At 66.4% G+C, this 54,281-nt stretch carries 61 protein-coding genes and 2 riboswitches (2 of these 63 only partly in view); of the genes, 31 read left to right on the top strand and 30 right to left on the bottom strand.

What is annotated here, in order from left to right; all coding sequences use genetic code 11:
• Positions 1–404, top strand: the final stretch of a protein-coding gene (locus FPZ24_RS02800; protein ID WP_146569615.1) for a saccharopine dehydrogenase family protein. The gene continues 757 nt to the left of window position 1, outside the view; only the last 404 of its 1,161 coding nucleotides appear in the window; the start codon falls outside the window, past its left edge; its stop codon occupies positions 402–404.
• Here the strand turns inward: FPZ24_RS02800 and FPZ24_RS02795 are convergent.
• Genes FPZ24_RS02795 through FPZ24_RS02785 form a run of 3 tightly spaced genes read right to left on the bottom strand, consistent with a single transcriptional unit; the run spans position 401 to position 3,354 of the window.
• Positions 401–742: a hypothetical protein gene (locus tag FPZ24_RS02795; RefSeq protein ID WP_146569614.1), complete on the bottom strand. Its 342-nt coding sequence runs from the start codon at positions 740–742 to the stop codon at positions 401–403. The genes FPZ24_RS02800 and FPZ24_RS02795 overlap by 4 nt on opposite strands.
• The gene (locus tag FPZ24_RS02790; protein ID WP_146569613.1) at positions 742–1,053 is read right to left on the bottom strand and encodes a hypothetical protein; all 312 of its coding nucleotides are present in this window, start codon (positions 1,051–1,053) and stop codon (positions 742–744) included. The genes FPZ24_RS02795 and FPZ24_RS02790 overlap by 1 nt, the downstream gene beginning before the upstream one ends.
• Positions 1,054–1,062: 9 nt before the next feature.
• A complete protein-coding gene (locus FPZ24_RS02785; RefSeq protein WP_146569612.1) occupies positions 1,063–3,354 on the bottom strand; it encodes a ribonuclease R family protein in 2,292 nt (763 codons plus the stop codon).
• Between the two features lie 47 nt (positions 3,355–3,401).
• Here FPZ24_RS02785 and glpD point away from each other — a divergent pair, with 47 nt between their 5' ends.
• The 3 genes from glpD (at position 3,402) to FPZ24_RS02770 (ending at position 6,159) form a co-directional block, all read left to right on the top strand.
• Positions 3,402–4,853 carry a glycerol-3-phosphate dehydrogenase gene (gene glpD, locus FPZ24_RS02780; protein WP_146569611.1) on the top strand — a complete coding sequence of 484 codons (1,452 nt, stop codon included), beginning with the start codon at positions 3,402–3,404 and terminating at the stop codon, positions 4,851–4,853.
• On the top strand, positions 4,850–5,758 hold the full coding sequence (gene trhO / locus FPZ24_RS02775) for an oxygen-dependent tRNA uridine(34) hydroxylase TrhO (RefSeq protein ID WP_146574118.1): 909 nt from the start codon (positions 4,850–4,852) through the stop codon (positions 5,756–5,758). Before glpD ends, trhO begins: the two co-directional genes overlap by 4 nt.
• A 68-nt stretch (positions 5,759–5,826) precedes the next feature.
• Positions 5,827–6,159, top strand: coding sequence for a PilZ domain-containing protein (locus FPZ24_RS02770; RefSeq protein ID WP_186729001.1), 333 nt, complete (start codon positions 5,827–5,829; stop codon positions 6,157–6,159).
• Here the strand turns inward: FPZ24_RS02770 and FPZ24_RS02765 are convergent.
• The 3 genes from FPZ24_RS02765 to FPZ24_RS02755 are packed head-to-tail and all read right to left on the bottom strand — an operon-like array spanning position 6,146 to position 8,689.
• Positions 6,146–6,724, bottom strand: a complete 579-nt coding sequence (locus FPZ24_RS02765) for a hypothetical protein (RefSeq protein WP_146569609.1) — start codon at positions 6,722–6,724, stop codon at positions 6,146–6,148. The genes FPZ24_RS02770 and FPZ24_RS02765 overlap by 14 nt on opposite strands.
• Entirely contained in the window at positions 6,724–7,152 is a 429-nt protein-coding gene (locus tag FPZ24_RS02760) for a hotdog fold thioesterase (protein ID WP_146569608.1), read from the bottom strand. Before FPZ24_RS02760 ends, FPZ24_RS02765 begins: the two co-directional genes overlap by 1 nt.
• Before the next feature lies 1 nt (position 7,153).
• Positions 7,154–8,689, bottom strand: coding sequence for an aminoacyl--tRNA ligase-related protein (locus FPZ24_RS02755; RefSeq protein ID WP_146569607.1), 1,536 nt, complete (start codon positions 8,687–8,689; stop codon positions 7,154–7,156).
• A gap of 78 nt (positions 8,690–8,767) precedes the next feature.
• Between FPZ24_RS02755 and FPZ24_RS02750 the strand changes: the two genes are divergently transcribed.
• The gene (locus FPZ24_RS02750; RefSeq protein WP_146574116.1) at positions 8,768–9,682 is read left to right on the top strand and encodes a DMT family transporter; all 915 of its coding nucleotides are present in this window, start codon (positions 8,768–8,770) and stop codon (positions 9,680–9,682) included.
• Here the strand turns inward: FPZ24_RS02750 and FPZ24_RS02745 are convergent.
• The 6 genes from FPZ24_RS02745 to FPZ24_RS02720 all read right to left on the bottom strand — a co-directional run bounded on the left by FPZ24_RS02745 (position 9,672) and on the right by FPZ24_RS02720 (position 15,715).
• Positions 9,672–10,220, bottom strand: a complete 549-nt coding sequence (locus FPZ24_RS02745) for a CcdC protein domain-containing protein (RefSeq protein WP_240047583.1) — start codon at positions 10,218–10,220, stop codon at positions 9,672–9,674. The two genes, FPZ24_RS02750 and FPZ24_RS02745, sit on opposite strands and share 11 nt — an antisense overlap.
• On the bottom strand, positions 10,184–11,755 hold the full coding sequence (gene gcvPB, locus FPZ24_RS02740) for an aminomethyl-transferring glycine dehydrogenase subunit GcvPB (RefSeq protein ID WP_146569606.1): 1,572 nt from the start codon (positions 11,753–11,755) through the stop codon (positions 10,184–10,186). The genes FPZ24_RS02745 and gcvPB overlap by 37 nt, the downstream gene beginning before the upstream one ends.
• Positions 11,752–13,110 (bottom strand): aminomethyl-transferring glycine dehydrogenase subunit GcvPA, encoded by a 1,359-nt coding sequence (gcvPA, locus tag FPZ24_RS02735; protein WP_146569605.1) that lies wholly within the window; start codon positions 13,108–13,110, stop codon positions 11,752–11,754. Before gcvPA ends, gcvPB begins: the two co-directional genes overlap by 4 nt.
• Before the next feature lie 100 nt (positions 13,111–13,210).
• A complete protein-coding gene (gene gcvH, locus FPZ24_RS02730) occupies positions 13,211–13,579 on the bottom strand; it encodes a glycine cleavage system protein GcvH (RefSeq protein ID WP_146569604.1) in 369 nt (122 codons plus the stop codon).
• Between the two features lies 1 nt (position 13,580).
• Positions 13,581–14,720, bottom strand: coding sequence for a glycine cleavage system aminomethyltransferase GcvT (gene gcvT / locus FPZ24_RS02725; protein WP_146569603.1), 1,140 nt, complete (start codon positions 14,718–14,720; stop codon positions 13,581–13,583).
• Between the two features lie 56 nt (positions 14,721–14,776).
• A riboswitch (glycine riboswitch) is annotated at positions 14,777–14,883 on the bottom strand.
• 1 nt (position 14,884) lies between these two features.
• Positions 14,885–14,973, bottom strand: a riboswitch (glycine riboswitch).
• Positions 14,974–15,019: 46 nt separating this feature from the next.
• Positions 15,020–15,715: a hypothetical protein gene (locus FPZ24_RS02720; RefSeq protein WP_240047582.1), complete on the bottom strand. Its 696-nt coding sequence runs from the start codon at positions 15,713–15,715 to the stop codon at positions 15,020–15,022.
• 46 nt (positions 15,716–15,761) lie between these two features.
• Here FPZ24_RS02720 and ispH point away from each other — a divergent pair, with 46 nt between their 5' ends.
• From ispH to rnhA, 3 genes are read left to right on the top strand one after another with little or no spacing between them, the layout of a single operon-like run.
• Positions 15,762–16,718: a 4-hydroxy-3-methylbut-2-enyl diphosphate reductase gene (gene ispH / locus FPZ24_RS02715; protein WP_146569602.1), complete on the top strand. Its 957-nt coding sequence runs from the start codon at positions 15,762–15,764 to the stop codon at positions 16,716–16,718.
• Entirely contained in the window at positions 16,719–17,693 is a 975-nt protein-coding gene (gene thrB / locus FPZ24_RS02710; RefSeq protein ID WP_146569601.1) for a homoserine kinase, read from the top strand.
• Entirely contained in the window at positions 17,690–18,139 is a 450-nt protein-coding gene (gene rnhA, locus FPZ24_RS02705; RefSeq protein WP_146569600.1) for a ribonuclease HI, read from the top strand. The genes thrB and rnhA overlap by 4 nt, the downstream gene beginning before the upstream one ends.
• A 4-nt stretch (positions 18,140–18,143) precedes the next feature.
• Here the strand turns inward: rnhA and FPZ24_RS02700 are convergent, their stop codons facing one another.
• Genes FPZ24_RS02700 through FPZ24_RS02690 form a run of 3 tightly spaced genes read right to left on the bottom strand, consistent with a single transcriptional unit; the run spans position 18,144 to position 20,389 of the window.
• Positions 18,144–18,314: a YegP family protein gene (locus tag FPZ24_RS02700; protein ID WP_146569599.1), complete on the bottom strand. Its 171-nt coding sequence runs from the start codon at positions 18,312–18,314 to the stop codon at positions 18,144–18,146.
• 54 nt (positions 18,315–18,368) lie between these two features.
• On the bottom strand, positions 18,369–19,451 hold the full coding sequence (locus FPZ24_RS02695; RefSeq protein ID WP_146569598.1) for an NAD(P)/FAD-dependent oxidoreductase: 1,083 nt from the start codon (positions 19,449–19,451) through the stop codon (positions 18,369–18,371).
• Positions 19,448–20,389, bottom strand: a complete 942-nt coding sequence (locus FPZ24_RS02690) for an alpha/beta fold hydrolase (RefSeq protein ID WP_146569597.1) — start codon at positions 20,387–20,389, stop codon at positions 19,448–19,450. Before FPZ24_RS02690 ends, FPZ24_RS02695 begins: the two co-directional genes overlap by 4 nt.
• 49 nt (positions 20,390–20,438) lie before the next feature.
• Between FPZ24_RS02690 and FPZ24_RS02685 the strand changes: the two genes are divergently transcribed.
• From FPZ24_RS02685 to FPZ24_RS02650, 8 genes are all read left to right on the top strand, one after another.
• The gene (locus tag FPZ24_RS02685; protein WP_186728999.1) at positions 20,439–20,909 is read left to right on the top strand and encodes an A24 family peptidase; all 471 of its coding nucleotides are present in this window, start codon (positions 20,439–20,441) and stop codon (positions 20,907–20,909) included.
• A gap of 49 nt (positions 20,910–20,958) precedes the next feature.
• On the top strand, positions 20,959–21,969 hold the full coding sequence (gene cpaB, locus FPZ24_RS02680; protein ID WP_146569596.1) for a Flp pilus assembly protein CpaB: 1,011 nt from the start codon (positions 20,959–20,961) through the stop codon (positions 21,967–21,969).
• Positions 21,969–23,537 carry a type II and III secretion system protein family protein gene (locus FPZ24_RS02675; protein ID WP_146569595.1) on the top strand — a complete coding sequence of 523 codons (1,569 nt, stop codon included), beginning with the start codon at positions 21,969–21,971 and terminating at the stop codon, positions 23,535–23,537. The genes cpaB and FPZ24_RS02675 overlap by 1 nt, the downstream gene beginning before the upstream one ends.
• 26 nt (positions 23,538–23,563) lie before the next feature.
• A complete protein-coding gene (locus tag FPZ24_RS02670) occupies positions 23,564–24,202 on the top strand; it encodes a CpaD family pilus assembly protein (protein WP_146569594.1) in 639 nt (212 codons plus the stop codon).
• Position 24,203: 1 nt separating this feature from the next.
• Positions 24,204–25,496 carry a CpaE/TadZ family protein gene (locus tag FPZ24_RS02665; protein ID WP_146569593.1) on the top strand — a complete coding sequence of 431 codons (1,293 nt, stop codon included), beginning with the start codon at positions 24,204–24,206 and terminating at the stop codon, positions 25,494–25,496.
• A 50-nt stretch (positions 25,497–25,546) separates the two neighbouring features.
• Entirely contained in the window at positions 25,547–26,524 is a 978-nt protein-coding gene (locus FPZ24_RS02660; RefSeq protein ID WP_146569592.1) for a type II secretion system F family protein, read from the top strand.
• Positions 26,525–26,526: 2 nt separating this feature from the next.
• Positions 26,527–27,522 carry a type II secretion system F family protein gene (locus tag FPZ24_RS02655; protein WP_146574108.1) on the top strand — a complete coding sequence of 332 codons (996 nt, stop codon included), beginning with the start codon at positions 26,527–26,529 and terminating at the stop codon, positions 27,520–27,522.
• A 70-nt stretch (positions 27,523–27,592) separates the two neighbouring features.
• The gene (locus FPZ24_RS02650) at positions 27,593–27,850 is read left to right on the top strand and encodes a hypothetical protein (RefSeq protein WP_146569591.1); all 258 of its coding nucleotides are present in this window, start codon (positions 27,593–27,595) and stop codon (positions 27,848–27,850) included.
• On the opposite strand, the gene FPZ24_RS02645 is transcribed toward FPZ24_RS02650, so the two are convergent.
• The 8 genes from FPZ24_RS02645 to FPZ24_RS02610 form a co-directional block, all read right to left on the bottom strand.
• Complete coding sequence (locus tag FPZ24_RS02645) at positions 27,843–28,364, bottom strand: DUF1254 domain-containing protein (RefSeq protein ID WP_186728997.1); 522 nt, start codon at positions 28,362–28,364, stop codon at positions 27,843–27,845. The genes FPZ24_RS02650 and FPZ24_RS02645 overlap by 8 nt on opposite strands.
• Complete coding sequence (locus FPZ24_RS02640; RefSeq protein WP_146569589.1) at positions 28,364–28,930, bottom strand: DUF1214 domain-containing protein; 567 nt, start codon at positions 28,928–28,930, stop codon at positions 28,364–28,366. The genes FPZ24_RS02645 and FPZ24_RS02640 overlap by 1 nt, the downstream gene beginning before the upstream one ends.
• A gap of 10 nt (positions 28,931–28,940) precedes the next feature.
• On the bottom strand, positions 28,941–29,753 hold the full coding sequence (locus FPZ24_RS17010; protein WP_186728996.1) for a hypothetical protein: 813 nt from the start codon (positions 29,751–29,753) through the stop codon (positions 28,941–28,943).
• A 31-nt stretch (positions 29,754–29,784) separates the two neighbouring features.
• Positions 29,785–32,436, bottom strand: coding sequence for a pyruvate, phosphate dikinase (gene ppdK, locus FPZ24_RS02630; protein WP_146569588.1), 2,652 nt, complete (start codon positions 32,434–32,436; stop codon positions 29,785–29,787).
• A gap of 70 nt (positions 32,437–32,506) precedes the next feature.
• Positions 32,507–32,911 (bottom strand): DALR anticodon-binding domain-containing protein, encoded by a 405-nt coding sequence (locus tag FPZ24_RS17465; protein WP_240047581.1) that lies wholly within the window; start codon positions 32,909–32,911, stop codon positions 32,507–32,509.
• A complete protein-coding gene (gene glyS, locus FPZ24_RS02620; RefSeq protein WP_146569586.1) occupies positions 32,875–34,812 on the bottom strand; it encodes a glycine--tRNA ligase subunit beta in 1,938 nt (645 codons plus the stop codon). The genes FPZ24_RS17465 and glyS overlap by 37 nt, the downstream gene beginning before the upstream one ends.
• A complete protein-coding gene (locus FPZ24_RS02615; protein WP_240047580.1) occupies positions 34,809–35,159 on the bottom strand; it encodes an endonuclease domain-containing protein in 351 nt (116 codons plus the stop codon). Before FPZ24_RS02615 ends, glyS begins: the two co-directional genes overlap by 4 nt.
• A gap of 116 nt (positions 35,160–35,275) precedes the next feature.
• Positions 35,276–36,157, bottom strand: coding sequence for a glycine--tRNA ligase subunit alpha (locus tag FPZ24_RS02610; protein ID WP_186728995.1), 882 nt, complete (start codon positions 36,155–36,157; stop codon positions 35,276–35,278).
• Between the two features lie 127 nt (positions 36,158–36,284).
• Between FPZ24_RS02610 and FPZ24_RS02605 the strand changes: the two genes are divergently transcribed.
• From FPZ24_RS02605 to FPZ24_RS02595, 3 genes are all read left to right on the top strand, one after another.
• Complete coding sequence (locus FPZ24_RS02605; RefSeq protein WP_146569585.1) at positions 36,285–37,211, top strand: TraB/GumN family protein; 927 nt, start codon at positions 36,285–36,287, stop codon at positions 37,209–37,211.
• Positions 37,208–38,032, top strand: a complete 825-nt coding sequence (locus tag FPZ24_RS02600; RefSeq protein WP_146569584.1) for a TraB/GumN family protein — start codon at positions 37,208–37,210, stop codon at positions 38,030–38,032. Before FPZ24_RS02605 ends, FPZ24_RS02600 begins: the two co-directional genes overlap by 4 nt.
• Before the next feature lie 189 nt (positions 38,033–38,221).
• Positions 38,222–38,947, top strand: coding sequence for a 50S ribosomal protein L25/general stress protein Ctc (locus FPZ24_RS02595; RefSeq protein WP_146569583.1), 726 nt, complete (start codon positions 38,222–38,224; stop codon positions 38,945–38,947).
• A gap of 142 nt (positions 38,948–39,089) precedes the next feature.
• Here the strand turns inward: FPZ24_RS02595 and FPZ24_RS17460 are convergent, their stop codons facing one another.
• On the bottom strand, positions 39,090–39,824 hold the full coding sequence (locus tag FPZ24_RS17460; RefSeq protein WP_240047579.1) for a PEPxxWA-CTERM sorting domain-containing protein: 735 nt from the start codon (positions 39,822–39,824) through the stop codon (positions 39,090–39,092).
• A gap of 178 nt (positions 39,825–40,002) precedes the next feature.
• On the opposite strand from FPZ24_RS17460, the gene pth reads away from it, so the two are divergent.
• The 4 genes from pth to FPZ24_RS02570 are packed head-to-tail and all read left to right on the top strand — an operon-like array spanning position 40,003 to position 41,901.
• Positions 40,003–40,578, top strand: coding sequence for an aminoacyl-tRNA hydrolase (pth, locus tag FPZ24_RS02585; protein ID WP_146569582.1), 576 nt, complete (start codon positions 40,003–40,005; stop codon positions 40,576–40,578).
• Positions 40,575–40,922: a DUF4087 domain-containing protein gene (locus tag FPZ24_RS02580; protein ID WP_146569581.1), complete on the top strand. Its 348-nt coding sequence runs from the start codon at positions 40,575–40,577 to the stop codon at positions 40,920–40,922. The genes pth and FPZ24_RS02580 overlap by 4 nt, the downstream gene beginning before the upstream one ends.
• Complete coding sequence (locus FPZ24_RS02575; protein WP_186728994.1) at positions 40,919–41,497, top strand: TIGR02466 family protein; 579 nt, start codon at positions 40,919–40,921, stop codon at positions 41,495–41,497. Before FPZ24_RS02580 ends, FPZ24_RS02575 begins: the two co-directional genes overlap by 4 nt.
• 20 nt (positions 41,498–41,517) lie before the next feature.
• On the top strand, positions 41,518–41,901 hold the full coding sequence (locus FPZ24_RS02570; protein WP_146569579.1) for a putative quinol monooxygenase: 384 nt from the start codon (positions 41,518–41,520) through the stop codon (positions 41,899–41,901).
• On the opposite strand, the gene FPZ24_RS02565 is transcribed toward FPZ24_RS02570, so the two are convergent.
• Positions 41,902–42,477 (bottom strand): hypothetical protein, encoded by a 576-nt coding sequence (locus FPZ24_RS02565; RefSeq protein WP_146569578.1) that lies wholly within the window; start codon positions 42,475–42,477, stop codon positions 41,902–41,904.
• A gap of 185 nt (positions 42,478–42,662) precedes the next feature.
• Here FPZ24_RS02565 and FPZ24_RS02560 point away from each other — a divergent pair, with 185 nt between their 5' ends.
• The 3 genes from FPZ24_RS02560 to FPZ24_RS02550 all read left to right on the top strand — a co-directional run bounded on the left by FPZ24_RS02560 (position 42,663) and on the right by FPZ24_RS02550 (position 46,390).
• Positions 42,663–44,198, top strand: a complete 1,536-nt coding sequence (locus FPZ24_RS02560; protein ID WP_146569577.1) for a hypothetical protein — start codon at positions 42,663–42,665, stop codon at positions 44,196–44,198.
• A gap of 66 nt (positions 44,199–44,264) precedes the next feature.
• Positions 44,265–45,362 carry a redox-regulated ATPase YchF gene (gene ychF, locus FPZ24_RS02555; protein ID WP_146569576.1) on the top strand — a complete coding sequence of 366 codons (1,098 nt, stop codon included), beginning with the start codon at positions 44,265–44,267 and terminating at the stop codon, positions 45,360–45,362.
• 242 nt (positions 45,363–45,604) lie between these two features.
• Entirely contained in the window at positions 45,605–46,390 is a 786-nt protein-coding gene (locus FPZ24_RS02550) for a DUF1194 domain-containing protein (RefSeq protein WP_146569575.1), read from the top strand.
• A 123-nt stretch (positions 46,391–46,513) separates the two neighbouring features.
• Here FPZ24_RS02550 and FPZ24_RS02545 read toward each other — a convergent pair whose 3' ends face one another.
• Together FPZ24_RS02545 and FPZ24_RS02540 are read right to left on the bottom strand one after the other, a co-directional pair.
• Entirely contained in the window at positions 46,514–46,909 is a 396-nt protein-coding gene (locus tag FPZ24_RS02545) for a MerR family transcriptional regulator (protein WP_146569574.1), read from the bottom strand.
• 127 nt (positions 46,910–47,036) lie between these two features.
• Entirely contained in the window at positions 47,037–47,261 is a 225-nt protein-coding gene (locus tag FPZ24_RS02540; protein WP_146569573.1) for a hypothetical protein, read from the bottom strand.
• Between FPZ24_RS02540 and FPZ24_RS02535 the strand changes: the two genes are divergently transcribed.
• Genes FPZ24_RS02535 through FPZ24_RS02525 form a run of 3 tightly spaced genes read left to right on the top strand, consistent with a single transcriptional unit; the run spans position 47,260 to position 50,368 of the window.
• Positions 47,260–48,585, top strand: coding sequence for a hypothetical protein (locus FPZ24_RS02535; protein ID WP_240047578.1), 1,326 nt, complete (start codon positions 47,260–47,262; stop codon positions 48,583–48,585). The two genes, FPZ24_RS02540 and FPZ24_RS02535, sit on opposite strands and share 2 nt — an antisense overlap.
• A 44-nt stretch (positions 48,586–48,629) precedes the next feature.
• Positions 48,630–49,910 carry an alkaline phosphatase family protein gene (locus FPZ24_RS02530; protein WP_146569572.1) on the top strand — a complete coding sequence of 427 codons (1,281 nt, stop codon included), beginning with the start codon at positions 48,630–48,632 and terminating at the stop codon, positions 49,908–49,910.
• Positions 49,911–49,918: 8 nt separating this feature from the next.
• On the top strand, positions 49,919–50,368 hold the full coding sequence (locus FPZ24_RS02525; RefSeq protein WP_146574100.1) for a MaoC family dehydratase: 450 nt from the start codon (positions 49,919–49,921) through the stop codon (positions 50,366–50,368).
• Between the two features lie 213 nt (positions 50,369–50,581).
• Here FPZ24_RS02525 and FPZ24_RS02520 read toward each other — a convergent pair whose 3' ends face one another.
• From FPZ24_RS02520 to petA, 3 genes are read right to left on the bottom strand one after another with little or no spacing between them, the layout of a single operon-like run.
• Entirely contained in the window at positions 50,582–51,442 is an 861-nt protein-coding gene (locus FPZ24_RS02520; protein WP_146569571.1) for a cytochrome c1, read from the bottom strand.
• A gap of 25 nt (positions 51,443–51,467) precedes the next feature.
• Positions 51,468–52,742 (bottom strand): cytochrome b, encoded by a 1,275-nt coding sequence (locus FPZ24_RS02515; protein WP_146569570.1) that lies wholly within the window; start codon positions 52,740–52,742, stop codon positions 51,468–51,470.
• Between the two features lie 14 nt (positions 52,743–52,756).
• A complete protein-coding gene (gene petA / locus FPZ24_RS02510) occupies positions 52,757–53,329 on the bottom strand; it encodes a ubiquinol-cytochrome c reductase iron-sulfur subunit (protein WP_146569569.1) in 573 nt (190 codons plus the stop codon).
• A 143-nt stretch (positions 53,330–53,472) separates the two neighbouring features.
• On the opposite strand from petA, the gene FPZ24_RS02505 reads away from it, so the two are divergent.
• Together FPZ24_RS02505 and hemF are read left to right on the top strand one after the other, a co-directional pair.
• A complete protein-coding gene (locus tag FPZ24_RS02505) occupies positions 53,473–53,922 on the top strand; it encodes a tRNA (cytidine(34)-2'-O)-methyltransferase (protein ID WP_146569568.1) in 450 nt (149 codons plus the stop codon).
• A protein-coding gene (gene hemF / locus FPZ24_RS02500; protein WP_146569567.1) for an oxygen-dependent coproporphyrinogen oxidase crosses the window boundary here: on the top strand, positions 53,919–54,281 show its 5' portion. 480 nt of this gene lie beyond the right edge of the window; only the first 363 of its 843 coding nucleotides appear in the window; the start codon lies at positions 53,919–53,921; the stop codon falls past the right edge of the window. Before FPZ24_RS02505 ends, hemF begins: the two co-directional genes overlap by 4 nt.

Genomic DNA, 54,281 nt, shown 5'->3' with positions numbered 1-54,281 from the left:
TAGGCGAACAGTTCGGCGCCGACTTCGTCTATGACGAGATGATGGTCGCAGGGCTCGGCGACATCGGGAAGGCGGCGGCGGAAGCGATCGCCAAGGTCAATCCGCTCACCGGCGACAAAGGTCCGAAACCTGGCGAAGGCCCGTCCAAGGATGAGCGCGACGCGGGGCATTACGACATCATCTTCATCGGCGAATATCCCGATGGCGCGCGGATCGAATGCGTGGTCACCGGCGATCGCGACCCGGGCTATGGCTCGACCAGCAAGATGATCGCGGAGAGCGCTCTCTGCCTGGTACAGGACGTCAAGGGCGACGGCGGCATCTGGACGCCCGGCGCGCTGATGGGCGACGCGTTGCGCGATCGGCTGACGGCGAAAGCGGGGCTGACGTTCCGGGCAGGTTAGCCGCGGTAGAACAGGACGGCGACCGCCGCGATCATGACGGCCAGCCCGAGCGTCCACATCACCGCGACGCGGCTGCGCGCTTGTTCGCGTAGGTGGTAGGCGACAAGGTCGAACCAATAGCGGCCGCCCGGCACTTCGCGGACGATACCGGCGGCGCGCAGCTTCGCAAACTCCGCGCCGTCGCGAGGGTCGGGCGCGAATTCAATCGCATCTTCGGGCGCCAGCGCATGCGCCGCGAGCATCGCCTCGGCAATCCGCCCGCGTACGCGCAATGCGCCGGCCGGCAACCGTGGCGGCGCCGGGGTGGACGTGCTGGTCAGTTGCAGCCGGTTGGGCATCAGCTCGCGAACAGACTCAGCGCCGCGCCGATCGCGACGGCGGTGCCGACCATGATCCCCGCACGCCGACGGCGCTTGCGGTTCCATTTGTCGTACACGGGAATGTCGAGCCAATAGGTGCCGGCCTTGCCGACATGCAGCACACCCTGGTCGATCAGCCGTTCGAGCAACCGCCGCTCCATCCCGCGTTCGGGCGCGTAGCCGATCGCCTTGTCGGCCGAAACCGCGTCGGCCTCCATGAAATGCGAGATCAGCCGTCGCCGCGCTCGTGCCGCCGCGCCCGCCGCCGCTCCTGCCGCTGCTCCACCCATCTTATCCCCCTATTTCCGTCGCTTGCCCTGATGGCGGATGTTGGCCGGTCGGCCGCGCCGTTTCAAGACGCGCGGTGGCCGGCTGCCCGGCGCCGCGCCTTTTCCTTCTGGCAGCTCGAAGCGCAACGCGCCCGATACCGGGTTAGACTCCGCGAGTCGTAGCCTCAGCCGCTGGCCGATCGTAAACTCGTCACCCGATTGCTCGCCGACCAGTTTCTTCGCCGTCTCGTCATAGCGGAAATATTCGCCGCCCAAGTCCCGCACCGGCATCAGCCCGTCGCCGCCGATCCCATCGACCGTCGCGAAAAACCCGAAATTGGTGACGCCGGTGATCCGCACCTCGACCAGCTCGCCGACGCGCTCCGCCAGATAGGCGGCGACATAGCGGTCGATCGTATCGCGCTCCGCCTCCATCGCGCGGCGTTCGAGCCGGCTGATCGCCTCGCCGATCCGCTCCATCCCCGCCGCCTCGTCGGGCGTCAGCCCGCCGGGGCCGAGCCCATAGGCGGTAACCAGCGAACGGTGCACGAGAAGATCGGCATAGCGCCGGATCGGCGATGTGAAGTGCGCGTAGCTGCCCAGCGCAAGCCCGAAATGGCCGTGATTGGCCGGCGCGTAATAGGCCTGGGTCTGGCTACGCAGGATTTGCTCCATGACCTGCGGGCGAAAATCCACGTCGCCGACCCAATCGAGGATATGGTTGAACGTCGCCGGGCGGATCACCTGCCCCAGCGCCAACTTGACGCCGTAGGTTTCGAGATAATCCTTCAGCCCGACCAACTTCTCGCGCGCGGGCGGCTCGTGGACGCGATACATGACCGGCGCCTTCTTCGCCTCGAGCGCCTTGGCCGCGGCGACGTTGGCGGCGATCATATAGTCCTCGATCAGCCGGTGCGCGTCGAGCCGCTCGCGTGCCGCGACCGACATGATCCGTCCCTTCTCGTCGAGTACGACGCGGCGTTCGGGGAGGTCGAGGTCGAGCGGTTCGCGCGCATCACGCGCCTTGGCGAGCGCGTGCCAGCACGCCCAGAGCGGCTTCAGCGCCGTTTCTATCAATCCGTCATCCCAGCGAAAGCTGGGATCTGGTGCGACTTTGTCCCCGCCAATTTCATGAGACCCCAGCTTTCGCTGGGGTGACGTTGAGGCGTCGATCGCGGCCTGCGCATCCTCATAGGCGATATTCGCCGCGATCCGCACCACGGCGCGGGTGAAGCGCCAGCCCTTGAGCTGGCCGTCCTTTCCGATCTGCAAGTGGCATGCGAGCGCCGCGCGGTCCTCGCCGGTCTTGAGGCTGCACACCTCCGCCGACAGGATTTCGGGCAGCATCGGCACGACGCGGTCGGGGAAATAGACCGAATTTCCGCGCCGCCGCGCCTCGCGGTCGATCGCCGAGCCGGGGCGGACATAGAACGACACGTCGGCGATCGCGACCACCGCTTTCCACCCGCCCGCATTGCCAGGATCGTCGTCGGGCACCGCCCAGACCGCATCGTCGTGGTCGCGCGCGTCGGCAGGGTCGATCGCGACGATGGGCAGGTGCGTCAGGTCTTCGCGTCCCTCGCCCAGCGGCTGCTTCGCCACTCTCTCCGCCTCGTCGAGCGCTTCGTCGGCGAAAGTGTCCGGGATGCCATGCTCGTGGATCGCGATCAGCGAGAAGCTGCGCGGCGCGAACGGATCGCCCAGCCGCTCGGTCACGCGCGCGGTGATGCGCGGCGGACGCCCAGCCTTTTCCGCCAGCACCAGGTCACCGGGCTCGGCATCGCCCGCATCGCTAACCGGATATTGTCGCCGCTCGCGTTTCTCGACGCCTTCCAGCCACAGGCCGTTGGCTTCCTTGCGCAGCACCCCGAGCATCAGTTCGTCGCCCTTGGCGAGCTGCTTCATCGGGTGCGCGATCCAGCCCTTCCCGGCCTCCTCGGTGCGCGCCAAAATGCGGTCGCCGACGCCTAGCGCAGACCGCTTCCCCCGCTCGCGCACGCGCAGCTTGGGCATCGGCGCGGCATCCGCGTCCCACCGCTCAGGCACCGCCCAGACATTGCCGCCGTCATCGACATCGGTGATCCGCAGCACCGTCACCTTGGGCAGCCCGCCCATCTTGTGGAACGCGCGGCCGGGCGCGGAATCGATCAGCCCCTCATCGGCCATGTCCTTGAGCAGCGCCTTCAACGCGATCTTTTCCTGCGCGGTCAGCCCGAACGCCTTGGCGATCTCGCGCTTGCCCGCCGGGGTCGATGACGAGGTGATGAAATCGATGATCTGCTGGCGGGACGGAAGGCCGGGCTGTCGCTTGGGTTTGGGCATCTGACACGACGATAGGCGCTCCGCCCGTTTGACGCTAGGAGCAGCCGGTGACCTACGACCTTCTGATCATTGGCGGCGGCATCAACGGCTGTGCGATCGCGCGCGAGGCGTCGTTGCTCGGCCAAAAAGTGCTGCTGGTCGAACGCGACGATCTGGCCGCGCACACCTCGTCCGCCTCGACCAAGCTGATCCACGGAGGCTTGCGGTACCTCGAATATTACGACTTCCGCCTGGTCGCGGAAGCGTTGCGCGAGCGTGAGCGGTTGGTTCATTCCGCGCCGCACATCATCCGGCCGCTGCGCTTCGTGCTACCGCAGGAGAATGCGGTACGGCCGTGGTGGATGGTGCGGATCGGGCTCTATCTCTACGATTTCCTCGGCGGGAAGATGTCGCTCCCGCGCTCGCGCGGCCTGCGCAGATCGGACACGGACTACATCGCCCCGCTGAAGGGCGGCGACAGCGGGTTCGTCTATTCGGACGCCCAGGTCGACGATTCGCGGCTGACCCTGCTCAACGCGGTCGACGCGGCGGCAAATGGCGCGGAGATTTGCGTCGGCGTGGCACTGGAGACTGCGCGGCGCGATGGCGGCGTCTGGCGCGCAACCCTGTCCGACGGGCGCGAGGTTGAGGCGCGCGGCTTGGTCAACGCCGCAGGGCCTTGGGTCCATCTGATGCTCGACAAAATCGGCATCCCGGGCGCGGCGAACGTCCGGCTCGTCAAGGGCAGTCATATCGTCGTGCCCAAGCTCTACGAGGGCGACCACGCCTACATCCTGCAACTCCCCGACCGCCGCATCATCTTCGCGATCCCGTGGCAGGGCGGGACCGAGATCGGCACCACCGATATCCCGGTCGACAAGCCCGAGGACGCGGTCATCTCCGCCGACGAGATCGCCTATCTGTGCGAGGGCGCGAACCATCACTTCGTACGACAGATCGGCCCCGCCGACGTGACGCACAGCTGGTCGGGTGTCCGCCCGCTCTACGACGACGGCGCGAGCGAGGCGAAGGCGGTGACGCGCGACTATGTGCTCGAACTCGACACGAATGGGCCGCCTCTGCTCAGCGTGTTCGGCGGCAAGATCACGACCGGGCGCCATCTGGCAGAGGAAGCGATGGGCAAGCTCGCCCACCCGCTCGGGATCGACGCGCATCCGGTGACGCGCGCGCGGGTGTTCCCGGGTGGGGCGATCGACGACTTCGACACGTACCTGGCAAAGGTCCGTGCGACTTGGCCTTTCCTCGGTGACGACCGCTCGGCACGTATGACGCATGCGTACGGTACAATGCTCGGCGAGATGCTGGAAAACGTGAGCGACGAAGCCGGCATGGGCGCCGACCTAGGCGGCGGGCTGACCGAGATCGAAGCGCGTTGGATGCGCGACAAGGAATGGGCGCGCACCGCCGCCGACGCGCTCGACCGGCGCAGCAAGGTCGGGCTGCACCTGACCGCCGATCAACGCGCTGCGTTCGAGAAGGCGTGGGCAGCGCTGCAGTGATCCAGGTTGCCGCGCTTTACCGGTTCGCCTCCTTCCCCGATCCCGCCGCATTGCGGGAGCCGTTGCTCGACCTGTGCGCGGTCGAGGGTGTCAAGGGTACGCTCCTGCTCGCTACCGAAGGAATTAACGGCACGATCGCCGGGCCGTCCGCGGGCATCGACCGCGTCCTCTCACACATTCGCACGCTGCCCGACTGCGCCGAGCTGGAGGTCAAATTCTCGACCGCGGATACGATGCCGTTCCACCGGCTCAAGGTCCGGCTCAAGCGCGAGATCGTCACGATGGGCGAAGCGGTCGATCCGCACGCCGGGGTCGGCACCTATGTCGCGCCGGCCGACTGGAACGCGCTGATCGAGCAGCCCGGTACGATCGTCATCGACACGCGCAACGATTACGAAGTCCGCGTCGGCAGCTTCGACGGCGCGGTCGATCCGCACACCGCGAGCTTCAGCGATTTCCCCGCCTGGTTCCGCGCGCATCGCGACGAAATCGCTGGCGCGGAGCGGGTCGCGATGTTCTGTACCGGCGGCATCCGCTGCGAGAAAGCGACGGCGTTGCTCAAGGCCGAAGGGATCGAGGAGGTCCACCATCTCCAGGGCGGCATCCTGAAATATCTCGAAGACGTGCCCGAAGCGGAAAGCCGCTGGCACGGCGAATGCTTCGTGTTCGACGAACGGGTTGCAGTCGGCCACGGCCTCGTACCCGGCACCCACGCACTCTGTCGCGGGTGCCGCATGCCGGTCAGCCCCACCGATCGCGCGTCGCCGTTATACGAAGAGGGCGTCAGCTGCCCCGCCTGCCATGGCACGCGCGACGACGATGCCCGCGCCGGCTATGCCGAGCGCCACCGCCAGGCGAAACTCGCCGAAGCCCGCGGCGAAACGCATGTCGGTGCCAAATACTAAAGTCAGGCGTTAACGATTTGTTAACCTGATTGGGACAGGCTCTGGCCGGGGCATACCGGGGGCCGCTCGTGGCAACGAAGTATTCGCAATACCGCCGGGTCGAACCGGCATCGCTCGAACAGCGCGACGAGCCGCGGCTTCGGCTGTCGATCACGCGCGCCAGCGTGCGGCGGCACGGCAAGACGCCGGTCGATGCGCTGCTCCACGATCTCTCCACTTATGGCTGCCGCCTCGCCGCCGGTATCGAGGCCGATCAGGGCGAACGGCTGTGGCTGCGCTTCGACGGACGCATGCCGGTGGCGGCGACGGTCGTGTGGTGCCTCGACGGCATGGTGGGCTGCCGCTTCGACGAACAGATCGAACGCGCAATGATGCGCGCGCTGACGCTCAGGATCGCGTGATCCGCCATTTGATCGCGCCGAGTAGGACGAAGAACGCAAAGCCAATCGCGCCCCCGACGACGTAGGTCCAATCCGTTGGGCCGGGCTGATCGAAGGCCTGCGCGATCATACCCAGCGTCAGCACTGCACCGAAGATCAGCACCGCCCATGGCAACCCGGCAAAGTTGACCCGACGCCGCGCCGCCGCATCGAGCGCTCCAGCCATCGGCACGCGCCGCTCCAATGCGCGATCGGGCGCGCTCGACAATCGCCACCAGATTATCAGGAAAGCGATGCTGGCACCGACCGCGACGATCACTTCGTGCCGCGCCTGCCAGTCCGGCGGCAGGATCGTGGGCCAGATTTCGAACACCGCCATGACCGCGATCAGCGTGACGAGGCCGCCCCAGAACAATCGACCGACGCCGCGATCGAAGTCGGCGACGAACCGGTCCCGCTCCGCCGCGGTCACACGAAACGCCTCGCCGCGCTGGCGCCGCCGATATACGTAACCGTCGCGATCGGGCACGAACTGCCGCGCGAAATTCTCGCGCACCGTGTTCAGGCTGCCGTGGATCGGCAACATCAGGCGGTGGCGATGACCGCCAGCGTGATCCGCGACAGGCAGACGAGCTTGCCCTCTCCGTTAGTGATGCGGATCGTCCAGATCTGCGTCGTGCGGCCGATCGATTCGGCTTTGGCGGTCGCGGTGACCCAGCCGGACATCGCCGGGCGGATATGGTTGGCGTTGATTTCCAGGCCCACCGTGACCTGCTTCGTCGGATCGAGCGTCATCGCGCCGGCAACCGACGCGACCGTTTCGGCCAACGCGACCGATGCGCCGCCGTGCAACCGCCCGAACGGCTGGTGCGTGCGGTGATCGACGGGCATTCGTGCCGATACCCAATCGTCACCAGCATCGACGAACTCGATCCCGAGCAGCCCGGGCATCGTCTTCGCGCCGAAACTCGTCATCCACGCAATGTCGGGCTTCTGTCCACCGAACCAGATCATGTCAGTATGCCCGCGCGATCAGCACGCGTTCGACCGCGGGCTCGCCGGTGAAGAGGCAGGCTCCGGTTGCCGCCGCGGCATCCTGCGGCACGTTGCGCAACGTCAGCTTCATCGACTTGAGCGTTTCGACGACCTTGCCGAGCGCCGCGCCGGTCGGTCTCGACCAACCGGCCTCGACCCAGCCGGGGTTCTTCACGCCATCTGCGAAGAAGGCCTGCAGCCCCGCCATGTCGGTGACGTCGCGCGCGATGCTGCCGTCGAGCCTCGCTTTGGCACTCACGAACAGGCCTTTCTGGATTTCCTCCAGCATCGCCGTCGCGGCGCCGACGAAATCGCCCTTCGCGACCACCGCGCTGTCGAGCTTGCCGTCCTCGCGATACAGCCGGTCGCGGCGGATCACGCTGACATTGCCGCCCGCCATGTCGCGCCCGCCGACCTCGATCACGATCGGCGCGCCCTTCTTCACCCAGCCCCAACGCTTGTTGGTCGACTTGACCGCCTTGAGGTCGAGCAGCGCACGCACCGGCTCGCCGCACGCGGACAACGCCGCGAGTTCGCCCTGCAGCCCCTTGCAGTATTCGATCAGCGCGGCGTCCTCGTCATTGTCGCGCAGCATCGGCACGATCACGATCTGCCACGGCGCCAGCCGCGGCGGCACGCGGAGACCATCGTCGTCGCCATGGACCATGATCAGCCCGCCGATCATCCGCGTCGACACGCCCCAGCTCGTCGTGTTCGCGAACTCGAGCTGGCCTTCCGAATTCTGGAACTTGATGTCCTGGGCATGCGCGAAATTGGTGCCGAGGAAGTGTGAGGTGCCCGCCTGGAGCGCCTTGCCGTCCTGCATCATCGCCTCGATCGACCAGGTCTCGACCGCGCCCGGAAACCGCTCGTTCTCGGGCTTCTCGCCCGCAACGACGGGGAGCGCGACACAGTCTTCCGCAAAGCTGCGATAGACTTCGAGCATCTTGAGCGTCTCTTCGCGCGCCTCGGCTTCGGTCGCATGCGCGGTATGGCCCTCCTGCCAGAGGAACTCCGCCGTGCGCAGGAACATCCGCGTGCGCATCTCCCAGCGCACGACGTTCGCCCATTGGTTGATGAGGACAGGCAAGTCGCGCCACGACTGCACCCAGCGCGAGAATGCCGTGCCGATCACGGTTTCGGACGTCGGCCGCACGACCAGCGGCTCCTCCAGCTTTGCCGCAGGATCGGGAATCAATTTGCCCTTGCCGTCGGGAATCAGGCGGTGGTGCGTGACGACCGCCATTTCCTTGGCAAAGCCTTCGACATGCTCCGCTTCCTTCTCGAAATAGGAGAGCGGGATGAACAGCGGGAAATAGCAATTCTCGTGGCCAGTCGCCTTGATCTTGTCGTCGAGCAGCCGCTGCATCCGTTCCCAGATGCCATAGCCCCATGGCCGGATGACCATGCATCCGCGCACCCCGGATTCCTCGGCCATATCGGCCTCTGCAATCACGGTTTGGTACCATTGCGCGAAATCCTCGGCGCGCGTGACGGGTAGGGCATGCTTGATCATGCTGGTGCGCTTAGTCTGCCGGAGGCGATCCGTCACCCCGGACTTGTTCCCTTGAGCCGGGGAGCGCATGGCGGGGCGATGGGGGAAACGGCCGACACCGGCGACAGAATCATGTTCGGTATCGCGATGCGACTGCTCGCGGTGCTGCTGCTGGCGACGCTGTCGGCGCTGATCAAACTCGCCGAAGCGCGCGGCGCCGGACTGGTCGAGATCATGTTCTGGCGGCAGGGCGCGGCGATCCCGGTCGTGCTCGGCTACATGGCACTGACCGATCGCGGGCTCGGCGCGATCCGATCGAACGCGTTTCGCGGGCAAGTGATCCGCGCCGCGATCGGCGTAACCGGCATGGCATTCAACTTCGGCGCGGTGCTGCTGCTGCCGCTCGCAGAGGCGACGACGCTCGCCTTCACCGTGCCGATCTTCGCGACGATCCTGGGTGCCTTGGTGCTCAAGGAACCGACCGGCTGGCATCGCTGGGGCGCGGTGGTCGCGGGGTTCGTCGGCGTCTTGATCGTGACGCAGCCGGGGAGCGGCCATTTCCCGCTGGCGGGCGCCGCGGTCGGGCTGACATCGTCGGTCTTCGTCGCGATCGTCGCCATCCAGTTGCGCCAGATCGGCAAGATCGACCGGCCGGTGACGACGGTGTTCTGGTTCTCGACGCTGTCGATGGTCCCGCTCGGGCTGTTATATCCCTTCTTCGCGCATGGCCACGACGTGAGGACGTTCGCGATCCTGGCGCTGATGGGGCTGTTCGGCGGGCTCGGCCAGATCGCGTTCACGGCCGCGTTGCGCTACGCGCCCGTCTCCGCGGTTATGCCGATGGATTATTCGAGCCTGATCTGGGCGACGCTCTACGGCTGGCTATTGTTCGACATGTTGCCGACCCCATGGACCTGGGTCGGCGCCCCGGTGATCATCGCGAGCGGGCTGTACATCGTCTGGCGCGAACATGTCCGCCGCCAGCAGGAAGCCGTTCAGGCGATCAGCGCGTAGCACGCGCTGCGTCGAGCAGCCGCTTGGCGCGCAGATACATCTCGATCCGCGTCGTCGCGAACATGCCGAGCGCGAACGCCAGCGCCGCGTCGGTCACCAGCATCACGTCGAAGCCCAGCGCGCGGCCCTCGCCCTGCACCACCATCTTTACCAGCACGATCGCCATCAGGAATAGGATGGCCCAAGGCGAACCCTTCTGGTTGAGCGCATGGGTGTCGGGATCGACGTGGATCTGCATCATCCGCCCACGCTGCCAGCCGAGCGCCGCGCCGACCAGCAACGCGACAGCGGAGGCGATCCACGCCGTCGGTGTCGGTGGCTTGGCGACGAAATTGGCAACGACGATGGCTAGATAGATCGCCGGGACCACCCACAGCCGTTCGAGCTTGAGCGGCCGCATCTGCGACATCCGCCGCGCGCGCAACGCGAAGATCACGACGAACACCGCGATCGGGATCAGATATTGAACGATCCCGGTCGGCTGAACCGCCTGACCACCCGTTATTCCGCCGCCTCGGCCAAGGCGGGATCCTTCCACACCAGCACGGGCTTCCTTGCAGCGAGCGTCTCGTCGAGGCGGCGGCGGGGCGCGAAGTGCGGGGCGGATTTCAGAGCCTCGTCGCCAGCCTTTGCCCGTTCGGCCACCGAGCGCAGCGCACCGATGAACTGGTCGAGCGCCGCCTTCGATTCGGTCTCGGTCGGTTCGACCAGCATCGCGCCATGGACGACGAGCGGGAAGTACATCGTCATCGGGTGATAGCCTTCGTCGATCAGCCCCTTGGCGATGTCGATCGTCGAGAAGCCGTCGGGCAGGCCGTCGTCCGAGAAGATCGCCTCATGCATGCACGGACCGCTGTCGGCGAACGGCGCGTTGAGCGTGTTTTCCAGGCTGCGCAGGATGTAGTTGGCGTTGAGCACCGAATCCTCGGCGACCTGGCGCAGACCGTCGGCGCCGTGGCTGAGGATGTAGGTCAGCGCGCGGGTGAACATGCCCATCTGGCCGTGGAACGCGCACATCCGGCCGAAGCTGTCGGGATGGCGATCGCCAACCGTTTCCTCTTCAACCAAAGTTATGTGGCCATCGCCGTGGCGTTCGGTGAAGGGCAACGGGCCGTAAGGCGACAGCGCCTCCGACAGCACCACCGGCCCCGAGCCCGGCCCGCCGCCGCCATGCGGGGTCGAGAAGGTCTTGTGCAAATTGATATGCATCGCATCGACGCCGAGGTCGCCCGGGCGCACGCGCCCGACGATCGCGTTGAAGTTCGCGCCGTCGCAATAGACGTAGCCGCCCGCCGCATGGACCGCGTCGGAAATCGCCTTCATGTCGCGCTCGAACAGCCCGCAGGTGTTGGGGTTGGTGATCATCACCCCGGCGACATCGGGGCCGAGCCGAGCCTTGAGGGCTGCAAGATCGACGCGCCCTTCGGCGGTCGCGGGGATATCCTCGACCGAATAGCCCGCAAACGCCGCGGTGGCCGGGTTGGTACCGTGCGCGCTTTCCGGGACCAGGATGACCTTGCGGTGCCCCTCGCCCTTCGCCTCCAGCGCGGCCTTGATGCACAGGATGCCGCACAGTTCGCCATGCGCGCCGGCCTTGGGCGTCATCGCGACGCCGTGCATTCCGGTCAGCTTGATCAGCCACACCGCGAGTTCGTTGATGACGCCGAGCGCGCCCTGCACCGTATCGACCGGCTGCAACGGGTGGATGTCAGCGAACCCGGGGAGGCGCGCCATCTTCTCGTTGAGCCGCGGATTGTGCTTCATCGTGCACGAGCCGAGTGGGAACAGCCCGAGGTCGATCGCATAATTTTGACGCGACAGGCGGGTGTAGTGGCGGACCGTTTCGGGCTCGGACAGGCCAGGTAAGCCGATCGGTGCGGAGCGCGCGAGGTTACCGAGCTTCGATGCGACCTTCATGGGCTCCGCGACCTCGACGCCGGTCGTGTCGGTCGCGCCGATCTCGAAGATCAGCGGCTCTTCCAGCATCAATGCGCGGTTGCCGGTGAAGGTGGCATTGTCGCTACGCCGCTCGGGCGTCATTTCGGGGCGCCAGCCGCTCTGGTTGATGCTCATGCCAGCGCCTCCTGCAGCGCGGAAGCAAGCGTTTCGACATCCTCCTGCGTGGTGGTTTCGGTGACCGCGACGACGAGGCCGTTCGCCAGCGCATCCTCCCCCGGATAGAGCCGCCCGAGCGACACGCCCGCGAGGATTCCCTTGTCGGCGAGCGCACGGACGACCGGCCGCGCTTCCTGCGACAGTTTCAGCGTGAATTCGTTGAAGAACGAGTCGTTGACCAGTTCGACGCCCGGCACCTGCGCCAGCCGCTCGGCCGCGCTCACAGCCTGCGCATGATTGGTCGCCGCCAGCGCGCGCAGTCCAGCTTCGCCGAGCAATGTCATATGGATCGAGAACGCCAGCGCACATAGCCCGGAGTTGGTGCAAATGTTCGAGGTCGCCTTCTCGCGCCGGATATGCTGCTCGCGGGTCGATAGCGTCAGCACGAAGCCGCGCTTTCCTTCAGCATCGACCGTCTCGCCGCAGAAGCGGCCGGGCATCTGGCGGATGTATTTGTCCTTGCAGCCCATCAGGCCGACATAGGGCCCGCCGAACTGCAGCCCGACGCCGATCGACTGACCCTCGCCGACGACGATATCAGCGTCCATTTCGCCCGGCGACTTGAGTGCGCCCAGCGCGACCGGCTCGGTGACGACCGCGATCAGCAGCGCCTTCTTCGCGTGGCAGGCATCGGCGAGCGGCTGGAGATCGGCGACGCGGCCGAGAATGTCGGGGTATTGCACGACGACACACGACGTGTCGTCGTCGATGCTCGCGATTAGCGCGTCGATGTCGGTGTCGGCGGTCAGGACAGGCGGCGACGTATCGAGGCTGTCGCCAGTATACTTCGCCATCGTCTTCGCGACCGACACGTAATGCGGATGCAGCCCGCCCGACAGGACCGCCTTGGCCCGCTTGGTGATGCGCCGCGCCATGCCGATCGCTTCCCAGCACGCGGTCGATCCGTCGTACATGCTGGCGTTCGCGACATCGGTGCCGAGCAGCCGCGCGACTTGCGTCTGGAACTCGAACAGCATCTGCAGCGTGCCCTGCGCGATTTCGGGCTGGTAGGGCGTGTAGGCGGTCAGGAACTCTCCGCGCTGGATCAGGTGATCGACCGAGGCCGGCACGTGGTGCCGATACGCCCCGCAACCGAGGAAGAACGGCGCCTCGCCCGCCGACAAGTTCTTGCGCGCCAGCGCTGTCATGTGGCGCTCCACCGCCAGCTCGCTCGCGTGCATCGGCAAGTCGCGGATCGGCCCGTCAAGCCGCGCCTCGGCAGGGACATCGACGAACAGGTCGTCGATCGAGGACGCGCCGATGACGGAAAGCATCGCCTCGCGGTCGGGCTGGGTCAGGGGCAGGTAGCGCAAGTCGAATTCCCGTCGCCCCGGCGGAGGCCGGGGCCGCTAGATGGCTGGGCGATGCTCCCTCACGAAGCGGCCCCGGCCTCCGCCGGGGCGACGCCCGAAATCACAACTTCGCGACGAACGCCTCGTATTTGGCTTCGTCCATCAAGTCGCTCAGCTCGTCGGGGTCGCTCAAGGTCAGCTTGAAGAACCAGCCTTCGCCGTCGGCGTCCTCGTTCACCAGGCCCGGATTGTCGGCGAGGTCGGCATTGCCCTCGATCACCGTGCCGCTGACCGGCGAATACACATCCGACGCCGCCTTGACCGACTCGACCACCGCGGCCTCGTCGCCCTTGGACACTTCCTTGCCCTCTTCGGGCACGTCGACGAACACGATGTCGCCGAGTTGGCCCTGCGCGTAGTCGGTGATGCCGACCGTGCCGACATCGCCGTCGACATCGACCCATTCGTGATCTTCGGTGAAATAGCGCATCTTACTTCGCTCCTCTGACATAGCGGTGGGGGACGAACGGCATCGCGGCGACGGTCGCTTCGTGGACCTTGCCGCGCTGGGTGATCTGGATCCTGGTGCCGACCTCGGCCATCGCGGCGGGGACGTAGGCCATCGCGATCGGCGCGCCGAGCGTGGGGGCGAAACCGCCCGAGGTGACCTTGCCGACCTCGGTGCCTTCGACATCGAGCACTGCGGCGCCTTCGCGGACCGGCTGGCGGCCCTCGACCAGCAGGCCGACGCGCTTCGACACGGCGCCTTGCTCGCGCTCCATCAGGATGCGGGTCGCGCCGGGGAAATTGGCTTCCTCGCGGCGGCGCTTGCTGGCGACGGCGAAGTTGAGCGCCGCCATGATCGGCGTGATCTCGGGATCGAGATCGTGGCCGTAGAGCGGCAAATCGGCCTCCAGCCGCAGCGAATCGCGCGCGCCCAGACCGATCGGCTTCACTTCGGGCTCGACACACAGGGCATCGGCCAGCGCCTCCGCCTTGTCGCCCGGCACCGAAATCTCGAACCCATCCTCGCCGGTATAGCCCGAGCGGCTGATCCACAGCTTCGTGCCGTTCCACTCGAAATGGCCGCCGGTCATGAACACCAAAGCTTCGACGCCGGGCACGATCCGGCTCAGCGCGTCGACCGCCTTGGGTCCTTGCAGCGCCAACAACGCCTGCTCGTCCATGTGGTTGAGCGTGATCGCGTCGGGCAATTCGTCGCGCATATGCCCGATATCGTCATACTTCACCGCGCCGTTGACGACCATGTACAGGCCGTCGTCCCAGCGCGTGAACATCAGATCGTCGAGGATGCCGCCATTATCGGCGAGCAGCAGCGAATATTTCTGGCCGTTGAGCTTCACACCCTTCACGTCCGCCGGGATCAGCTGTTCGAGCGCCTCGTCGAGTCCTTCGCCGCTCAGATGCACCTGTCCCATGTGGCTGACGTCGAACAAGCCCGCCGATTCGCGCACCCACAGATGCTCGGCCATGATGCCTTCGTACTGGACCGGCATGTGATAGCCCGCGAACGGCACCATGCGGCCGCCGCGCGCGCGGTGCCACGCGTCGAGCGGCAGGTGCTCGAGCTCAACTTCGACGTAATCGTTGGCAAGGTCGATGTCGCTCACAAACAGTCTCCACAACAGATGACGGCGCGACAACGGCCCGGATGGACCGAATATCCGCCGCCCCCTCTGTCACGGAACCTGAGAGCTTTCACCGGTCGCGCGAAGCTACCGGCTTACCCCTTCGGCGGCCCGGGCGAACCGGGCTCTTTCCAGAGCGTCGCTATCGACGAAAGGCGGTCCTTTTGCCTGAGAGTTTCCGGGGCGGTTGCTCCTTCGGCGACGGGTGAAACCCGCTCTCTCCCGCTTCGTCAGCGACTGGTCTGCGCTGTGGCGTGCGCCCGAAGAGGAGTCAACGCGGCTTAGCGCGTCGCGTTGTATTTCAGCTGGTCGTCGGTGAGCTGGAACCCGACCAAAGCCTCGAACGTCGCGCGCAGTACCGCGGCGCGGACGTCGGGTGCAGATAGCGGATCGACCGCGGCGGCCTCGCTGCCACTCTTGCGCTTCTGCGTGATGCGACGCTTGACGTCGTCGGACAGGGTCGCGGCGGCGCGGACGACGCTGGCGCGGGCCGATCCGTTGACGCTGGCACGCGTCTGGCCGGCGTCGAAATGGACCACGACACGGCCGATCCGTTTGGCGACGACGGCGCTGCCGCCTTGCACCACGGTGATGAAATAGGGCAAAGTCACGTCCCGCGGCCCGTCGGCGCGGGCGCGGCGCGCGAGCACCTGGAACGTCACGTCGGTCACGACATTGTCGCCCGAATCGCCGCACGTCGATCGCACGTCGGTCATCACCGCGACGACGTCGATCGCGGTCGCATCGCGGCTGGTCGCCGGATCGAACACGGTGACATCGCCGGTCCCCGCCGGCACGCCGACGGTCGGGCAGGTGGTGCGTACCGCGGTGACGCCCGCGCCCGCTTCCGAAAGATCAAGGTCGCCCTTGCTGGCGCAACCGCCCAGGACCAGCGCGAGAGCGATCGGGGCGGCAAGAATGCGGGATGACACGGGCGAGAGAACCTTTTCGATACGCTGACGAGCGGCGCCATCCATAGGAACCGTCTTTGCCTCACGCAAGCAATCGCGTAGAGGCGCGGGCATGGCTTGTGCCCCCAAACCCGCCCTCGAATTGCTGATCGCCGCGCCGCGCGGCTTCTGCGCCGGCGTCGATCGCGCGATCCGCATCGTCGAACTCGCGATCGAGAAATACGGCGCGCCGGTCTATGTCCGGCACGAAATCGTCCACAACAAGTTCGTCGTCGATACGTTGAAGGCCCAGGGGGCAATCTTCGTCGAAGATCTCGACCAGGTTCCCGACGGCGTGCCGGTGGTGTTCAGCGCGCACGGCGTGCCCAAGGCGGTGCCGGCCAAGGCGGCCGAGCGCGGCCTGTCCTATCTCGACGCGACGTGTCCGCTGGTCAGCAAGGTCCATCGCCAGGCCGAACGGCTGGTCGCGGCGGGCAAGCATATCGTGTTCATCGGCCATGCCGGACATCCCGAGGTGATCGGCACGTTTGGGCAGGTACCCGAGGGGTCGATGACGCTGATCGAGACCGTCGCCGACGTCGGCACGTTTGCGCCGGCCGATCCGAACAATCTTTCCTTCCTGACGCAGACCACGCTGTCGGTGGACGACACGGCGGAAGTCGTCGCTGCGCTGCATGCCAAGTTCCCCGCGATCCAGGCGCCGCGCGGCGAGGATATCTGCTACGCCACCTCGAACCGCCAGGCCGCCGTCAAGGCGATCGCGGCGTCGTGCGACGCGGTGCTGGTGATCGGCGCGCCCAATTCGTCCAACTCGGTGCGGCTGGTCGAAGTCGCCGAGCGGCAAGGCATTCCGGCCATGCTGATCCAGCGCGCGGCCGATCTCGATTGGGCATTCCTCGACGGCGTCGGCACGCTCGGCATCACCGCCGGAGCATCGGCACCGGAGATGCTGGTGCGCGAACTGGTCGATCGCCTGTCCGAACGCTTCGACGTGACCGAGCGTGAGGAAGAAACGACTCGCGAAAGCATCGCGTTCAAGCTTCCGCGGGGACTGGAAGAGGCGGCCTGATTGGCCGTCTACACGCACGTTTCGGCCGAGGCGCTGGGGGAATTCCTGACGCGCTACGACGTCGGCGACCTGGTGTCCGCCAAGGGCATCGCCGAGGGCGTCGAGAATTCGAACTATATGGTCGATACGACCAAGGGTCGTTATTTCCTGACACTCTACGAGAAGCGCGTGGAGGCGGACGACCTCCCCTATTTCATGGCGCTGCTCGACCATCTGGCCGCCAAGGGCCTGCCCGTGCCACCGGCGATCAAGGACCGCAACGGCGTCGAAATCCAGGAACTGGAAGAACGACCTGCCTGCCTGATCGCGTTCCTGCCGGGCGTTTCGTTGTCGCATCCGACCGTCGCGCAAGCACGTGCCGCAGGCGAGGCGCTGGGCCGTCTGCACGTTGCGGCAGCGGACTTCCCGCTGCATCGCGAAAATTCGATGGGGTTCGATAGCTGGCGGCCGTTGCTCGACCGATGCGGCAACGACTTGAACGACATCGCGCCCGGTCTCTACGACGACATGCGCTTCGTGCTGCACGATATCGGGGCGACTTGGCCTACCGACATCGATCGATGTGCGATCCACGCCGACCTGTTTCCCGACAATTTGTTGATGCTCGGGGATCGTGTCACCGGGCTGATCGACTTCTACTTCGCCTGCACGGACTTCCGGCTGTATGACCTTGCCGTCACGCACGCGGCCTGGAGTTTCGACATCACCGGGGCGCAGCACTTCATCGAAATCGGCGACGCCTTGCTGGACGGCTATCGGCAGCATTTCGACCTCGACGCCGAACCCTATCACTTCAATTATCATTTCAGCGACCTCGCCGTCGGTGCTTGCGTACGCTTCACCTTGTCTAGGGCATGGGACTGGCTCAACACGCCGGCCGATGCCCTTGTCACGCGCAAGGACCCGCTCGCCTTCTGGCGCCGACTAAAGGCATACGACCCCAACCTCGCCGGCCAGCTCAAGACTTTCGCATGACCGAACTCAGTCACGTCGAAATCGCCACGGACGGCGCGTGCAAGGGCAATCCCGGGCCGGGCGGCTGGGGCGTGCTGATCCGGATGGGCACGCGCGAGAAGGAATTGTCGGGCGGCGAGAAGCTGACGACCAACAATCGCATGGAGTTGCAGGCCGCGATCGAGGGGCTGAACGCGCTCAAGCGGCCGTGCCGCGTGACGCTATCGACCGACAGCCGCTACGTGATGGATGGCCTGACCAAGTGGATCCACGGCTGGCGCAAGAATGGCTGGCGCACGTCCGACAAGAAGCCGGTCAAGAATGCCGAACTGTGGCAGGCGCTGATCGACGCCGCCGCGCCGCATCGCGTCGAATGGGTATGGGTGAAGGGCCATGCCGGCCACCCCGACAACGAGCGGGCGGACCGGCTGGCGAGCGACGCGGCGGACGCCGCGCGCCGGGGCTAAGAGCTCAGCCCTCCTGCGGCGCGCCGGGACCGTTCTTCAGAATCGAATCGATCGCGTTCTGCGCCGACGCCTTGGACTTGTACCCTTCGGTCCACCACACGAGCTCGCTGTTGTACTTGAACTTGGCGACATACTCACCGGCCTTGTTCTGCTCGATCACGAACTTGTGCGCCATGGGACCTCTCCGGGTTGGTGACTGATCCAGATTAGCGTCGCGCCGGTCGGTACGCTAGCGGAACCTTGCCGGCGAATAGCGGTCACGGTCGATATCGGCGACCAGCGGATCGGGCGCGGTGCCGAGCAGCAGCGACGCCGCCACCAGCGACGCCGCCGGCGCAGTCTGGATGCCGAACCCGCCCTGTCCCGCGCACCAGAAGAAGGCCGGGACGCCGTTGTCGAAGCCGTAGACCGGCAACCGATCGGGCGCGAAGCTGCGCAGACCGGCCCAGCTGCGTTCGACGCGCTCGATCCGCCAATCGACCGCATGTTCGAGCCGGTCGATCGCTATCGCGATGTCGAGCTCCTCGGGCTGGACGTCGCCGGGGGCGCTCGGGATTTCGTCGTGCGGGCTGAGCCACAGCCGACCGCCCGACTCGGGCTTGAAGTAGAATTCGCCGCCGATATGCGCGACGTGCGGCGCGTCGTCGGGAACCGGCGGATCGACGCGCAGCTGGACGAGCGTGCGGCGGAACGGGCTGATCCCGATCGGCGCGACCCCGGCCATGCGGGCGACCTCATCGACCCACGCGCCGGCCGCATTGACCAATACCTTCGCCTCGTACGACCCCGCCTTCGTCTCGAGCCGCCACACGCCGTCGGCCCGAGCCGCGGCCGTCAGCCCCGCGTCGAGCACCAATTCCGCGCCCGCCTTCTTCGCGCGCGACAAAGCGGCTGCGTGCAGTCCGGCGACATCGATATACGCGCAGCTCGGCTCCCACACCGCCAGGTTCCACTCCGGCCGCAGCCCTGCGATGCGCTCGCGCGGGTCGACCAGCGAGAGATCGACGCCGGTACCCGCAAACTGCGCGAGCATCCCCTCGATCTTGCCGCGCTCTTCCTCGCGCCCGATGTGCAGCGAACCCAGCGGCTGCAGGAACCCGCCGGCATCGAACAAGTCGCGCGATGCAGCCGTCAGCGGCTGGACGCCGGGGCCGCCATAGGTCTCTTCCCAGAATGCCGCCGAGCGCCCTGTCGCGTGATAGCCCGCGACGTCCTCCGCCTCGAGAATCAGCACGCTGGCATGCGGCGCGACCTCCGCAGCGAGTGCAGCGCCGGCGATCCCGGCGCCGATGATGGCGATATCGAAACTCATTGTGCGGCTCGTTCTGACAGGAAGGTGTCGATCTCGCTTAGCGCGCGATCGCGGACCGCGTCGACCTCGCGCAGGATTTCGTGCGCCGACTCCGACCCGAAACGGACGACGCGGCAGTCGGGCAGGCTCGCGGCCACCGCCAGCGCATCTTTCGCCCGGACCAATTTGTCGGCATCGGCGACCAGCATCAGCACGGGGACCTTCATCGCCTGCAGCCGCGGGCTGTCGCGCAACGTCCGAGTCGATTCGAACGCGCGCACTACCCAGCGCCAGCTCGGCGGACCGAGGCGGAGACCTGGGTCCTTGTCCCACCAGGCCGGCTCATCGGCATAGCGATCGTCGTCATGGGTCAGCAGCGACTGGCGGCTGCCCATCGTCGCCGGCCGCTCATTACCCTTCCACGCGCGGCGTTGCGGGTTGCCGAGCTTCATCATGAAGTTGGCGAGCCATTCGCCGAATCCGGCGCTGATTGGCGCGTGGACGCCCATCATCGGCGCGACCAGCACCGCTGCCATGGGATCGGCCAGTCCCTGATCGAGCGCGCGGCCGATCAGGTGCCCGCCCATCGAATGCGCGATCAGCACACGCGGACCCGGCGCGGTCGGCGCCCAATCCTGCCAGAACGCCGCGAAATCGGTGAGATAGGTATCGAAACTGTCGATGTCGCCGACGTGCGGATCGTGGGACAGGCGCCCCGATTTGCCCTGCCCCCGCCAGTCGAACGACGTGATCGACCAGCCCTGGGCGTGCCAGTGGTGGAACGTCTCGAGATATTTCTCGAACAGGTCGCCGCGCCCCGCCTGGAACAGGATCGACCCGCGCGGCGTGTCCGCCGCCGGCCAGTCGAACCGGCGCAGCTGCCAGCCGTCGGGGGCGGTCCAGGTGCCGATCTCGCTCCTTGGCGGATAGGCCCGCCGCTGATTTTCTGAAGCAATCATGCCCGCTGGTTACTTTTTGGAAAGCCATGCCGTCTAGGTCTGTGGTCCAATGGGCTGGGGATTTCTGTCTTACGCGCTGGTCGCAGCGCTCGTTCTGATCCTGCTGTCGGCGGGAATCGAGGACGCGCGCCGTCGCGAGATCGCGAATTGGAAGAACACCGCGATCGCGGTGATGGCCCCCGCCTGGTGGTATTTGCAGGGCTATGGCCTGGCCGATGCCGGCATCCAGCTCGGCATCGCGCTGGTCGTATTCGCGCTGTTCGTCGGCGCGTTCCATTTCGGCTGGATGGGCGGCGGCGACGTCAAGATGATCGGGGCGCTCGCGCTCTGGCTGCCGATGCAGGCGCTGTTCTTCATGCTGATGGTCATGTCGGTCATCGGCGGCGTGCTCACGCTGATCATGATGCTCGACCACTGGCGTCGCAAGGTGCCGGGCGCGGTGGAGACGCCGTACGGCGTCGCGATCGCGATGGCGGCGATGGTCGCCCTGAGTGAACCGATATTTAACCAGTTTGCGTAATTAGTGGTGGGTCAACCGGTCAATCGACCGGCAACGGGGCTAGAACGACATGGATAGTCGGAAGATCATTTTGCTGGTTGGGGCGCTCGTCGTCGCCGCCATTACCGCGTTCATGGCGCGCAGCCTGATCTCAGGATCGAGCGCACCGCAAGCGCAGGCGCAGATGGCGCCGCCCATCGTCGGCACCGAAGTGCTGGTCGCGACCAAGACGCTGCCGGTCGGCACGATCCTGGACGCCACGAGCTTCAAATATCAGCCCTGGCCGAACGAAATGGTCGGCGGCGCGTACTTCGTGAAGAAGGACGGGTTCGACATCAAGTCGCTGCAGGGCACGGTCGTGCGCACGGTGATCACCGCCGGCCAGCCGCTGACCCAGGGTGCGCTGGTCAAGCCGGGTGATCGTGGCTTCCTCGCCGCGGCCCTAACGCCGGGCATGCGCGCCGTGACCTTCCCGGTCGAAAACAAGAATTCAGTCGCGGGCTTCGTGTTCCCGGGCGACCATATCGACCTGATGCTGACGCAGAAGGTCGCAGGCGGCGGCGATGGCCCGGCCCTGAACGTCGCCGAGACGATCATGAAGAACCTGCGCGTGCTGGCGACCGACCAGCGCACCACCACCGATGTCGACGACCAGGGCAAGACCGTGGTCAAGAACATCTCGATGGTGACGATCGAGGCGACGCCGTCGATCGCGGAGAAGATTTCGGTGGCGCGTGCGCTGGGCGACCTGTCGATCGTGCTGCGTCCGCTGGCCGACAGCGCGAGCGAGCTCGACGCGGCAATTGCCGACGGCAGCGTGAAGGTGCCCGACGGCAAGGATCCGAAGGCCGAAAAGGCCATACTGGATGCCGCTGCGAACCAGCCGAGCGCCGGCAAGACCACCTTTGCCACCGGTGCCGACGTGTCGCGTTTCCAGCGCCGCACGGTGCCCGGCAAGGCCGAGAGCCCGTACGGCCGCTCCGGCGGTAACGGCGGCTATCCAGGTACGACTACGGGACCCACGGTGCGCATCGCCCGCGGGAACAATGTGACCGAGATTCCGGTCGGGGGGAAGAAGTGATGCTGAACCGTCTCAACCGCGCGGGCTGGCCGATGGCCGCCGCGCTGGCGATTGCCGCCACCGGCGCTGCGACGCCGGCCGCCGCACCCGCCCAATCGGCTGCCAGCCGTGTCGTCGAAGTCGATACCAACCAGGGTCGACTGGTGACGCTGGCGCGCCCGATCAGCGATGTGTTCGTCGCCAACGACTCGATCGCCGACATTCAGGTGCGGTCGCCGACCCAGATCTACGTGTTCGGCAAGGCGCCGGGCGAGACCACGGTGTCCGCCACGACCAAGACCGGCCAGGTGGTATTCTCGGCGACGGTGCGCGTCGGCAACAACTTCGGCTCGATCAATCAGATGCTGAAGCTGGCGATGCCGGAAGCGCAGCTGCAGAGTTACACCATGAACGGCGTCGTGCTGCTTACCGGTACCGTGCTCAGTCCGCAGGACGCGCAGGAAGCCGAAAGCATGGTGCAGGCGTTCGTCGGCGATAAGGTCAAGGTGATCAGCCGCTTGAAGACCGCGACGCCGTTGCAGGTCAACCTGCAGGTCCGGATCGCCGAAGTGACGAAGACGTTTGCGAAGAATATCGGCGCGAACATCAAGACGTTCGACGGCACCGGCGGCTTCAAGTTCGGTATCAGCCAGGGCCGCGACAATTTGACGCCCGGGTTCCTCCCGGGTGCCGGACTAGGCGTCGGCTTCACCAACGGTAACGGCGTCACTGCTATGACGCAGGTAGCCAACGGTTCGACACTTGGCGCGACCGGCAAACTGTTCGGCCTCGACATCCTGTCGGCGCTCGATCTGGGCGAAACCAACAACCAGGTCGTCACGTTGGCGCAGCCGAACCTGTCGGCGCTGTCGGGTGAGACCGCATCGTTCCTGGCGGGCGGTGAGATTCCGATTCCGCTCAGTACCGGTCTGGGTGCAGTGTCGGTCGAGTTCAAGCAATACGGCGTCAGCCTTGCTTACACGCCGACAGTCTTGTCGGACGGTCGCATCAGCCTGCGCGTTCGGCCGGAAGTATCGGAAATCACGGCGGCCGGATCGGTCACCTTTGGTGGTACGATAATTCCGGGCCTCAGCACGCGGCGCGCGGAAACGACCGTGGAACTCGGCTCCGGCCAGTCCATGGTGATCGGCGGTCTGATTTCGAATTCGACCAACAATCAAATCGACAAGACGCCGGGCCTCGGCAACGTGCCCATCCTCGGCGCGTTGTTCCGCTCGACCGGTTGGAAGCGCAACGAAACCGAACTGATCATCGTCGTCACGCCGTATCTGGTGAAACCGGTCAACGCGAACGAGATCGTCCTGCCGACCGACGGCTATCAGGCGCCGACCGATCTGGGTCGCGTGTTCATGGGCAAGCTCGGCGGCGGCATGACCGGCGGCGATCGCGCCAAGCCGACGATGGCGACGCCGACCACCGGTCCGGCGGTCGGCGCCAACGCACCGCTGCCGGTCTCGCCGAACGCACCGATGCCGAGCCCCGACGCCAAGCGCGACGAAGGTAAGGCCGTGCTGCCCAAGAAACCGAAGAAGGACGACGGTTCGCCGGCGCCCGGATTTAGCCAGTAACCGACGCCAGCGAGGGATAAATTACCATGCGCACGATCCTGTTCGCCGCTCTGTCTGCCCCCGCGCTGATGCTCGGTGGCTGCGGCACGCTCAATCGCGGCGTCGACACCGTCTATCAGCCGGTCGTCAGCCGCACCGACTATGTCTTCGACGTCCAGGCGACCCCGTCCGGCCTCGGCCCCGGCGAAGCCGATCGCGTCGCCGGCTGGCTGTCGTCGATGCGATTGCGCTACGGCGACCATGTCGCGGTCGACGACCCCAATCGTTCCAGCTCGGCCGCATCCGGTCAGGTTGCGGCGCTCGCATCGCGCTACGGTATCCTGATGGACAACCGCGCGCCGATCACCAGCGCGCCGCTCGCAGCCGGCATGGTCCGTGTCGTCGTGAGCCGCACGGCGGCCCGCGTCCCGGGTTGCCCGGATTTCACGCGGACCGGTACCGACGAGTTCGAAGGTAGCGCGACGTCCAACTACGGTTGCGCCAACCAGGCGAACCTGGCGGCGATGGTTGCCGACCCGCTCGATCTGGTCCGTGGCCAGCCGGGCACCGAAACGTTCGACACGAAGACATCGGGTCGCGCGATCGACACCTATCGCAAGGCCACGCCGACCGGCTCGGGCGGCACAGTGATCAAGACCGAATCGACGGGCGGAGGATCCAAGTAACATGAACGCTCCATGGAAACCCGCCGGCGTCGCGCATCGCGAACCGTTCGTCGCCTATGTCTGCGATGAAACGACCGCCGAAGCGCTGCGTCCGATCGCCAGCGAAATGGGCTGGTCGGCCGAAAAGGTGAACAAGGGCGGATTGCGCAACGCGGTCCAGTCCTTGTCCGTCTCGGCAAGTCCGCAGGTGCTGTTCGTCGATCTGTCCGAGAGCGGCGATCCGCTCAACGACATCAACGCGCTGGCCGAAGTCTGCGAGCCCGGCACCGTCGTGATCGCGGCGGGCCAGGTCAACGACGTTCGCCTGTATCGTGACCTGACCGCGAGCGGCATCCAGGATTACCTGCTGAAGCCGCTGACCCCGGACATGCTGCGCGAAGCGTTCGGCAGTGCGCAGGCGATCCTCAACGCGCCGAAGCTGGCCGATGCCAGCGTCGATCGCCCGCATTGCGCGACGGCGATCATCGGCACGCGTGGCGGCGCCGGCGCCTCCACGATCGCGACCTCGGTGTCGTGGCTGATGAGCGAGAAGGGCCAGCGCACCACCGCGTTGCTCGATCTCGACGTGCATTTCGGCACCGGCGCGCTGGCGCTCGACCTCGAGCCGGGCCGCGGCCTGACCGATGCGATCGAGAACCCGAGCCGCATCGACGGACTGTTCATCGAACGCGCGATGGTGAAGGCCAGCGAGCGTCTCGCGGTGCTGTCCGCCGAAGCGCCGATCAACTCGCCGATGTTGACCGATGGCTCTGCCTTCTATCAGCTGCAGGAAGAGATGCGGGCGGCGTTCGAATGCACCGTCGTCGATCTGCCGCGCGCGATGCTGGTCCAGCATCCGCACCTGATCACCGACATCCAGACCGCGGTCGTCGTCACCGAGCTGACCCTGGCGGCGGCACGCGACACGATCCGCATCCTGTCGTGGCTCAAGTCGAACGCGCCGCAGACGCAAGTCGTGGTGGTCGCCAACCGCGTGCCGCAGGGAACGCTGGAAATCGCCCGCAAGGACTTCGAAGGCTCGATCGAACGCAAGATCGATTTCCTGGTGCCTTACGACCAGAAGCTGGCGGCGCAGGCGGCCAAGCTGGGTAAGCCGATGGCCGAAGCCGGCAAGGGGTCGAAAACCATCGCACCGCTGGGCGATCTCGCCACGCGCCTGATGGCGATCGGCGACAACACCGAAGCGCCGACCAAGGCGACGGGCAAAAAAGACGGCGGCAAGACGTCGATCATGGGCAAGTTTGCGGATCTCAAGTCGCTGATGCCCAGCAAGAAGGCGGCGAAGGCCGATTGATCGTAGCCGTTCGCGTTGTGAGCGGCGTCGAATTTGTGGAGCGCTGAGCGATGCCGTTGGTGCCGCTGATTTCAGTCGTATTAGGGGCAGGCTTCATGCTGCTCCTGGTGTTCTTCGCCTTCGCGGGTCCCAACGCGGAGAAGGCGCAGTCGCGCCGGCTGACCTCGCTGAAGGAACGCCATAGCGGCGCCGCCAGCGAGGCCGCGATGGCCGCGCAGATGCGCCGCATCACCGGCAAGCGCGACAGCAACATGGACTCGGCGATGATGCGGCTGCTGCCGCGTCCCGCTCTGCTCAAGAAGCGCCTGGCGATGACCGGCAAGAGCTGGACGGTCGGCCAATACGGCATGGTGACCGTCGGGGCGATGGCCCTAGTCGGCGGTTTGCTAGCATTGCGCGGCGCGCCCATCCTGGTGTCGCTGCTGATCTCCGTCGTGATCGGTGCGGGCTTGCCGCATTTCTGGGTCGGCCGGACCATCAAGAAGCGCATCGCCAAGTTCAACGCGAAGTTCCCGGACGCGATCGAATTGCTCGTCCGCGGCCTGCGCTCGGGTCTGCCGATCTCCGAAACCATGGCGGTCGTCGGCGCGGAAGTGCCCGGCCCCGTCGGCGAGGAATTCCGCGCGGTCAGCGACAAGATGAAGATCGGCCGCACGATGGACGCCGCGTTGCAGGATACGGCAGACCGGCTCGGCACGCCCGAATTCCAGTTCTTCGTGATCTCGATCGCGATCCAGCGCGAGACCGGCGGTAACCTGGCGGAAACGCTGGCGAACCTGGCGACCGTGCTTCGCGGGCGCAGCCAGATGAAGCTGAAGATCAAGGCGATGGCGTCGGAATCGAAGGCGTCGGCCTACATCGTCGGCTCGCTACCCTTCATCGTGTTCGGCCTGATCATGTGGATCAGCCCAGGGTACATGGGCAACTTCTTCGTCGATCAGCGGCTGATCGTCGCCGGCGCCGGCGGCATGATCTGGATGGGGCTTGGCGCCTTCATCATGGCCAAGATGATCAATTTCGAGATTTGATGATGGAACCGCACAACCCCACGCTGCTCGGCGTCGACGTCATCTGGGTCGGCACCATGCTGGCCGCGGTAGCCGCCTTCGCGGTGCTGCTCGCGATCTATGCGGTGACGACCTCGCGCGATCCGATGGCGAAACGCCTGAAGGCGCTCAACGACCGTCGCGAACAGCTGAAGGCCGGCATCACCGCGTCGACCAGCAAGCGCCGCGCGAAGCTCGTTCGCCAGAACGACACGACCGACCGCATCCGCTCGTTCCTGTCGAGCCTCAAGGTGCTGCAGGACAGCCAGCTCAAGGTCGCGCAGACCAAGCTGCTCCAGGCCGGTATCCGCAAGAAGGAATATGCCGTCGCGGTCATCTTCGGCCGCCTCGTCCTGCCGATCGTGCTGGGCGGGCCGATGCTGTACCTCGTCTACGGCACCGACATGTTTTCCGACTGGTCGCCGATCAAGGCGTACGGCCTGGTCGCGGGTACGTTCATCCTGGCCTATAAGGGTCCGGACATCTACCTGAAGAACAAGATCACCAAGCGCAGCCACGCGATCCGCAAGGGTCTGCCCGACGCGCTCGACCTGCTCGTGATCTGCGCCGAAGCCGGCTTGACCGTCGACGTCGCGTTTCACCGCGTGTCGAAGGAACTGGGCAAGGCGTATCCGGAACTCGGCGACGAATTCGCGCTGACCGCGATCGAACTCGGCTTCTTGTCGGACCGTCGCCAGGCGTTCGAGAACCTCGCGACCCGCGTCGATCTCGAAGCAGTGAAGGGCGTCGTCACGACGATGATCCAGACCGAGAAATATGGTACGCCGCTCGCCTCGGCGCTCCGCGTGCTGTCGGCCGAATTCCGCAACGAGCGCATGATGCGCGCCGAGGAAAAGGCCGCGCGTCTGCCCGCGATCATGACCATTCCGCTGATTCTGTTCATCCTGCCGACCCTGTTCATCGTCATCCTGGGTCCGGCATCGTGCAGCATCTCCGACGCCTTCAAGGGCGGGATCTAGCCTACTCACGGAACGCAAGCGAAGGGCGCGTCGTTTCTCCGGCATAACGAACCGGAGGAAGGCGCGCCCGATGCTGTTCACGAACGTCACCCAATATGCCGTGCTCGGCCTGGTCCTGATCGTCGGGCTGGTGCTCGGGCTGCTGATGGCGCCGAAGGGCACCAAATGGCGCCGCCTCTACGAGCAGGAGCGCGACAGCCACGCGACCTACCGCACCGAGACCGACACCAAATGGCGCGAGCGCGAGGCTCTGACCACGAACCGCGACGCCTATGTTCGGGATCTAGAGAATGAGAATGCGCGGCTGAAGGCCGAGCGACCTAACTAAGCGGCTTGCAGCTCGATTTCTTGCGCGCAGCGTCGATCGCGGGGAATTGCGTGCGGTCCTGGACCAGGATGCGAATCAACGCGATACCGCTGGCGTCCTTGACGCGCACCGCCTGCATGCCGTCGGGTACCGGTTGCCCCTCCAGCGCGATCGCGATGCGGATCGGCTGGCCCTCCGCCTCGATATTGTTGCGCACGAACGCGACGTCCGTGCGCGCGTCGAATACCGACAGCGACCAATAGGGTGCCGGCACCGGCTCAACATCGACCAGCACGGGGCCGTTCGACACATCGAATGGACACGATGAATAGGCGAGATCGGGGCTCGGCCGCACGATCGCGCGGGCCTTGTCGGTCGCGAGCGGTGCTGCGTACATCGTGTTGTATCCGCCGGCCTTGCTGATCCGCTTGGTCGCGAAGCCCATCAACACGCGGGGAAACTCGACCATCATGACGGTATAGCCGACGACCGCGAGGACCAGCCCGAGCACCAGCGGCAGCGCCCAGCGACGCATCAGCAGCCTTCCTTGACGATCGAGGGCAGTTGGTCGCGCGTCAGGTTCCCGACCCCGCCATCGTCTGGGAGATAGGTCCGCAGCGTCAGTTCGAACCGATCGATCCGCCCGGTGGGCAGCCATAGTCCGGCCTGCTCCGCGGGGGCGACGACGACCGACCAGTTCGCCTGATCGGGAACGCGCGCGCTCGCGACCGAGAAGACGTTGGCCTGGTTGGTGACGAGATAGCCGGGGTGATCGTAGAGCGTCAGGCTCCACCATTTGGTCGGCATCGCCTTGCCCGACACGCGGTAGCGGCATTTGCCGTCGAGCGGCTGGCCGGCGCTGTCGACGGCCGCATTGTAATAACGCGCCTCATGCGCAGGGAGCGCGAGGATACCGCGCAAAGAGACGACCGCGCGGGTGAACGCACTCGCGCCGGCGGTCCCGAAATCCTTGCCGGTCGTCCACGGCCCGATCGCGGTGCTCGCGCCGAGCGCGCCGGTCCGTACGCGCTGCACCGCCGCCCCTGCGCCGAGCGCCAGCCCGGCCACCGCGCAGATCAGATATCGGACCGAGGGTTTCATGGCGTCCCCCTCAGTTCGGGCAGCGATGGTAGCGCTTGCCCTCCATCGTCATCGCGTCGTCGCCGGTGCGTTCGACCGACAGGCTTTGTTCGAACGGCTTGTCGGTGTCCGAATAGGTGCCGTTCACGGTCACGGTCTTGCCCTTCAGGCTCCAGGTGCCGATGCCGCGCTTGCCGTAGAAGCCGCCGCCCTCGCCGAACTTGACCGCTCGGCGCGCGGTGCAATCGCCGTCCGCACCGCCCCAGCGGCCGCTCAGCCAGGTGCGGTTGACGCCGCCGGGGGTCGGCTTGGGCGTGGGTTTCGGAGTCGGGCTGGCCGTCGGTTTTGGTGTCGGCGTGGCGGTTGGTTTCGGCGTCGGCGTCGCGCTCGGTTTGGGAGTCGGCGTTGCGCTGGGCGTCGGCGACGGCTTGGGACTCGGCGTCGGTGAAGGCGCCGGCGCGATGGTGTTGGTGTCGGTGCCGCCGAGATCGGTCACCACCGCGCCATTGCTGGGCACCGGTTCGGGCGGCGGCATCGAGCCGCGGCCGGGATCCTCGACATCGCCCATGAACATCCAGCTGCCGCTGACCTGGACGAACCGGCCGGTGCGCTGCTGCGACTTGTCGCACTTCTTCGTGAAGGCGCTGCAGACCGTCGTCTTGAAGTCGCAGATATAGCCGGGCAGCGACGGCGCCGCCTTGCACGCGATCCGCTCGGTCGACTGGACCTTCTCGCCGCGACGGGCGAGCGCGTCGGACATCTCCTCCTGCGACGGTCCATCCGAGCCCAACCCGCTGCACGCGCCGAGCGACAGGATAGCGACGAGGGCGAGGAAGCGCTTCATGACGAAGGAGTGTCGCGAGCGCGTGACTCCGTCAAGCCTTTGCCAGCGCAGCTTGGGCAGCCGCGAGCCGCGCGATCGGCACGCGGTAGGGCGAGGCCGAGACGTAATCGAGCCCGACTTTCTCGCAGAACGCGATCGACGCCGGGTCGCCGCCATGCTCGCCGCAAATGCCGAGCTTGATGTCGGGGCGCGTCTTGCGCCCACGCTCGGCGGCGATCTCGATCAGTTCGCCGACGCCCTCGACGTCGAGGCTGACGAACGGGTCCTTCGCGTAGATGCCCTGTTCGACATAAGTCTGCAGGAACCGCGCGGCGTCGTCGCGGCTCACCCCGAGCGCGGTCTGCGTCAGATCGTTGGTGCCGAACGAGAAGAACTCGCCGACCTCGGCGATCTCGCCGGCGCGCAACGCGGCGCGGGGCAGTTCGATCATCGTACCGACGAGGTAGTCGACGCGCTTGCCCGTCTCCGCGAACACCGCCTCGGCCGCCTTGTCCACGACCGCCTTCATCAAGTCGAGTTCCCGCTTGGTCGCGACGAGCGGGATCATCACCTCGGGGATCGGCGCGTCGGCGAGGCTGACCGCCGCCTCGAAGATCGCGCGCGCCTGCATCTCGTAGATCTCGGGATAGGTCACGCCGAGCCGGCATCCGCGATGGCCGAGCATCGGGTTGAATTCGTGCAGTTCGGCGGCGCGGCGCTTGAGGTAATCGACCTCGACCCCGGCGGCAGCCGCAACCTCGGCGAACTCGGCCTCTTCGTGCGGCAGGAACTCATGGAGCGGCGGGTCGAGCAGGCGGATCGTCACCGGCAGCCCCGCCATTACCTCGAAAATCTCGACGAAGTCGCTGCGCTGTTCGGGCAGCAATTTGTCGAGCGCCGCGCGGCGGCCCTTCTCGTCCTCGGCCAGGATCATCTGGCGCACCGCGGTGATCCGCGCGGCGTCGAAGAACATGTGCTCGGTCCGGCACAGTCCGATGCCTTCCGCGCCGAATTCGCGCGCTGTCTTGGCGTCGAGCGGCGTCTCGGCATTGGCGCGCACCTTCAACCGGCGGACGCCGTCGGCCCATTCCATCAGCGTACCGAAATCGCCGGCCAGTTCGGGCTGCACGGTCGGCACTTCGCCGATCATCACTTCGCCCGACGCGCCGTCGATCGTGATGACGTCGCCCTCGTTCACCTCGCGGCCCGCACAGCGCATCACCTTCGCCTTGGCGTCGATCGACAGCGATCCCGCGCCCGACACGCAGGGACGGCCCATGCCGCGCGCCACCACCGCGGCGTGGCTGGTCATCCCGCCGCGCGCGGTCAGGATGCCGCGCGCCGCGTGCATCCCGTGAATGTCCTCCGGCGAAGTCTCGGTCCGGACCAGGATCACCGCATCGCCGGCCGCCGCGCGCTTTTCGGCGGTGTCGGCATCGAACACGACCTTGCCGCTCGCGGCACCTGGGCTGGCGGGCAGCCCGCGCGTCAGCACGTCGCGCGCCGCCTTGGGATCGAGCGTCGGGTGGAGCAATTGGTCGAGCGCCTGCGGTTCGACCCGCGCGATCGCTTCCTCGCGGGTGATCAGACCCTCTTCCGCCATATCGACCGCGATCTTCAGCGCGGCCTTCGCCGTCCGCTTGCCCGACCGCGTCTGCAGCATCCACAATTTGCCGCGTTCGACGGTGAACTCGATGTCCTGCATGTCGCGATAATGCTTCTCCAGCGTGTCGAACACGCCGGCCAGCTCGCGATAAACCTCCGGCAAAGCCTCTTCCATCGACAGCGGCTTGGCGTTCGCCGCCTCGCGCGCGGCCAGTGTCAGATATTGCGGGGTGCGGATGCCTGCGACGACGTCTTCACCCTGCGCGTTGATCAGGAACTCGCCATAATAGGCATTGTCGCCCTTCGATGGGTCGCGCGTGAACGCCACGCCGGTCGCGGACGTGTCGCCCATGTTGCCGAACACCATCGCCTGGACGTTGACCGCCGTGCCCCATTCGCTGGGGATGTCGTTGAGGCGGCGATAAACCTTCGCGCGTTCCGACTGCCACGACCCGAACACCGCGCCGACCGCGCCCCATAGTTGGTCGTGGACGTCCTGGGGGAAGGGCTTGTCCCACTGTTCGACGACCAGCGCCTTGTACTTCTCGACCAAAGCCTTCCAGTCGGTGGCGGTCATATCGGTGTCGAGGAAATAGCCCTTGTCTTCCTTGGCGATTTCCAGCGCTTCCTCGAACGCGCCGTGATCGAGTTCGAGCACGACGTCCGAATACATCTGGATGAAGCGGCGATAGCTGTCCCAGGCGAAGCGCTCATCGCCGCTGGTCGTGGCGAGGCCGACCACCGTCTGATCGTTGAGACCCAGGTTGAGGACGGTGTCCATCATCCCCGGCATCGACGCCCGCGCGCCCGAACGGACCGACACGAGCAGCGGATCGGCGGCATCGCCGAAGCGTTTCCCCGTCACCGCCTCGATATGCGCGATGCCGTTCGCGACCTCGGCCTTCAGGCTGTCGGGGAACGCGCCGCCTTCGTCATAATAGACGGCGCACATCGGCGTGCCGATCGTGAAGCCCGGCGGCACCGGCAGGCCGATCGAGGCCATCTCAGCCAGGTTCGCGCCCTTGCCGCCGAGAAGGTTCTTGTCCCCCTTCCCCCCATCCGAAACCCCGCCGCCGAAGCGATACACGTACTGAGTCATGTCGGTCCTCTAAGTATCTGATTTCGCTGGGGAGGCGATGCTAAGGTGACACCAAGTTTACACTAGCGCGCTAGCCTTCGATCTTGGAAAAGTCGGCCACATTATGGACCGCGTCGCGTACGCGGGCGAGCAACGCCAGCCGCGCGGCCCGCTTGTCCGCGTCGGGATCGTTCACCGTGACACTGTCAAAGAACGCATCGATCGGCGCACGGAGCGTCGCAAGCGCAGCCATCGCCGCCTCGAAATCCTCCCCCGCGACCGCATCGGCGGCGGCAGGCTCGGCGGCGTCGAGCGCGGCGATCAGGTCAGCCTCTGCCTTTTCGGGCGTGTAGGAAAGTTGAATCTTCCCGTGCTCCGGCGAAGGCCGGAGCGTTGCGTCGTGGGGCGCTTCGCTCGCCAACGCTCCGGCCTTCGCCGGAGCACTAGGGAGTTCCTTTTTCAGGATATTCGCCGCACGCTTGTAGCCCGCGAGCAAGTTAGCCCCGTCCTCGGTCCCGACGAAAGATTGCAGCGCGCGGACGCGGGCGAGCAGGCGGACCAGGTCGTCCTCCCCCCGAGCGCGAACACCGCGTCGATCAGGTCGTGGCGGACACCGGCTTCGCGTTGCTGGACCTTGAGGCGGTCGGCTAGGAAGCTAGGGATGTCGAACACGGCCAGCGTACCGACGTCGAAGTCTTTGACCCACGCTTGCTGCGCTTCATAGTCAGCATCGGGCATATTGGGATTGAAGCGTTCCCGGACAAACCCGCCGCCAGCGCGCACTACCAGCAATTCGATGCCGATACGGAGTTCGTTTGTTAGAATTAGCTGAATGATTGCCAGAGCAGCGCGGCGAAGACCGAAGGGATCACGCGATCCGGTCGGCCGCTCCTTCACGCCGAAAAACCCGACCAACGTATCCAGCTTATCCGCCAACGATACCGCCACCGTCACCGGCGCAGTCGGGACGTCATCCCCCTGCCCGACCGGCTTGTAGTGATCGCGGATCGCGTCGGCGACCGCGGGGTCCTCGCCCTGCGCGGCGGCGTAATAGCCGCCCATCAGGCCCTGCAGTTCGGGGAACTCGCCGACCATGCCGGTGACGAGGTCGGCCTTCGCCAGCCGCGCGGCGCGTTCGGCGTGATCGGCCAGTACCGCCTTCTCGACCGTTCCCCGGCGAAGGCCGGGGTCCAGCCCTCCAACGTCATCGCGCGCGGTAGCGCGTTCGGCGCTTCGCGCCGAGACTGGACCCCGGCCTTCGCCGGGGAACGAGGGCGTGACGATTCCCTCCTCGACCAGCCAGCGCGCCAGCTTCGCCACGCGCTCGACCTTGTCGGCGACCGTCCCCAGCTTCTCGTGGAACACGATCTTCTCGAGCTTCTTCGCCTGTTCCTCCAGCGGCACCTTAAGGTCGGTGTCGTAGAAGAAGCGCGCGTCGCTCAGCCGCGCGGCGAGCACCTTGCGGTTGCCCTCGACGATCTTCGCGCCGCCGTCCTGGGCGTCGATGTTCGCGGTGCAGACGAACGCGTTGGCGAGTTTGCTCGCGGCGTCGCGGCACACGAAATATTTCAGGTTCACGCGCGCGGTGAGCTGGATCACCTCGGGCGGCACCTCCAGGAACGCTTCGTCGAAGCGGCCGAGCAGCGGCACCGGCCATTCGGTCAGCCCGGCATTCTCCGCGACCAGCCCTTCGTCGGCGATCAGCTCCAGCCCCGCCTCCGCCGCCAGCGCGGTCGCGCGGTCGCGGATGATCGCGCGGCGCTCGTCCTGATCGACGATGACGTGGCAGGCGTGGAGCTTTTCGGCATAGTCCGCCGCCGAGCCGATCGTGATGACGCCGGGATGGTGGAAACGATGGCCGACCGTCACCGCGCCCGATTGCACGCCGGCGATCTCGCACGGCACCACGTCCTCGCCGAGTAGCCCGACGATGCCGTGCAGTGGGCGGACCCAGCGCAGGCTCTCGGTCGACACCGACGCCTCGCCCCAGCGCATCGACTTGGGCCAGGGGAAAGCGCGGACGATCGCCGGGATCGCCTCGGCCAGCACGTCGGCGGTCCGGCGGCCGGGCTTGTCGATCACCGCGAACAGCACGCCGTCACGCTCGACCAAGTCGCTTTCTGTGAGGCCAGTCTTGCGCAGGAACCCTTCGAGCGCCTGCGGCGGGGCGCCGACGCGCGGGCCCTTCACTTCTTCCGACACGGCGGCGGTTTCGGCGGGCAGATCGCGCGCGATCAGCGCGAGGCGGCGCGGGGTCGCGAAAGTCACGATCGCGTCGGTCTTGAGCCCGGCCTTCTCCAGTTCGCCTGCGAACAGCCGCGCAAGGTCGTCGCGCGCCTTGTCCTGCATCCGCGCGGGAATTTCCTCGGAGCGCAGTTCGAGGAGGAAATCGGTCACAAATCCTCCCCGTTTACGGGGAGGGGGACCGCGCCGAAGGCGTGGTGGAGGGGGTTCGCCGCGAACGACACGATCGTATGGGCAGCTTCGTCGGCATTGCGCAACACGTCCGACGCCGGGATGCGAAGGACTCGATAGCCCTCGGCTTCCAACCGCTCCCTCCGTATCACATCGCGCTCGGGCCGGTCACCCATGTCATGGGCCGCGCCGTCGACCTCGATCACCAGCTTGGCGGCGGCACAATAGAAGTCAGCCCGGTAGACGCCAATGGGATGCTGCTTGCGGAAAGCGATGCCCTCCGGCGAGCCTTTCAGCCGTTGCCATAACAACACCTCCGGCAAGCTCATTGCGCGACGGGCCTTGCGCGCTTCGTATACCTCAGGCCGGCGGAGCGAAGGCAAACCCCCTCCGTCAGCGCTCCGCGCTGCCACCTCCCCGTCCCGGGGAGGATTTGCGAGCGCCATCACGCCGACCACCCGTTCTTGTCCATCCACGCCTGACAGCTGCCCTTCGCGAGGTCGCGGACGCGGCCGATATAGGCCTGGCGCTCGGCCACCGAGATCACGCCGCGCGCGTTGAGCAGGTTGAAGATGTGGCTCGCCTCGATCGCCTGTTCATAGGCGGGGATCGGCAGCTGGTGGTTCAGGCAGTTCTCGCACTCGGCCGCGGCCTTGCGGAATAGGTCGAACAGGGTGTCGGTGTCCGCGACCTCGAAATTCCAGGTCGACATCTCGACCTCATTCTCATGGAACACGTCGCCATAGGTCAGCTGCGGACTGTTCCCGACCGCGTCGTTATACGCGAGGTCGTAAATGCTGTCCTTGTTCTGCAGGTACAGCGCCAGCCGCTCCAACCCATAGGTCAGCTCGCCCGCCACCGGCTTGCAATCGAACCCGCCCATCTGCTGGAAATAGGTGAACTGGGTCACCTCCATGCCGTCGCACCACACTTCCCAGCCGAGGCCCCACGCGCCCAGCGTTGGGCTCTCCCAATCGTCTTCGACGAAACGGATGTCGTGGTTGGCGGTGTCGATCCCGATCGCCGCGAGGCTGCCGAGATACAGTTCCTGCAGATCGGGCGGGCTTGGCTTCAGGATGACCTGATACTGGTAATAATGCTGCAGCCGGTTGGGGTTCTCCCCATAACGCCCATCGGTCGGGCGGCGGCACGGCTGGACGAACGCGGCGTTCCACGGATCGGGCCCGAGCGCGCGGAGCGTCGTCGCGGTGTGGAACGTCCCCGCCCCCATCCGCATGTCGTACGGCTGCAGGATCAGACAGCCCCGCTGGCTCCAGTAATCGTGGAGCGTCAGGATCATGCGCTGGAAGGAGAGCGGCTGGGTCATGGTGCGGTGCGGCACGCTCTGGCGCAGGGGTGGCGCACGGTCAATGCCGCTTCAGGTCTTGGTCATCGTTCGCGCAGTACCTATTGTGGCACAGGTGCGGACGTCCGCGCCACGTTCAAGGACCGATATGCTCCGTAAATTGCTTCTCGCGCTCGGGCTGATCGCCGCCGGCACCGCCGCGGCCCAGACCAGCGCGCCGACTCCGACCCTGCCGGTCCCCGCGCCCAAGCCGACCGCCGCGATGGTCGATGCCGACCCCGCGCTCTGGGTGGTGAAGGACGCGGACACGACGATCTATCTGTTCGGGACCGTCCACCTGCTCAAGCCGGGTCTCAGCTGGTTCGACGAGGGCGTGAAGAAGGCGTTCGATTCGTCGGACGAGCTGGTGCTGGAAATGGTCCAGCCGGCGCCCGAGGCGATGCAGAAGCTGGTGATGGCGAAGGGGTTCGCGATGACCGGCCCGACTCTGCCCGAGCGCCTGCCCGCCGCGGACCGGCCGATGTACACGAAGGCGCTCGCCGATCTCGGCCTGCCCTCCGCGCTGTTCGATCGCGCACAGCCCTGGCTGGTCGCGACCAATCTGTCGCTGATGCCGCTGCTCAAGCTCGGCTATGATCCCGCGAGCGGTCCCGAAAGCGTGCTGACCGCGGCCGCGACGACCGAGAAGAAAGTCATCACCGGCCTCGAAACGCCCGAGCAGCAGATCGGCTATCTCGCCGGCCTGTCCGAACCGACCCAGGTCGCGTTCCTCGAATCGACCCTCAAGGATCTGCCCAAGACCGCCTCAACGATGGACGACATGGTCGGCGCCTGGTCGCGCGGCGATCCGGCGAAGCTGGGCGAGCTGATGAACGACGGGGTCAAGGATACGCCTGAGCTCGCCAAGACCTTGCTTTACGACCGCAACGCGCGCTGGGCGCAGTGGATCAAGGCGCGAATGGCGAAGCCGGGGACGGTATTCATCGCGGTCGGCGCCGGGCATCTGGCCGGGCCGCAAAGCGTGATCGAGCAGTTGAAGGCGATGAAGCTGACGGCGACGCGAGTCCCCTATTGAAGCTGCTCCGCGCCCTGGCCCTGATGGCGTTGGCGGGCGCGCTGGCCGCGTGTCCGATGGCGCGCGAACCGGCCAAGCCACCGCTGTGGCGGGTGAGCGACGGGGATACGACGATCTGGCTGATGGGGGCGATCCACCTGTTGCCGCCGCGGATCGACTGGCGGACCGACGCGGTCGACCGCGCGATGGATGCCGACGAACTGGTGCTGGAAACCGATCCGACCGCGACCGGCGACTTCGACGCGATCGCCAAGGCGCCCGGGCTGTTGCCGCTCGCTAAGCGCGTCGGCGCCGACCGCCAAGACGCGCTGGCGCGGGCGATCGAGCGGACCGGTCAGCCGGGCGACGCGTTCGACGGCTATAAGGATTGGGCGGCGGCGGTGATGCTGGCGACCGGCGACGCGCTCGACAGCCGCGCGACCGCGAAGAACGGGATCGACGCGCAATTGTGGGGCAATTTCAAGGGCCGCCAGCGGATAGCGCTGGAGAAGCCGGGCGACCAGCTGCGCGCGCTCGACATGCTGCCGCCGCAACTTCAGGAGCGGATGCTCGACGAAACGCTCGACGGCGCGGATTACGACACGACCTACGATGCGTGGGCGACCGGCGACCTCGCCGCGATCGACAAGGCCGCGCCGTCGAAGGAACTGCGCCCGTTCCTGGTCACCGCCGCCAACCGCCGCTGGGCCGACTGGGTCGCGGCGCGGATGAGTCAGAAGGGCAAGGTGCTGGTCGCGGTCGGCGCGGGGCATCTGGCGGGGAAGGATGCGATTCCGGAATTGCTCAAGGCGAAGGGGCTGAAGGTCGAGCGCATCCAATAATCGTCACCCCAGCGAATGCTGGGGTCTCGTGCCGGATCGCGCCATCGCCTGAGATCCCAGCTTTCGCTGGGATGACGGTCGGGTTGCACTTTTCGTGAGTCTCCCCTAAAGGCGCGCGCTTCCGCGACGTGGTCATCCCTGGAGGCGTGACGCGGAAACCCACTGAACCAACGTATTTCGGAGATTATCATGAGCGACCAACTGACGCTCGCCGCCGAGACGCGCGACCGTGGAGGCAAGGGAGCCTCGCGTGATCTGCGTCGCAACGGCCGCGTGCCCGCCGTCATCTATGGCATGAAGCAGGACCCCGTCTCGATCCACGTGGAAGAGAAGGCGTTGATGCGCGCGCTGATGACCGGCCATTTCATGAACACGGTCGTCATGATCGACGTCGGCGGCAAGCCGACCCGCACGCTGCCCAAGGACGTCGCGTTCGACGTCGTCACCGATCGTCCGCTCCACGTCGACTTCCTGCGCATCAGCGAGCACGCGACCGTGCACGTCAACGTGCCGGTGCACTTCACCGACGAGGAAGAGTCGAAGGGCATCAAGATCGGCGGCGTGCTGAACATCGTTCGCCACGAACTCGAACTGATCGTCGATGCGGCCGACATCCCCAGCGAGATCGCGATTTCGCTCAAGGGTCTCGAAGTCGGTGATTCGATCCACATCTCGAACGTGAACCTGCCCAAGGGCGCGAAGTCGGCGATCGACGACCGCGACTTCACCATCGCCACGATCGTCGCGCCGTCGGCGCTGCGCTCGGAAGCGATCGAGCAGGCGGCCGAGGAAGCCGCGCTGGCCGAAGCCGCGCACGAAGAGCATGTCGCCGAGGTCGAGGCTGCCGAAGCCGAAGCCGCCGAAACGACGGAAGGTGGCGACGAAGCCCCCGCCGCCGAGGGCGACGCCGAGTAACACCGGCTTCAACGGCAAAACGGGTCGGGCGGCGGGAGCGATGGCTTCCGCCGCCCCTTTTGTTTGTGTCCCCCCTCGCCCGAACGCAAGAACGCCGCCGGCATCGCTGCCGACGGCGTTCCGCGCGCTCCGTCCTAGAGGGTCAGGCGAACGCGATCCGCGTCACCGCACGGCGGCGGCGCAGCGTTGCGCCGACCGCGCCGAACCCGACCAGCAACATCCCCCACGTTGCCGGCTCCGGCACCGGCGCCGTCGACCCAAAATTGTCTAGTCGGGCGCCGTCCTGGATACCCAGCCCGATGCCAGTCCCGATAAAGGTCTGCCCCGCGCCATAGGTATAGTTGAACGTGTAGCTCGATGCTCCCGACGTCAGCGTCAGCGTGCCGACGCCGTTCAAAACGCTCGCGCTCAGATGCCCGCTGGTCAGCGTTGCGCCGATATCGGCGAAGACGCCGTTGGTGTAGGTGAACAGCCCGGTACCCGAATTGTACGACACGTAGCCGATGCCGTATTTGTTGAAGCCGCCCCCAGCGCTGTGCTGCACCTTCACGAAGTAGCCGCCCGTGCCGTCCCAATTGAGCAGCGCGCCGTCATAGTAGCTGCCCGTCGTCGGCGACGAGGCCGTCAGGAAATCGAACTCCGCCTGGTTGGCCGCGTACGGACCGCTACCGTTGTAGAGATAGAGCGCCTGCGTGCCGCCGGTCGCCACGTTGCCGCTGATCGACGCGCCTGCCTTGAGCATCGACCAGTCGGCGCCCAGGCCGTTGGCGCCTGCCGCGGTGTTCGCGCGGTTGAAATTGTCGAGCACTTGCCCCTGCGCGGGCAGTGCAAACGTGCCGGCTGCCAGTGCGGCAACGGCGAGGATGGTGAAACGCATCTGAAAAGCTCCCCTAAACGGTTTGGACGACGACTCTCCCGGCCTTAACCGTACGGGGGACAGGGCGAGATGTCAGCACAAAATAGTACGTAACGTATCAATTCGGGACGGCTCGGCCGTTCCGCCTGGAACGAAAGTCGCGGCTTTCTTCGCGAGGCATTTGGCGTAAAGCCGGGCCATGCAACTCTGGGTCGGCCTGGGTAACCCCGGCGCGCAATATGCGATGCATCGCCATAACGTAGGCTTCATGGCCGCCGACGCGATCGCCGAGGTGCACGGCTTCGGCAGCGTGAAGAAGCAGTTCCAGGGCTGGACGCAGGAGGGCCGCATCGGCGGCGAAAAGATCGTCCTGCTCAAGCCCGCGACGTTCATTAACGACAGCGGCCGCTCGATCGGCGAGGCGATGCGCTTCTACAAGCTGACGCCCGAGGACGTGACGGTCTTCTACGACGAGCTCGACCTCGAGCCGTTCAAGGTGAAGGTGAAACGCGGCGGCGGGGCGGCGGGACATAACGGCATCCGCTCGACCATCCAGCATCTGGGCGATGCATTTCGCCGCGTGCGGATCGGGATCGGGCATCCGGGGCATAAGGATCGCGTGACGGGGCACGTGCTGGGCAATTATGCGAAGGCGGAGATCGAGCCGCTCAGCGACCTGCTCGGCGCGATCGCGGCGGAGGCCGACTGGCTGGCCAAAGGCGACGATGTCCGCTTCATGAACGACCTCGCGCTCAGGATGGGAGACGGCAAATGATCGCACTGGTTCTCGCCCTCGCCGCCGCGGCTTCGCCGATCCCGCCGGCACCGGAAAAGCGCTGCGGCTGGCTCAGCAACCCAACGCCGGCCAACTATTGGCTGCGCGACCGCGAAGGCGAATGGACGCTCGGCGAACAGGGCGGATATCAGGCTCCGGGGATGGATGAGTTGCCCGACATGACCGCCAAAGGCTGGGTCGCGACCAACGGCAGCTACGGTTATGGCTGCGCGTGCCTGAGCGTCACGACCGACAAGCGGACCAAGCAAGTGACGCGGATCTTCAGCGGCCAGTCGGTGCCGCTTAAACAATGCCGCGCCGACCGACGTTTGGCCAAGCCGTGACGTTGCGGTCGCTGTTCCCGACGCAGTTCTACGACGCGGCGCTCGGCGACGAAGCGCTGGTCGACGAACTCGACGATGCCTGCCGCGATCTCGCCGCGCAGGACAAAGCCGGGCAGCGCTGGTCGAAGGAGCACGGCTATCGCGGCTACACCTCCTACGCGTCGCTCAACGATCTGCCGCTTCGCGATCCGCGCTTCGCCGATCTGGTGCGGTTGCTCGACAAGCATGTCGCGGCGTTCGCGAAGGAGGCGGGGTTCGACCTCGGCAAGAAGCTCAAGCTCGACAGTATCTGGGTCAACGTCCTCAAGCCCGGCGGCACGCATTCGGGGCATATCCATCCGCACAGCGTGGTGTCGGGGACGGTCTACGTCGCGGTGCCGCCGGGATCGGGCGCGCTCAAGCTCGAGGATCCGCGCCTGCCGCTGATGATGGCGGCGCCGTCGCGGCCGGACACGTTCGTCTATGTCGAACCCGAGGCGGGCAGCGTGTTCCTGTGGGAGAGCTGGCTGCGCCACGAAGTGATGCCCAATGCAGCGAAACAGGACCGGATCAGCATCAGCTTCAATTATCGGTAAGCGCGCGCTAGCCTCGCAACATGGCCATCGACCGACGCATGATGCTGGGCGGCACCGCCGCGATGATGGCGTGGCCGGGAGGCGCGTTCGCCGTGGAAGAAAATCACATGTTCGGGATGATCGGGCGGATGAAAGCGGTCGTCGGAAAGCGCGAGGCGTTGCTCGACATCCTTCTCGCGAGCTCGGGCGCGATGCCGGGCTGCCTCAGCTACATCGTCGCGAAGGACTTGTCCGATCCCGACGCGATCTGGATCACCGAGGCGTGGGACAGCAAGGAAAGCCACGACGCGTCGCTAAAACTGCCGCAAGTCCGCGACGCCATCGCCAAGGCGCGCCCACTGATCGCCGGGTTCGATTCGAGCGCGGAGACTCAGCCGATATTCGGCACCGGCCTCGATCGCTGATCAGAAGGCGTAGCGGACGGCGAGCGTCGCGATCGGGTTGAGTCCGACGCGATTGGCTTCGCGATCGCGCAGTCGATAGATCTGGCCGCGGGGTCCCGGATTGATCGCCCGGCCCTTCAGCGCGCCACCTTCCAGCCCGATCACGAGCCGCGGCAGCACCTCGGCGTCGTAGCCGGTGGTCAGCGCCCAGGTCCGACGGCGAAAGCCGGTCGAAACGCCGCCGCCGCCGCGCCATTGCGGATTGACGATCATCCCGCGGCTCGCCTGTTCGACGTCGTTCCAGAAATTGGGCCGCGCGAAATACCGGCTGCCGATCGAGATATGCAGCCCGAAGCTCGCGACCGGATAGATGTCGGTCATACCCTTGAAGAAACGCGGACGGACCATGTCGGCGAGCGCGGTATAGCCGCCGCGACGGACGATCGCGGGACCCATGCGCGGCACCCGGCTGGTGATCAGCCCGAACCGTGCGGCGGCCACCGGGCGCTTGATCGACTGGCGCGCCGACGACGCGGTCGGCCACAGCGCACACATCAGCGCCGTCATCGCGATCGTCGCGAAAATCCCCCTCGGCATCCCCTCATTCCCCCCGAGACCGCGCCCATTCCCCCGACGCGAGTCCGCACCAAGGATGGTGGCATGCGGCCGCCCCGGACGCAACGGATTGTTTCGGGACTCCCGATGAACGGGCCGCCCAGCACATGTTCAGGAACGGTAGGCTAAGTCCGACCGTTCCCGGGGGAAGAACGGGAGAGTTGACCGTGCTTAGACCGATTTTCCGTCGCGCGATGGGCGCGACCGCCGTGATCGCCATCGCCGCAATGACGGCGGCATGCGGACAGCAGGCGAACGACAGCCAGATGACGGCGGCGACGACGCTGCCGGAACTTCCCGCCACCCTGCCGCTCGATGCGGCCGCGCCGACGAATTGGCCGACCGCGCCCGAAGTCGCGGCCCTGTCCGACGCCCGGCCGCTACGCAGCGTCCGCGTCGCAAACCCAGGCGATGATTACGGTTATGCCGATGCGGCATATGACTTCACCGACGTGCTGGGCGATGCCCCGCCCGATTATTATTTCGACTATGATGGCGTCGATCCCTGGGCATGGGAGGGCAATGACCAGTCGGTCGTGTTCGTCGAGCCGATCGACGACGGCTATCGCTATTACTATTACCGCCCGGGCGCCGACGCGCCTTATTTCGTGCGCGATCCCGATTATGGCTACGGCTATGACGGCGACGGACTGGCAGTGATCTACGACAGCTATGGCGCAGTGGTGCCGTACGACCGCTACGGCGCGAACCGCGACTATGCCGCGCGATATTACGCCCGCGGTCGCGACATGTACGCCGTCTCGCGCCGCGGCGACCGGCGCGGCGTGAACCCGACGATCTGGGCGGCGCGCCAGCCGGCGATCTTCGCCGCGCGCGACCGGTGGAACGGCGCGCGCGAGCGCCAGCCGCAATGGCGCGAATTCCACGACCGCGCCGCGTCGCGCCAGGCGACCTATTGGCGCGAGGAGGCGACGCGCCGTCAGGCCGACACGCGGCGCTTCGGCGAATGGCGCGCACAGTCGTTCCGCACCCCTGCCCCGCCGCGCGCGATCCCGGCGGCATGGAGCAACGCCCGCTGGGCGCGCGACGATGCCAAGTTCCGCCCCGCCCGTGCCGAGCGCGTGGCGGCTGCAGTTCCGCAACCGCAACCACGTCCCGACGTTGGTCCACAGCGCGCGCTCGGCGGCAAGGGCCCGGATCGCGTCGCGTTCAACGATCGCGGCAACCGCGCCGGCTCCGATCCGCGCATCGCGATCGATTCCACGCGGCCCGACCGCCGGATGCCGAACGCCGGCCCGATGCGCGTCGCCCGCGAAGCGCAAGGAAGGCCGCAACCGGGCAACCAGCCAGCGCCGGCGGTCGCCGCCAGTGCTGATCGCCAGCCCGAACGCGGCCGCAACCGAATGATGGCAGCACCCCGACCGGAGCGCGCCAACCCCGGTAACGCGTCGCGCTTCCAGCCGCAGGCAGATCGTCCGCGGCCCGAGCGTGGCGGCGGCAACCGGCCGCAATTCACCGCGCCTCAGCCGCAGCCGCGTCCGGCCATGGCGCCGCAACGCCAGCCGCGCGCGGAGTCGCCGCGTCCGCAATTTCAGCCGCAGCCGCGCGCACCTCAGGCCGCCCCTGCGCCGCAACAGCCGCGCGGCAATAGCGGCGGCGGTGGCGGTGGCGGTGGCGGCGGTCGAGGCAATGGCGGCGGTGGCGGCGGCAAGGGTAATGGCGGCGGTAAGCGCGGCGGCTAACCCCGCTGGCGCTTTGCCGCGTCCCGGCCTACATGGCCCGCTTTCCCAAATCCCAAAGCGAGCATCATGGGCTTCAAATGCGGCATCGTCGGGCTTCCCAATGTGGGCAAGTCGACGCTCTTCAACGCGCTGACCGAAACCGCGGCGGCGCAAGCGGCGAACTATCCGTTCTGCACGATCGAGCCCAACGTCGGTAACGTCGGCGTCCCCGACGCACGGCTCGACAAGCTGGCGGCGATCGCGAGTTCGCAGAAGATCATCGAGACGCAGCTGGCGTTCGTCGACATCGCCGGGCTGGTGCGCGGCGCGTCGAAGGGCGAAGGGCTGGGCAACCAGTTCCTCGGCAATATCCGCGAAGTCGATGCGATCGTCCATGTGCTGCGCTGTTTCGAGAATGGCGATGTCACGCATGTCGAGGGCAAGGTCGATCCGATTGCCGATGCCGAGACGGTCGAGACCGAATTGATGCTGTCGGACCTGGAAAGCCTCGAAAAGCGCGTCCCCAATCTCGCGAAGAAAGCAGCGCAGGGCGACAAGGAATCGAAGATCGCCGCCAGCGTGCTCGGCCAGGCGCTCGAGCTGCTGCGCGACGGCAAGCCCGCGCGGCTGACCGAGCCGAAGGATGCCGAGGAAGCGCGCGTGTTGAGCCAGGCGCAGCTGATCACGGCCAAGCCGGTCCTCTACGTCTGCAACGTCGACGAAGGCGATGCGGCAAGCGGCAACGCGCATTCGGCGCGGGTATTCGAAAAGGCCAAGGCGGAGGGCGCGGAAGCGGTGGTCGTTTCCGCTGCGATCGAAGCCGAAATCGCGACGATGCCCGCCGAGGACCGCGGCGAATTCCTGGCCGAACTGGGCCTTGCCGAGACCGGCCTCGCGCGCGTCATCACCGCGGGCTACAAACTGCTCCACCTCCTGACCTTCTTTACCGTCGGGCCCAAAGAGGCGCGCGCCTGGACCGTACACGCCGGCGCGACCGCGCCGCAGGCGGCGGGCGAAATTCATACCGATTTCGAGAAGGGCTTCATTCGCGCCGAAACGATTGCCTATGACGACTATGTCGCGCTGGGCGGCGAAGCGAAGGCGCGCGAATCGGGCAAGCTGCGCGCCGAGGGCAAGGCCTATGTCGTCCACGACGGCGACGTGATGCACTTCCTCCACAGCTGAGGAGCGCAAATAGTTTTGACGCCAAGGCGGATCTGTCACGCCGACGACTTCAATCGCCGCTATGTGTCCAATTGTGGGACGGACCGGACCGGCCTGACTCGCCAATAGTTAACGAAAGATGTACAGCCGTAACGACTCAGGGGGATACCGGGGGCGAGGGGGGAATCACTCACACCGGCTCGAAGAGTCTAAAATATAACAGGGGTCGCTATCCGTCAGTTCAGTTCTGAAAGGGAATAGCGATGAATTATCGTGTAGTTAGTGCAGCCCTGCTTGGCATGGGCATGATGATGGCGCCGAGCGTCGCGCAAGCGCAGGCTGCGCCGACGAACGTCGATATCGAACTCGCGTTGCTGATCGACGTGTCGGGCAGCGTTGATACGACCGAATTCAACTTGCAGCGCCAAGGCTATGTCAACGCGTTCAACGACTCCGCGATCCAAGCGGTGTTTGCCAGCGGCAAGTCGGCGGCGATCACGGTCGTCTATTGGTCTGGCCAGGCTGAGCAGTCGCAGGCTGTCGGTTGGACGCTGGTCAACTCCGCTGCTTCCGCGTCGGCCTTCGCGAACCTGATCGCGGCGACGTCGCGGCCCTTCAGCGGCAGCACGGCGATCGGCAGCGCGATCAACTACATCGCGCCGAAGTTCTTCACCAACGCTTTCAACGGCACGCGTCAGGTCATCGACGTGTCGGGCGACGGCGCCACGAACGAGGGCGCCGACACGTTGACCGCCCGCAACGCGGCGCTGGCGCTGGGTGTCGATCAGATCAACGGCCTGCCGATCCTGGGTGAATCGGGCCTGCTCGCATTCTACCAGAACAACGTGCAGGGCGGCGCTGGGTCGTTCACGCAACCCGCTGCCACGTTTGCGGACTTCGACGCGGCGATTAAGGCCAAGATCGGCCGCGAACTCGTCGGTGGCGTTCCTGAGCCGACGACCTGGGCCATGATGGTCATGGGCTTCGGCGCGGTCGGCTTCTCGCTGCGCCGTCGCAACAAGGTGGCGATGCGGGTCCGCTTCGCCTGACCGATCGGTATCGCCGGTCGCCGAGGCCGCGCGGTACCACGGCGTTTCCCGTCGGCCGGGTCACCCCGGCCGGCGGGTTCGCTTTTTCAGTAGCGACGATGATCGAGGAGCGCGCCGGCGCCCTCACGATTCGAACGCCGCGATGATCGGGCACGGCCCGCTCCCACCCTTGCCGCATTCACGCGCCAGCTTAGCGAGCGAGTCTCGTGCGACCGTGAGTTCCGCGATCCGCCTGTCGAGCGCCGCAATCTGGCAGCGCGCCAATTCCCGTGCTCGCGGCCGATCGTCGCGCGCATCCAAGTCCAGCAACTCGGCGATCTGATCGAGCGTGAAGCCGGCGCCCTGCGCCGCCCGGATAAACCGCAGCCGTCTCACATCGTCCGCACCATAGCGCCGCACCCCGCCGTACAGTCCCTCGCGCGCCGGCGCCGCGAGCAGCCCGCGACGCTGATAGTATCGCACCGTTTCGACCCCTACCCCGCCCGCGGCAGCGAACCGCCCGATCGTCATCGCAGTCATGTGTTGACTCCGTACCGTGGTACGGATGCTATAGCGCGCGAATGATCCGGAATTCCATCTCTCGGCACCATGTTCTGTGTGGTCTCGCTGCCGGCGCAATGGCCGCATTGCCCTTGCCCGCCGTCGGTCAAGCGATGCCCGGCATGCCGGGAATGAAAATGCCGGCGAAACCCGCCGCGAAGCCTGCACCCAAGCCCACGCCGCGACGCGCACCGGCGGCCCGTCCCGCTGCACCTCGATCGGCGCCGAAAACGGTGTCAGCTCCAACGGCGCAGCCGCAAGCCTTGCCCGAGAGGGAGACGCCGCCCGCCGCTGCGCCGGCGCCCGAAGCCGCCATGCCGGGCATGAACATGGCGCCGCCCCTCACGCCCTCATCCGCTCCCACCCCTCCCGCGCCGATGGCCGGGATGGACATGGCGGGCGGCAAGTCGATGGCGGGTATGCCGGGGATGCGCGCCTGGCCGCCACGCCGCTTCGCCGGGTGCCAGGATTTCCCCGACGCCGGCCCGGACGGCATCGTCGCCGGCGGTACGCGCTGTCAGCCCGGCAGCGGTTCGGGTACCTCGCGACTGCCCGCGATCGGCGGGGCGATGACCGGCGTCCACGTCATGAGCGGCGGCTGGATGCTGATGCTCCACGGCTATGCCTGGGGGGCCTATACCGACCAGAGCGGTCCGCGCGGCGACCGGTCGGGCTTCGTGTCGTCGATGGCGATGGCGGAGGCGCAGCGCGACCTCGGCAACAGCGGCGCGACGCTCAAGCTGATGACGATGCTCAGCCTCGATCCGCTGATGGGCAAGCGCGGCTATCCCAGCCTGCTCGCGACCGGCGAGACCGCGAACGGCGTCACCGCGCTGATCGACCGCCAGCATCCGCACGACCTGTTCATGGAATTGTCGGCGCGGATCGACGTGCCGATCGGTCCGAGCGTGGACGCGTTCGTCTATGGCGGCCCGGTCGCCGAACCCGCATTGGGTCCTTCTGCCTTCATGCATCGCGCGTCCGCTAAATACCTGCCGCTCGCGCCGATCACGCACCATTGGTTCGACAGTACGCACATCACGTTCGGTGTGGTGACGGTGGGACTCAATACGACCCGCTGGCAGATCGAGGGATCGGCGTTCCGCGGGCGTGAACCCGATCAGTATCGCTGGGACATCGAGACGCCCGCACTCGATTCGTGGAGCGTACGCGCGACGTGGAACCCGTCCGCCAATTGGTCGGCGCAGGTCAGTTACGGCCGGTTGAAGAGCCCCGAGGCGCTCGAACCCGGGATCGACGAAGCGCGCACCACCGCGAGCGTGCAATATGCCAGCGGCGGTTTCTCCGCACTCGCCGGCTTCTCGTCCAAGGACCGCCTGCCCGGCCGCACGCTGACGGCGTGGATCGGCGAGGCGAACTGGGACCTGGGCGATCATCACAGCCTGTTCGGCCGGATCGAGAATGTCGCGAACGACGAACTCTTTCCCGATCATGCCGACCCGCTTCACGACCGCCCGTTCCGCGTGACGCGCGGCGAGCTCGGCTATGCCTATCGGCTCAAGCTGTTCGGCCCGGTCGAAGCTGCGGTCGGCGGCAGCGGGTTGGTGATCGGGAAGCCCCGCGCGCTCGATGGCGCGTATGGCCGCTCGCCCGCGGGCTGGACCGGGTTCGTCAAATTGAGCCTTGGCGGATAGGGGCGATATCCGGCATGGCGACGGCTCATCGTCGGGAGTCGGGAATGCGTCGGATCGCTCTAGCCTTCAGTCTGGCCGCTGCCGTTGCGTTAAGCGCGTGCGCCGCGACACCCCCGCCGACCCTCGCCAGCGCCCCTGCCCTGGCGGCCGAGACTCGCGCGCCGGTCACGATCCTGGTGTCGATCGACGGTTTCCGCCCAGACTATCTCGATCGCGGCGTGACACCCAATCTCAACGCGCTGGCGGCGAGCGGGATCAGCGGGTCGATGCGGCCGAGCTATCCGTCGAAGACCTTCCCCAATCACTGGACGCTGGTGACCGGGCTGCGCCCGGACCGCACCGGGATCGTCGCCAACAAGATGCTCGACGCGGCGCGGCCGGGCGAGACCTTCACGATGGCGAGCGACGATCCGTTCTGGTGGAACGCGGCGGAGCCGATCTGGGTGACCGCCGAGAAAGCCGGCATCCGCACCGGCACCGGCTTCTGGCCGGGCTCGAACGTCGCCTGGGGCGGCGAGCGGGCGAAGGATTGGCCCAACGATCTGACCGGCGGCACGCGCCCGTCCGACTGGGCACAGTTCAACATCGTGGTGAGCGACCGCCAGCGCGTCGATATGGCGATCGACTGGCTGCGGCGCCCGGCGGCGACACGTCCCCAATTCGTCACGCTCTATTTCGACGAGGTCGATACCGCCGGCCACCAATACGGGCCGTTCGATGCGCACACGACCGCGGCGGTGGCGGCGGTCGATAGCGCGATCGGGCGCCTGCGCGAGCAACTCGCCGCGCTTGGTCAGCCGGTCAATTTCGTCATCGTCGCCGATCACGGCATGGCGCCGATCGCCAACGACCGCGTGATCGTGCTCGATACGTTCAGCAATGCGGACGACTATGATGTGGTCGAGGACGGCGTCTACGCCTCGGTCAATCCCAAGCCGGGCAAGGAAGCGTCGGTCGAAAAGGCGCTGCTCGGCGCGCACGGGCCGCACCTCACCTGCTACCGCAAGGCCGACGTGCCGGAACGCTTCCATTACGGCAAGAATCCGCGCGTGCCGGCGATCCTGTGCATGCCGGAGGATGGCTGGACGGTGCTTGCGCACCCCGCGAAATATGCGATCAAGGGCGGCGCGCACGGCTACGACAATTTCGCGCCCGACATGCTGGCGCTGTTCCTGGCGACGGGCCCGGCGATCAAGCCGCTCGGCAAGATCGCGACGTTCGACAATGTCGATATCGCGCCGCTGCTGCGCGATCTGCTCGGGCTGCCGGCGGGCCAGAACCTCGATGGCGACGACGCTCCGTTCCGCGCGGCGCTCGGCAAGTGAGCGACGACCTGCGCTATTACGAGGATCTGGAAGTCGGGGCGAAGGCGAGCTTTGGCCGGTACGAGGTCACGCGCGAGGAAGTGATCGAATTCGCCGAGAAATACGATCCGCAGCCGTTTCATTTATCCGATGAAGAAGCCGCCAAGACCTTCTTCGGGCGCCTGTCCGCCTCGGGCTGGCACACGGCCGCGATGACGATGCGGATGACCGTCGAACATTTCCGCACCAACCGCCAGGCGGGGCTGGGATCGCCCGGGATCGACGAGCTCAAATGGCTACGTCCGGTCTATCCCGGCGACACGTTGCGGTGCGAGAGCGAGCTGCTGGAAAAACGCCTCTCGGCCAGCCGCCCCGGCATGGGCATCACCCGGGGCCGCACGACCGTGTTCAACCAGCACGACGAGCCCGTGATGACCTTCGTCGCCAACGGATTGATCCGGACGCGGCCCGCGGCCTGAACAAACGGCGCGCTTACTGCCCCCCTCCCTTCAAGGGAGGGAGCGTCAGGTCGCGCATCCCCCGGATGCGCTGAAACAGCCGGGGGCTGTTTCACCTGATGCTGGGTGGGTGGAAGTATCGCGATACGGAAACGATCAGGCGAGCGGCTGGCTTCTTACCAAGCCTTTACCCACCCCTAGCCCCTCCCTTTCAGGGAGGGGAACCAGAAGCGATCAATGCTTCACGTCGCGCCAGACGTTGCGATACGCGCCATACGCCAGGACGCTGGAGATCAGCAGGAAGATCACCGCGAAGAAGCCATATTGATGCCGCTTCTCCAAGCTCGGATCGGCTGCCCACACCAGGAACGCGGACACGTCGCGCGCCATGCTGTCGACCGTCGGCTTGGTACCGTCGGCATATTGGACCTGCCCCTCGGACTTGAGCGGCGGCGGCATCGCGATGTTGAGGTTCGCGAAGTATGGGTTGAAGTACAGGCCCTTGGGCGTCGCGATGTCCGGGAACGCCTTGAGCAGCGATTCGCCCTTCTCGTTCTTGAACGACGCCTGGTCGCGATAGCCGGTGATCAGCGAGTAGACGTAATCCGCCCCGCCATGCCGCGAGCGCGTGATGTAGCTGAGGTCGGGCGGCACCGCGTTGTTGTTCGCCGCGCGCGCCGCGATGTCGTTGGCGAACGGCATCGGGAAGCGGTCGGCCGGTACGCCCTTGCGCGTCGCGGGCTCGCCGGTGTCCGGATTGATCGTCGGGACGGTATCGTAACCCGCCGCAATCGCCTTCACCTGGCCTTCGTTATAGCCGATCCCCTCGAGGTCGCGGAACGCGACGAAGCGGAGCGAATGGCAGGCTGCGCAGACTTCCTTGTAGACCTGGAAACCACGCTGCAGCTGCTGCTTGTCGAACTTGCCGGCAATGCCGTCCGACCGCAGGTTGGCCGGGCGCGGGTGAAGGTGGAATTCTTCCTCGGCGGTCGGCGCGGGCGGATCGGTGATCCACCCCTGCACCGTCCAGAGGAGCGCCCAGGCGAGCACCGCCGCGAAGGCTGCCCCGACCAGGAATGCGATACCGCGAACCATAACTCTTATATCCCCTATAGCTCGCTCAGTGCGCCGCCGCGGTGGCACCATGCTTGGCCAACACCGCCTCGGTGATCGAATTGGGCAGCGGCGTCGGCCGCTCGCTGCGCGCGATCATCGGCAGGATGACCAGGAAGTGCAGGAAGTAGTACGCCGCACAGATCTGGCTCAGCACGATGTAGGTGTTCGATGCCGGCGACCCGCCGCAATAGCCCAGGATCGCGACATCGGCGACCAGCACCCAGAACGCGATCCGCGCCTTGGGCCGGTAGGTGTTCGAGCGGATCGGCGAGCTATCGAGCCACGGCAGGAAGAACAGCAGCAGGATCGACCCGAACATCGCGAGCACGCCCCACAATTTGGCCGGCAGGATGAAGTCCGATGTGAATGCGCGGAGGATCGCGTAGAACGGCCAGAAATACCATTCGGGCACGATGTGCGCCGGCGTCGAGAGCGGGTTGGCCGGGATGTAGTTGTCCGGGTGCCCCAGATAATCGGGGAAGAAGAACACCACGACCGAGAACAAGGCGAGATACACGAGCAGTCCGAACCCGTCCTTCGCCGTGTAATACGGGTGGAACGGCACGGTGTCCTGTTCGCCCTTCACGTCGACGCCGGTCGGGTTGTTCGACCCCGGAATGTGCAGCGCCCAGATGTGCAGGATGATCGCGCCCGCGATGACGAACGGCAGCAGATAGTGAAGCGAGAAGAAGCGGTTGAGCGCCGCGTCGTCCGGCGCATAGCCGCCGAGCAGCCAGACGCGGATCGTCTCGCCCACGCCGGGTATGGCGGAGAAGAAACCGGTGATCACCTGCGCGCCCCAGAAGCTCATCTGGCCCCAGACGATCACGTATCCCATGAACGCGGTCGCCATCATCAGCAGAAAGATGACCACGCCGAGCAACCACACCATCTCGCGCGGCGGCTTGTACGAGCCGTAATAGAGCCCGCGGAAGATGTGGATGTACACCACGATGAAGAAGAACGACGCGCCGTTGGCATGCGCATAGCGCAGGAACCAACCGGCATTGACGTCGCGCATGATGGTCCCGTTGACCGAATCGAACGCGCCCGCCGCCGAGGAGTGGAAGTGCATCGCCAGCACGATGCCGGTGACGATCTGGATCGCCAGCGCCGCGCCCGCGAGCACGCCGAAGTTCCAGAAATAATTGAGGTTTCGCGGTACCGGATAGCCCGCGCCGACCGCGTTGTAGACGAGCCGCGGCATCGGCAGCTTCTCGTCCAGCCACCGCATCAGCGGCGCCTTGGGTTCGTAATTCTTGGCCCAGGGGAAACTCATTTTTCTCTACCCCCTCAGCCGACCAGCACGGTGGTCGGCGACGTGAACTTGTAGTCGGGAACGGCGAGGTTCTTGGGCGCCGGCCCCTGGCGGATACGCGCCGCGGTATCGTATTGCGAGCCGTGGCACGGGCAGAAATAACCGCCGAACTTGCCGCGATTGTCGCCTTCGTTGATGCCCAGCGGGATGCAGCCGAGATGGGTGCACACGCCCAGCGTGATCAGCCAGTTCTTCTTGCCGTCCTTGGTCCGCTGCTCCAGCGTTTCGGGATCGCGCAAGGATCCCACCGGCACCGCATCGGCCTCGGCGATTTCCTTCGGCGTCAGGTTGCGGACGAACAAAGGCTGCTTGCGGAACGAGGTGATGACGCCCTGGCCCGGCTGGATCTTGGTCAGATCGATCTCGGTGGTCGATTGCGCCAGCACGTCGGCCGACGGGCTCATCTGGTTGATCAGCGGCACCAGCACCGCGACCCCGCCGCCGACCGCGGGGAACGCCACCGCGGCGATGTTGAGGAAGTCGCGACGGCGTGGATCGCTCACGTGATCGGGCGACTCACCCGGATTCGAAACAGTGTCGGTCGCCATTCAGCAATGCCCTTGCGCGTCAAAATCTGGTGGCGGAACGCTTGAGAACGGCTTGGGGATGCCGCGCCCGCCTGAACACCCCGTCCCCACGGAGGTTGCGCGCCTGATAGACACGGGGACGTGCCTTTGCCAACGGGTTTTTGATGCGCATCGCCCTCTACCAGCCTGACATTGCCGGAAACGTCGGCACGATCCTGCGTCTGGCCGCGTGCATGGGGGTCGGCGTCGACCTGATCGAGCCGATGGGGTTCGCATTCGGCGACCGCGCAATGACACGCGCCGGGATGGACTATGCCGACCGCGCCGACGTCGTGCGGCATGCCGACTGGGACGCGTTCGTGGCGCAATTGAGCGGGCGGCTCGTGTTGCTGACGACCAAGGCGGCGGTTCCACTCCCCGCCGCGCGGTTCGCGTCGGACGACGTCTTGCTGTTCGGCAGCGAAGGCGCCGGCGTGCCAGATACCGTCCATGACCGCGCCGATCTGCGTATATTGATCCCCATGCGGCCCGAATTTCGGTCCTTGAACGTCGCGGTGTCAGCGGCAATGGCGCTCGGCGAAGCGCTGCGGCAGACCGAAGGATGGCCAGAATGATCGAGCTCGACACCGAACAGGCGACCGCGCGCCAGTGGTTCGAGCACCTCCGCGACCTGATTTGTGCCGAGTTCGAGGCGATCGAGCGCGAGGCGGGGTCCGACGCCGCGTTCGACTATATCGCCTGGGACCGCGTCGATCCGTCGGGCGAGCCGGGCGGCGGCGGGGTGCGCGGGGTGATGAAGGGCCGCGTGTTCGAAAAGGTGGGGGTCAACGTCTCGACCGTCGGCGGCACGTTCGAGGGCGAGTTCGGCAAGACCATCCACGGCGCGGGCGACGATCCGCGCTTCTTCGCGACCGGCATCAGCTTGGTCGCGCACATGGCCAACCCGCACGTGCCGGCGGTGCACATGAATTGC

This window comes from Sphingomonas panacisoli, from assembly GCF_007859635.1.
GTDB lineage: Bacteria > Pseudomonadota > Alphaproteobacteria > Sphingomonadales > Sphingomonadaceae > Sphingomonas > Sphingomonas panacisoli.
Note: the sequence above shows the minus strand (reverse complement) of the source record. Positions and strands in the feature narration are given on the sequence as shown.

Excerpts from the sequence above, each read along its gene's own strand:
- FPZ24_RS02795 (WP_146569614.1), bottom strand. The coding sequence starts at position 742 with ATGCCCAACCGGCTGCAACTGACCAGCACGTCCACCCCGGCGCCGCCA.
- FPZ24_RS02790 (WP_146569613.1), bottom strand. The coding sequence starts at position 1,053 with ATGGGTGGAGCAGCGGCAGGAGCGGCGGCGGGCGCGGCGGCACGAGCG.
- FPZ24_RS02785 (WP_146569612.1), bottom strand. The coding sequence starts at position 3,354 with ATGCCCAAACCCAAGCGACAGCCCGGCCTTCCGTCCCGCCAGCAGATC.
- FPZ24_RS02765 (WP_146569609.1), bottom strand. The coding sequence starts at position 6,724 with ATGTTGCCGATCCACGGCAGCCTGAACACGGTGCGCGAGAATTTCGCG.
- FPZ24_RS02760 (WP_146569608.1), bottom strand. The coding sequence starts at position 7,152 with ATGATCTGGTTCGGTGGACAGAAGCCCGACATTGCGTGGATGACGAGT.
- FPZ24_RS02755 (WP_146569607.1), bottom strand. The coding sequence starts at position 8,689 with ATGATCAAGCATGCCCTACCCGTCACGCGCGCCGAGGATTTCGCGCAA.
- FPZ24_RS02750 (WP_146574116.1), top strand. The coding sequence starts at position 8,768 with ATGGGGGAAACGGCCGACACCGGCGACAGAATCATGTTCGGTATCGCG.
- gcvPB (WP_146569606.1), bottom strand. The coding sequence starts at position 11,755 with ATGAGCATCAACCAGAGCGGCTGGCGCCCCGAAATGACGCCCGAGCGG.
- gcvH (WP_146569604.1), bottom strand. The coding sequence starts at position 13,579 with ATGCGCTATTTCACCGAAGATCACGAATGGGTCGATGTCGACGGCGAT.
- FPZ24_RS02720 (WP_240047582.1), bottom strand. The coding sequence starts at position 15,715 with ATGGATGGCGCCGCTCGTCAGCGTATCGAAAAGGTTCTCTCGCCCGTG.
- ispH (WP_146569602.1), top strand. The coding sequence starts at position 15,762 with ATGGCTTGTGCCCCCAAACCCGCCCTCGAATTGCTGATCGCCGCGCCG.
- rnhA (WP_146569600.1), top strand. The coding sequence starts at position 17,690 with ATGACCGAACTCAGTCACGTCGAAATCGCCACGGACGGCGCGTGCAAG.
- FPZ24_RS02700 (WP_146569599.1), bottom strand. The coding sequence starts at position 18,314 with ATGGCGCACAAGTTCGTGATCGAGCAGAACAAGGCCGGTGAGTATGTC.
- FPZ24_RS02695 (WP_146569598.1), bottom strand. The coding sequence starts at position 19,451 with ATGAGTTTCGATATCGCCATCATCGGCGCCGGGATCGCCGGCGCTGCA.
- FPZ24_RS02690 (WP_146569597.1), bottom strand. The coding sequence starts at position 20,389 with ATGATTGCTTCAGAAAATCAGCGGCGGGCCTATCCGCCAAGGAGCGAG.
- FPZ24_RS02685 (WP_186728999.1), top strand. The coding sequence starts at position 20,439 with ATGGGCTGGGGATTTCTGTCTTACGCGCTGGTCGCAGCGCTCGTTCTG.
- cpaB (WP_146569596.1), top strand. The coding sequence starts at position 20,959 with ATGGATAGTCGGAAGATCATTTTGCTGGTTGGGGCGCTCGTCGTCGCC.
- FPZ24_RS02675 (WP_146569595.1), top strand. The coding sequence starts at position 21,969 with ATGCTGAACCGTCTCAACCGCGCGGGCTGGCCGATGGCCGCCGCGCTG.
- FPZ24_RS02670 (WP_146569594.1), top strand. The coding sequence starts at position 23,564 with ATGCGCACGATCCTGTTCGCCGCTCTGTCTGCCCCCGCGCTGATGCTC.
- FPZ24_RS02665 (WP_146569593.1), top strand. The coding sequence starts at position 24,204 with ATGAACGCTCCATGGAAACCCGCCGGCGTCGCGCATCGCGAACCGTTC.
- FPZ24_RS02660 (WP_146569592.1), top strand. The coding sequence starts at position 25,547 with ATGCCGTTGGTGCCGCTGATTTCAGTCGTATTAGGGGCAGGCTTCATG.
- FPZ24_RS02655 (WP_146574108.1), top strand. The coding sequence starts at position 26,527 with ATGGAACCGCACAACCCCACGCTGCTCGGCGTCGACGTCATCTGGGTC.
- FPZ24_RS02650 (WP_146569591.1), top strand. The coding sequence starts at position 27,593 with ATGCTGTTCACGAACGTCACCCAATATGCCGTGCTCGGCCTGGTCCTG.
- FPZ24_RS02645 (WP_186728997.1), bottom strand. The coding sequence starts at position 28,364 with ATGCGTCGCTGGGCGCTGCCGCTGGTGCTCGGGCTGGTCCTCGCGGTC.
- FPZ24_RS02640 (WP_146569589.1), bottom strand. The coding sequence starts at position 28,930 with ATGAAACCCTCGGTCCGATATCTGATCTGCGCGGTGGCCGGGCTGGCG.
- FPZ24_RS17010 (WP_186728996.1), bottom strand. The coding sequence starts at position 29,753 with ATGAAGCGCTTCCTCGCCCTCGTCGCTATCCTGTCGCTCGGCGCGTGC.
- ppdK (WP_146569588.1), bottom strand. The coding sequence starts at position 32,436 with ATGACTCAGTACGTGTATCGCTTCGGCGGCGGGGTTTCGGATGGGGGG.
- FPZ24_RS02615 (WP_240047580.1), bottom strand. The coding sequence starts at position 35,159 with ATGAGCTTGCCGGAGGTGTTGTTATGGCAACGGCTGAAAGGCTCGCCG.
- FPZ24_RS02610 (WP_186728995.1), bottom strand. The coding sequence starts at position 36,157 with ATGACCCAGCCGCTCTCCTTCCAGCGCATGATCCTGACGCTCCACGAT.
- FPZ24_RS02605 (WP_146569585.1), top strand. The coding sequence starts at position 36,285 with ATGCTCCGTAAATTGCTTCTCGCGCTCGGGCTGATCGCCGCCGGCACC.
- FPZ24_RS02595 (WP_146569583.1), top strand. The coding sequence starts at position 38,222 with ATGAGCGACCAACTGACGCTCGCCGCCGAGACGCGCGACCGTGGAGGC.
- FPZ24_RS17460 (WP_240047579.1), bottom strand. The coding sequence starts at position 39,824 with ATGCGTTTCACCATCCTCGCCGTTGCCGCACTGGCAGCCGGCACGTTT.
- pth (WP_146569582.1), top strand. The coding sequence starts at position 40,003 with ATGCAACTCTGGGTCGGCCTGGGTAACCCCGGCGCGCAATATGCGATG.
- FPZ24_RS02580 (WP_146569581.1), top strand. The coding sequence starts at position 40,575 with ATGATCGCACTGGTTCTCGCCCTCGCCGCCGCGGCTTCGCCGATCCCG.
- FPZ24_RS02570 (WP_146569579.1), top strand. The coding sequence starts at position 41,518 with ATGGCCATCGACCGACGCATGATGCTGGGCGGCACCGCCGCGATGATG.
- FPZ24_RS02565 (WP_146569578.1), bottom strand. The coding sequence starts at position 42,477 with ATGCCGAGGGGGATTTTCGCGACGATCGCGATGACGGCGCTGATGTGT.
- ychF (WP_146569576.1), top strand. The coding sequence starts at position 44,265 with ATGGGCTTCAAATGCGGCATCGTCGGGCTTCCCAATGTGGGCAAGTCG.
- FPZ24_RS02550 (WP_146569575.1), top strand. The coding sequence starts at position 45,605 with ATGAATTATCGTGTAGTTAGTGCAGCCCTGCTTGGCATGGGCATGATG.
- FPZ24_RS02545 (WP_146569574.1), bottom strand. The coding sequence starts at position 46,909 with ATGACTGCGATGACGATCGGGCGGTTCGCTGCCGCGGGCGGGGTAGGG.
- FPZ24_RS02535 (WP_240047578.1), top strand. The coding sequence starts at position 47,260 with ATGGCGCCGCCCCTCACGCCCTCATCCGCTCCCACCCCTCCCGCGCCG.
- FPZ24_RS02540 (WP_146569573.1), bottom strand. The coding sequence starts at position 47,261 with ATGTTCATGCCCGGCATGGCGGCTTCGGGCGCCGGCGCAGCGGCGGGC.
- FPZ24_RS02530 (WP_146569572.1), top strand. The coding sequence starts at position 48,630 with ATGCGTCGGATCGCTCTAGCCTTCAGTCTGGCCGCTGCCGTTGCGTTA.
- FPZ24_RS02520 (WP_146569571.1), bottom strand. The coding sequence starts at position 51,442 with ATGGTTCGCGGTATCGCATTCCTGGTCGGGGCAGCCTTCGCGGCGGTG.
- FPZ24_RS02515 (WP_146569570.1), bottom strand. The coding sequence starts at position 52,742 with ATGAGTTTCCCCTGGGCCAAGAATTACGAACCCAAGGCGCCGCTGATG.
- petA (WP_146569569.1), bottom strand. The coding sequence starts at position 53,329 with ATGGCGACCGACACTGTTTCGAATCCGGGTGAGTCGCCCGATCACGTG.
- FPZ24_RS02505 (WP_146569568.1), top strand. The coding sequence starts at position 53,473 with ATGCGCATCGCCCTCTACCAGCCTGACATTGCCGGAAACGTCGGCACG.